At 43.2% G+C, this 57,671-nt stretch carries 52 protein-coding genes (2 of these 52 only partly in view); 20 read left to right on the top strand and 32 right to left on the bottom strand.

Annotated elements, in window-relative coordinates; all coding sequences use genetic code 11:
* The 3 genes in view from argB to argC are tightly spaced (at most 13 nt apart) and all read right to left on the bottom strand, a layout consistent with a single transcriptional unit that may run on beyond the window.
* Positions 1-601 carry the 5' portion of an acetylglutamate kinase gene (gene argB / locus B5X77_RS11175; protein WP_079508074.1) on the bottom strand. The gene continues 173 nt to the left of window position 1, outside the view, so the window shows 601 of its 774 coding nt (coding positions 1-601); its start codon is at positions 599-601; its stop codon lies off the left edge, out of view.
* A gap of 13 nt (positions 602-614) precedes the next feature.
* Positions 615-1,850, bottom strand: a complete 1,236-nt coding sequence (gene argJ, locus B5X77_RS11170) for a bifunctional ornithine acetyltransferase/N-acetylglutamate synthase (RefSeq protein WP_079508073.1) — start codon at positions 1,848-1,850, stop codon at positions 615-617.
* 11 nt (positions 1,851-1,861) lie between these two features.
* Entirely contained in the window at positions 1,862-2,896 is a 1,035-nt protein-coding gene (gene argC / locus B5X77_RS11165) for an N-acetyl-gamma-glutamyl-phosphate reductase (protein WP_079508072.1), read from the bottom strand.
* Between the two features lie 222 nt (positions 2,897-3,118).
* Here argC and B5X77_RS11160 point away from each other — a divergent pair, with 222 nt between their 5' ends.
* Positions 3,119-3,811, top strand: coding sequence for a Crp/Fnr family transcriptional regulator (locus B5X77_RS11160; protein WP_079508071.1), 693 nt, complete (start codon positions 3,119-3,121; stop codon positions 3,809-3,811).
* 33 nt (positions 3,812-3,844) lie between these two features.
* On the opposite strand, the gene B5X77_RS11155 is transcribed toward B5X77_RS11160, so the two are convergent.
* The 4 genes from B5X77_RS11155 to B5X77_RS11140 all read right to left on the bottom strand — a co-directional run bounded on the left by B5X77_RS11155 (position 3,845) and on the right by B5X77_RS11140 (position 7,234).
* Entirely contained in the window at positions 3,845-4,561 is a 717-nt protein-coding gene (locus B5X77_RS11155) for a YwiC-like family protein (protein ID WP_079508070.1), read from the bottom strand.
* A gap of 320 nt (positions 4,562-4,881) precedes the next feature.
* Complete coding sequence (locus B5X77_RS11150) at positions 4,882-5,310, bottom strand: respiratory nitrate reductase subunit gamma (protein ID WP_079508069.1); 429 nt, start codon at positions 5,308-5,310, stop codon at positions 4,882-4,884.
* A gap of 146 nt (positions 5,311-5,456) precedes the next feature.
* Positions 5,457-5,981: a molybdopterin-guanine dinucleotide biosynthesis protein B gene (gene mobB, locus B5X77_RS11145; protein WP_257391790.1), complete on the bottom strand. Its 525-nt coding sequence runs from the start codon at positions 5,979-5,981 to the stop codon at positions 5,457-5,459.
* Positions 5,969-7,234, bottom strand: coding sequence for a molybdopterin molybdotransferase MoeA (locus B5X77_RS11140; RefSeq protein WP_079508068.1), 1,266 nt, complete (start codon positions 7,232-7,234; stop codon positions 5,969-5,971). Before B5X77_RS11140 ends, mobB begins: the two co-directional genes overlap by 13 nt.
* A 366-nt stretch (positions 7,235-7,600) precedes the next feature.
* Here B5X77_RS11140 and ric point away from each other — a divergent pair, with 366 nt between their 5' ends.
* The gene (gene ric, locus B5X77_RS11135; protein ID WP_079508067.1) at positions 7,601-8,299 is read left to right on the top strand and encodes an iron-sulfur cluster repair di-iron protein; all 699 of its coding nucleotides are present in this window, start codon (positions 7,601-7,603) and stop codon (positions 8,297-8,299) included.
* 68 nt (positions 8,300-8,367) lie between these two features.
* Here ric and cls read toward each other — a convergent pair whose 3' ends face one another.
* The 3 genes from cls to B5X77_RS11120 all read right to left on the bottom strand — a co-directional run bounded on the left by cls (position 8,368) and on the right by B5X77_RS11120 (position 13,009).
* Positions 8,368-9,879: a cardiolipin synthase gene (gene cls, locus B5X77_RS11130; RefSeq protein WP_079508066.1), complete on the bottom strand. Its 1,512-nt coding sequence runs from the start codon at positions 9,877-9,879 to the stop codon at positions 8,368-8,370.
* A gap of 370 nt (positions 9,880-10,249) precedes the next feature.
* Positions 10,250-11,266 carry a GTP 3',8-cyclase MoaA gene (moaA, locus tag B5X77_RS11125; RefSeq protein WP_079508065.1) on the bottom strand — a complete coding sequence of 339 codons (1,017 nt, stop codon included), beginning with the start codon at positions 11,264-11,266 and terminating at the stop codon, positions 10,250-10,252.
* A gap of 243 nt (positions 11,267-11,509) precedes the next feature.
* Positions 11,510-13,009, bottom strand: coding sequence for a nitrate/nitrite transporter (locus tag B5X77_RS11120; RefSeq protein ID WP_079508064.1), 1,500 nt, complete (start codon positions 13,007-13,009; stop codon positions 11,510-11,512).
* Positions 13,010-13,337: 328 nt separating this feature from the next.
* Here B5X77_RS11120 and B5X77_RS11115 point away from each other — a divergent pair, with 328 nt between their 5' ends.
* Positions 13,338-14,036, top strand: coding sequence for a Crp/Fnr family transcriptional regulator (locus B5X77_RS11115; protein WP_079508063.1), 699 nt, complete (start codon positions 13,338-13,340; stop codon positions 14,034-14,036).
* Positions 14,037-14,171: 135 nt separating this feature from the next.
* Here the strand turns inward: B5X77_RS11115 and B5X77_RS11110 are convergent, their stop codons facing one another.
* From B5X77_RS11110 to B5X77_RS11100, 3 genes are all read right to left on the bottom strand, one after another.
* On the bottom strand, positions 14,172-15,296 hold the full coding sequence (locus B5X77_RS11110; protein WP_079508062.1) for a TIGR04053 family radical SAM/SPASM domain-containing protein: 1,125 nt from the start codon (positions 15,294-15,296) through the stop codon (positions 14,172-14,174).
* A gap of 182 nt (positions 15,297-15,478) precedes the next feature.
* Complete coding sequence (locus B5X77_RS11105; protein WP_079508061.1) at positions 15,479-15,790, bottom strand: metal-sulfur cluster assembly factor; 312 nt, start codon at positions 15,788-15,790, stop codon at positions 15,479-15,481.
* A 77-nt stretch (positions 15,791-15,867) separates the two neighbouring features.
* Positions 15,868-16,635 carry a prolyl oligopeptidase family serine peptidase gene (locus B5X77_RS11100; protein ID WP_079508060.1) on the bottom strand — a complete coding sequence of 256 codons (768 nt, stop codon included), beginning with the start codon at positions 16,633-16,635 and terminating at the stop codon, positions 15,868-15,870.
* A 209-nt stretch (positions 16,636-16,844) separates the two neighbouring features.
* On the opposite strand from B5X77_RS11100, the gene B5X77_RS11095 reads away from it, so the two are divergent.
* From B5X77_RS11095 to B5X77_RS11090, 3 genes are all read left to right on the top strand, one after another.
* A complete protein-coding gene (locus B5X77_RS11095) occupies positions 16,845-17,663 on the top strand; it encodes a Cof-type HAD-IIB family hydrolase (RefSeq protein ID WP_079508059.1) in 819 nt (272 codons plus the stop codon).
* A gap of 1,570 nt (positions 17,664-19,233) precedes the next feature.
* Positions 19,234-19,386 (top strand): hypothetical protein, encoded by a 153-nt coding sequence (locus B5X77_RS23290; RefSeq protein WP_176167301.1) that lies wholly within the window; start codon positions 19,234-19,236, stop codon positions 19,384-19,386.
* The gene (locus B5X77_RS11090) at positions 19,387-19,578 is read left to right on the top strand and encodes a DUF3813 domain-containing protein (RefSeq protein WP_079508058.1); all 192 of its coding nucleotides are present in this window, start codon (positions 19,387-19,389) and stop codon (positions 19,576-19,578) included. It begins immediately after the preceding gene.
* 41 nt (positions 19,579-19,619) lie between these two features.
* Here B5X77_RS11090 and B5X77_RS11085 read toward each other — a convergent pair whose 3' ends face one another.
* Complete coding sequence (locus B5X77_RS11085; protein ID WP_079508057.1) at positions 19,620-20,408, bottom strand: BsuPI-related putative proteinase inhibitor; 789 nt, start codon at positions 20,406-20,408, stop codon at positions 19,620-19,622.
* A gap of 22 nt (positions 20,409-20,430) precedes the next feature.
* Positions 20,431-21,273: a YitT family protein gene (locus B5X77_RS11080; protein WP_079508056.1), complete on the bottom strand. Its 843-nt coding sequence runs from the start codon at positions 21,271-21,273 to the stop codon at positions 20,431-20,433.
* Between the two features lie 129 nt (positions 21,274-21,402).
* Here B5X77_RS11080 and B5X77_RS11075 point away from each other — a divergent pair, with 129 nt between their 5' ends.
* Both B5X77_RS11075 and B5X77_RS11070 read left to right on the top strand, forming a co-directional pair.
* Positions 21,403-22,263, top strand: a complete 861-nt coding sequence (locus tag B5X77_RS11075; protein WP_079508055.1) for a DegV family protein — start codon at positions 21,403-21,405, stop codon at positions 22,261-22,263.
* 63 nt (positions 22,264-22,326) lie between these two features.
* A complete protein-coding gene (locus B5X77_RS11070; RefSeq protein ID WP_079508054.1) occupies positions 22,327-22,458 on the top strand; it encodes a DUF3941 domain-containing protein in 132 nt (43 codons plus the stop codon).
* Between the two features lie 24 nt (positions 22,459-22,482).
* Here the strand turns inward: B5X77_RS11070 and B5X77_RS11065 are convergent, their stop codons facing one another.
* Positions 22,483-23,346, bottom strand: coding sequence for a CvfB family protein (locus tag B5X77_RS11065; protein ID WP_079510200.1), 864 nt, complete (start codon positions 23,344-23,346; stop codon positions 22,483-22,485).
* A 325-nt stretch (positions 23,347-23,671) separates the two neighbouring features.
* Here B5X77_RS11065 and B5X77_RS11060 point away from each other — a divergent pair, with 325 nt between their 5' ends.
* The 3 genes from B5X77_RS11060 (at position 23,672) to B5X77_RS11050 (ending at position 27,576) form a co-directional block, all read left to right on the top strand.
* Positions 23,672-24,163 carry a YajQ family cyclic di-GMP-binding protein gene (locus B5X77_RS11060; protein WP_079508053.1) on the top strand — a complete coding sequence of 164 codons (492 nt, stop codon included), beginning with the start codon at positions 23,672-23,674 and terminating at the stop codon, positions 24,161-24,163.
* Positions 24,164-24,450: 287 nt separating this feature from the next.
* A complete protein-coding gene (locus B5X77_RS11055; RefSeq protein ID WP_079508052.1) occupies positions 24,451-26,103 on the top strand; it encodes a CoA-disulfide reductase in 1,653 nt (550 codons plus the stop codon).
* 606 nt (positions 26,104-26,709) lie between these two features.
* The gene (locus tag B5X77_RS11050) at positions 26,710-27,576 is read left to right on the top strand and encodes an SDR family oxidoreductase (RefSeq protein ID WP_079508051.1); all 867 of its coding nucleotides are present in this window, start codon (positions 26,710-26,712) and stop codon (positions 27,574-27,576) included.
* Between the two features lie 50 nt (positions 27,577-27,626).
* Here B5X77_RS11050 and B5X77_RS11045 read toward each other — a convergent pair whose 3' ends face one another.
* The 5 genes from B5X77_RS11045 to B5X77_RS11025 form a co-directional block, all read right to left on the bottom strand.
* Positions 27,627-28,670, bottom strand: coding sequence for a LacI family DNA-binding transcriptional regulator (locus B5X77_RS11045; protein ID WP_079508050.1), 1,044 nt, complete (start codon positions 28,668-28,670; stop codon positions 27,627-27,629).
* Positions 28,671-28,792: 122 nt separating this feature from the next.
* Complete coding sequence (locus B5X77_RS11040) at positions 28,793-30,328, bottom strand: alpha-amylase family glycosyl hydrolase (RefSeq protein WP_079508049.1); 1,536 nt, start codon at positions 30,326-30,328, stop codon at positions 28,793-28,795.
* A gap of 71 nt (positions 30,329-30,399) precedes the next feature.
* Positions 30,400-31,242, bottom strand: coding sequence for a sugar ABC transporter permease (locus B5X77_RS11035; protein ID WP_079508048.1), 843 nt, complete (start codon positions 31,240-31,242; stop codon positions 30,400-30,402).
* A gap of 1 nt (position 31,243) precedes the next feature.
* A complete protein-coding gene (locus B5X77_RS11030; protein WP_079508047.1) occupies positions 31,244-32,527 on the bottom strand; it encodes a carbohydrate ABC transporter permease in 1,284 nt (427 codons plus the stop codon).
* 434 nt (positions 32,528-32,961) lie between these two features.
* Positions 32,962-34,239, bottom strand: coding sequence for a sugar ABC transporter substrate-binding protein (locus B5X77_RS11025; protein ID WP_079508046.1), 1,278 nt, complete (start codon positions 34,237-34,239; stop codon positions 32,962-32,964).
* Positions 34,240-34,525: 286 nt separating this feature from the next.
* On the opposite strand from B5X77_RS11025, the gene B5X77_RS11020 reads away from it, so the two are divergent.
* Both B5X77_RS11020 and B5X77_RS11015 read left to right on the top strand, forming a co-directional pair.
* Positions 34,526-36,286 (top strand): alpha-glycosidase, encoded by a 1,761-nt coding sequence (locus B5X77_RS11020; protein ID WP_079508045.1) that lies wholly within the window; start codon positions 34,526-34,528, stop codon positions 36,284-36,286.
* 293 nt (positions 36,287-36,579) lie between these two features.
* On the top strand, positions 36,580-37,923 hold the full coding sequence (locus B5X77_RS11015) for an MATE family efflux transporter (RefSeq protein ID WP_079508044.1): 1,344 nt from the start codon (positions 36,580-36,582) through the stop codon (positions 37,921-37,923).
* Positions 37,924-38,194: 271 nt separating this feature from the next.
* Here B5X77_RS11015 and asnB read toward each other — a convergent pair whose 3' ends face one another.
* Complete coding sequence (gene asnB, locus B5X77_RS11010; RefSeq protein ID WP_079508042.1) at positions 38,195-40,042, bottom strand: asparagine synthase (glutamine-hydrolyzing); 1,848 nt, start codon at positions 40,040-40,042, stop codon at positions 38,195-38,197.
* Between the two features lie 193 nt (positions 40,043-40,235).
* On the opposite strand from asnB, the gene B5X77_RS11005 reads away from it, so the two are divergent.
* Positions 40,236-40,796 (top strand): DUF2777 domain-containing protein, encoded by a 561-nt coding sequence (locus tag B5X77_RS11005; RefSeq protein ID WP_079508040.1) that lies wholly within the window; start codon positions 40,236-40,238, stop codon positions 40,794-40,796.
* Positions 40,797-40,836: 40 nt separating this feature from the next.
* Here B5X77_RS11005 and B5X77_RS11000 read toward each other — a convergent pair whose 3' ends face one another.
* The 7 genes from B5X77_RS11000 to B5X77_RS10970 form a co-directional block, all read right to left on the bottom strand.
* Positions 40,837-42,870 (bottom strand): putative bifunctional diguanylate cyclase/phosphodiesterase, encoded by a 2,034-nt coding sequence (locus B5X77_RS11000; protein WP_079508038.1) that lies wholly within the window; start codon positions 42,868-42,870, stop codon positions 40,837-40,839.
* 131 nt (positions 42,871-43,001) lie between these two features.
* Positions 43,002-43,355, bottom strand: coding sequence for a YisL family protein (locus tag B5X77_RS10995; RefSeq protein ID WP_079508036.1), 354 nt, complete (start codon positions 43,353-43,355; stop codon positions 43,002-43,004).
* 126 nt (positions 43,356-43,481) lie between these two features.
* The gene (locus B5X77_RS10990) at positions 43,482-46,049 is read right to left on the bottom strand and encodes a YhgE/Pip family protein (protein ID WP_079508034.1); all 2,568 of its coding nucleotides are present in this window, start codon (positions 46,047-46,049) and stop codon (positions 43,482-43,484) included.
* A 198-nt stretch (positions 46,050-46,247) separates the two neighbouring features.
* Positions 46,248-47,156 (bottom strand): fumarylacetoacetate hydrolase family protein, encoded by a 909-nt coding sequence (locus tag B5X77_RS10985; protein WP_079508032.1) that lies wholly within the window; start codon positions 47,154-47,156, stop codon positions 46,248-46,250.
* 1 nt (position 47,157) lies between these two features.
* Positions 47,158-47,682: a DNA topology modulation protein gene (locus B5X77_RS10980; RefSeq protein ID WP_079508030.1), complete on the bottom strand. Its 525-nt coding sequence runs from the start codon at positions 47,680-47,682 to the stop codon at positions 47,158-47,160.
* Entirely contained in the window at positions 47,682-48,863 is a 1,182-nt protein-coding gene (locus tag B5X77_RS10975; RefSeq protein ID WP_079508028.1) for a DUF418 domain-containing protein, read from the bottom strand. The genes B5X77_RS10980 and B5X77_RS10975 overlap by 1 nt, the downstream gene beginning before the upstream one ends.
* Positions 48,864-49,051: 188 nt before the next feature.
* Positions 49,052-50,644 carry a long-chain-fatty-acid--CoA ligase gene (locus B5X77_RS10970; RefSeq protein ID WP_079508026.1) on the bottom strand — a complete coding sequence of 531 codons (1,593 nt, stop codon included), beginning with the start codon at positions 50,642-50,644 and terminating at the stop codon, positions 49,052-49,054.
* A gap of 203 nt (positions 50,645-50,847) precedes the next feature.
* Here B5X77_RS10970 and B5X77_RS10965 point away from each other — a divergent pair, with 203 nt between their 5' ends.
* The 6 genes from B5X77_RS10965 (at position 50,848) to B5X77_RS10940 (ending at position 52,905) form a co-directional block, all read left to right on the top strand.
* Entirely contained in the window at positions 50,848-51,069 is a 222-nt protein-coding gene (locus B5X77_RS10965) for a spore germination protein (protein WP_079508024.1), read from the top strand.
* 14 nt (positions 51,070-51,083) lie between these two features.
* On the top strand, positions 51,084-51,341 hold the full coding sequence (locus B5X77_RS10960; protein WP_079508022.1) for a spore germination protein GerPB: 258 nt from the start codon (positions 51,084-51,086) through the stop codon (positions 51,339-51,341).
* A gap of 34 nt (positions 51,342-51,375) precedes the next feature.
* Positions 51,376-51,990 carry a spore germination protein GerPC gene (gene gerPC, locus B5X77_RS10955; protein WP_257391789.1) on the top strand — a complete coding sequence of 205 codons (615 nt, stop codon included), beginning with the start codon at positions 51,376-51,378 and terminating at the stop codon, positions 51,988-51,990.
* Complete coding sequence (locus tag B5X77_RS10950; protein WP_079510198.1) at positions 51,990-52,175, top strand: spore gernimation protein GerPD; 186 nt, start codon at positions 51,990-51,992, stop codon at positions 52,173-52,175. The genes gerPC and B5X77_RS10950 overlap by 1 nt, the downstream gene beginning before the upstream one ends.
* Positions 52,172-52,549: a spore germination protein GerPE gene (locus B5X77_RS10945; RefSeq protein WP_306807349.1), complete on the top strand. Its 378-nt coding sequence runs from the start codon at positions 52,172-52,174 to the stop codon at positions 52,547-52,549. Before B5X77_RS10950 ends, B5X77_RS10945 begins: the two co-directional genes overlap by 4 nt.
* A 137-nt stretch (positions 52,550-52,686) precedes the next feature.
* Positions 52,687-52,905, top strand: a complete 219-nt coding sequence (locus tag B5X77_RS10940; protein ID WP_023615349.1) for a spore germination protein — start codon at positions 52,687-52,689, stop codon at positions 52,903-52,905.
* Here B5X77_RS10940 and B5X77_RS10935 read toward each other — a convergent pair.
* From B5X77_RS10935 to addB, 3 genes are all read right to left on the bottom strand, one after another.
* Positions 52,902-53,210, bottom strand: coding sequence for an HNH endonuclease (locus B5X77_RS10935; protein ID WP_139378344.1), 309 nt, complete (start codon positions 53,208-53,210; stop codon positions 52,902-52,904). The genes B5X77_RS10940 and B5X77_RS10935 overlap by 4 nt on opposite strands.
* A 156-nt stretch (positions 53,211-53,366) precedes the next feature.
* The gene (gene addA / locus B5X77_RS10930; protein ID WP_079510196.1) at positions 53,367-57,149 is read right to left on the bottom strand and encodes a helicase-exonuclease AddAB subunit AddA; all 3,783 of its coding nucleotides are present in this window, start codon (positions 57,147-57,149) and stop codon (positions 53,367-53,369) included.
* A gap of 1 nt (position 57,150) precedes the next feature.
* On the bottom strand, positions 57,151-57,671 hold the 3' end of the coding sequence (gene addB / locus B5X77_RS10925) for a helicase-exonuclease AddAB subunit AddB (protein ID WP_079508018.1). Its footprint extends 3,055 nt past the window's final position; only the last 521 of its 3,576 coding nucleotides appear in the window; its start codon lies beyond the right edge, outside the window; it ends in the stop codon at positions 57,151-57,153.

Genomic DNA, 57,671 nt, shown 5'->3' with positions numbered 1-57,671 from the left:
AACCTTTTATTTGACGTTCGTTAACTTCGCTGATGAGCTCCCCGTTGACCAGGATACCATCAACATTGGTCACAAAAGCGCAACGCTCTGCTTTCAAAGCTTTTGCGACAGATGCAGCGGCATAATCACCATTGATATTCAGCTTGCAGCCATCCTCAGCAATCCCGATTGGAGTAATGACAGGAATATATCCATTCTGTACCGCCATCATGATCAGGTCGGTATTGACTGTGTTTATTGTCCCTACATAACCCAGCCCTTGTTTATCGATATAGTCAGCCTGCAGGCATGAACCGTCACTTCCATTAATGCCAAGCACCTTTAGTCCCTGCTTTATGAACATGCTGCACAGCTGCCTGTTCGTTTGCCCTGAAAGGACCAATTCAACAATCCCCATTGTTTTTTCACATGTCACCCTAAGTCCATCCTTAAAGTCCGCAGCAATATTATATAAATCCAGCATCGAATTAATTGCTGGCCCGCCGCCATGGACAATGACCGGAAAATAACCGTCCTTCATAATTTCTTTAAGACTTTCAAAAAAACTGTCATTAAGCTCCTCCATCACACTTCCGCCGCATTTAATGACTACAGTTTCCAAAGAATCCGCCCCTTTATGTCCGATAGCTTGCGTTAATTTTCACATAATCATAGGAAAGGTCACAGCCCCAGGCCATTCCTCTTCCCTCACCGAGATGAAGATCAACAAAAATATCTACCTTGTCATTCTGCAGGTACTCTCTGGCTATTTCTTCATCGAAAGCAATAGGAGTACTTTCTTTCAGCATGATGATTTCTCCCAGCGAAATGTCGACCGTTTCTGAATTTACCGTCGCCTGGCTCTGGCCAATGGCCCCAATAATCCTTCCCCAGTTGGCGTCCGCACCATATACAGCGGTCTTCACTAAATTTGAGCCCGCAATCTGCTTGCCAATCATCCGAGCCTCTTCATCAGATATTGCACCCGATACAGATATCTCAATCAGTTTGGTTGCACCTTCTCCATCCCTTGCAATTTGCTTCGCAAGGCTGGCACAACTTTCTTTTAACAAGCCGATAAAAACCGGCCAGTCTGGATGCTCAGGGTTCAATGGATGATTCCCGGCAGCGCCATTTGCCATTACCAGTACCATATCGTTTGTCGAGGTATCACCATCGACAGTTATCTGGTTGAAAGTTGTGTTCGTTACTTCTCTGAGCGCAAAAGTCAGATCGGCACTTGATATATTTGCATCAGTTGTTAAAAAACCAAGCATTGTAGCCATATTCGGATGGATCATCCCTGAACCTTTTGCTGCTCCTCCTATTGAGACTGTCATACCATCAATTTCAGCAGAATAACAAGAGTGTTTCATTACAAGGTCGGTTGTCAGGATTGCAGTCTGAAAGTCGTTTGCATCTTTGGCAGCATCCCCGACAGCCAGCTTTGCGATACCCGCCTCAATTTTATCCATTTGCAAATATTCGCCAATGACTCCTGTGGAAGCTACAGCAACTTGGTGTTCAGCAATACCTAATTTCGCTGCTGTCAGCTCTCGCATCTTCAAAGCATCCTTGTAGCCCTGCTCGCCTGTGCAGGCATTCGCACAGGCACTGTTTACAACAACTGCCTGTAAAATTCCTTCCTGGGCTATGCTCTCCTGTGTAACAACCAGTGGAGCAGCCTGGAAATGGCTTGTCGTATACACAGCAGCGCAGCTTGCAGGTGTATCGCTTACAATCAGTCCTAAATCAAGCTTGTTATAGCGTAAGCCGGCATGAATTCCGCCACATTTGAATCCCTTTGGAGTCAAAATTCCCCCGTCCGCAATTGCTCTGATCACTTTTTCGTCAGTAAAAGCCTGGTACATATAATCCTCCTTTATGGATACAGGGGCATCATTTCGAGTCCCGCTGTTTCCTCCATTCCAAACATGATATTTGCGTTCTGGACCGCCTGCCCTGCAGCGCCTTTCATTAAATTATCGATGACTGAAACAATGGTGAGCCTTCCAGTCCTGCTGTCGGCATGCAAGCCGATATCACAATAATTCGATCCTTTAACCTCTTTAATCGCCGGGAAAATCCCCTGCTTCCTGACCCGAACAAAAGGATGCTGCTGATAGGTCTCCTCATACAAATCCAGTAATCTCGAAGTATTCCAATCTTCTTTTAAATTCACATACATGGTAGTCATGATTCCTCTCGTAACCGGAATCAAGTGGGTGCTGAAGGTTACCGTCACCCCTTCACCATTCCAAAGGCTTAACTGTTGTTCGATCTCAGGGATATGCTGATGTTCGTTGACTTTATAAATTTTGAAATTTTCGTTTAACTCTGCGTACAAAGTTCCTATTGAAGGTGATCTTCCTGCCCCGGATACACCAGATTTTGCATCGATAATTATGCTTTTCGGGTCAATCACTTTTTCCGTTAAGACTGGTGCCAGGCCTAGTAGCGCAGATGTCGGATAGCAGCCGGGATTGGCAAGAAGGGTTCCATTGGAAATCTTCCCCCTGTTCCATTCGCTAAGACCATAAACTGCTTCATTTAAGATCCTGTCTGCAACTGGTTCATGTTTATACCAGTTTCTATAAGCCTTTGAATCTTTTAATCTCAGGTCTCCGGATAGGTCGACCACTTTGATGTTTTTGTCAATGAAAGCTGACACAAGGTCTCCAGATACTCTCGAGGGGGTAGCCAGGAAGACAATATCCGCTTCCGCACTGATTTTATCAGGATCTATCTTGGTAAGTACTTTGTCAAAAATGCCAGTCAAATGTGGATACTCTGCAGATACGGGCTTTTCATCACGAGTGGTATGGACAGAGTGTATGGTGAAAAATGGATGATTGTTAAGAATACGGATCAGTTCCCCGCCTCCATACCCTGTTGTGCCAATGATCGCTGCCTTCACTTTCTTCCTCCTTTCGAAATGCATAAATAAACATTTATGTTTATAAATATTAATAAATTTCTTTTTATTATAAAAACTAAATCATCAAAAGGCAACTAATTTATTAACAATATGTGAACTTTTCACAATTACGTTGCCGATTTTGTATGCTTTACAATATAATTATATTAATTATCAGATACGGACGGGTGTATAAATCCCCATAAATAAGGTGGTATTCAGATGTTGACAGCAGCAACCTTGTCACCGAATATGAATAAGCTGTTTGAAAAAGTCCATAGAATCAAGAATATTGATAAAGGCAGCTTCCTCTTTGAAGAAGGGAATCATGCAAATGAGCTATACATTATTCAAAGCGGAAAATTCCAAATCAGTAAAATAGTACCGGACGGCCGTGAATTAACTATCAGAATGTGTTCTGCTGGTGAATTGATTGGAGAACTGGCATTGTTCAGTCCAGCCTCCCAGCATATACTGACCGCCAGATCTTCAGAAAGCGGAAGTGTTGCGGTCATTCAGAAGGATAGGTTAGAGGCAGAAATTGCCAAGGATAGCGGATTGGCGCTTGAACTGGTTAAGTGGCTTTCCCTGCAGCACCGTAAGTCGCAAACAAGAATCAGGGATCTTGTCCTGCACGGAAAGAAAGGTGCACTATACTCTACCCTTATTCGAATGGTGAACAGCTACGGAGTAAAAACAGAAGATGGGCTGAAAATAGATGTACCTCTGACTAACCAGGAACTCGCAAACTTCTGTGGTACATCCCGTGAGGTCGTAAACCGGTTATTGAGCGAGCTAAGGAAGAAAAAGATTATCTCCATCGATAAAGGTTTTATCACTGTACACGCCCTCCATCGCCTGAAAAGGGAAATTGACTGTGAAAATTGTCCAGTTGAAATCTGCAATATCGAATAAATAAGCCGCCAAAAGATTGGCGGCTCTACTTTTTTATAGGATTACAAACAGCATAATGACGAAAAACAGGACTGCGTTCAAGATTTCATATATTCCCACCTGCATGACCGTGAGCGGCTTGCCGTAAAATAGGATTGCTCTGAGCAAGCTAGGCACAGCAGCAATAGCGACGATTGCTTCTCCGGCTGCCAGCCACAATACGGGGACCACAAAATGATAGGTCCAAGAAATCAATTTGAATTGATTGTTCTTTTTTTCACGGATCATCGTTTTTACATAGAATGTACTGCCGACGAAAAATAGAATCGTTGAGCCAAAAACCAGAATGGCATGCTGATTGATTTCCGCCCCGGGCAAATAACTGCTTGCCAGGCCAGCAATTGAAAAAACTATGATGGCACTTAGATCATTCATCAGTGCCCTGTCTTTATTTCTTGCTGAAAAAAAGGCATTGATGATAAAAAATGGAACCATCGCAAATCCAAAGAACACAATGGATGGTGTCGTGAATAGCGGAATCATCAAAAACGCTAAAGCTGGCAAAATGTATATAAGGGCCCATTTGCGGTAAAACGGGATTTTCTTTTTCTTGAATATTAAGAGGAGCGGATATGTTCCTAAATATAATAATAGCCATCCAATAAAGAACGGGATATGCTGCCAGACGATTCCACTTGCTGCTGCTCCAAGCCAGAAAGGGATGATCAGCATCGCCCAGGCTCCATGCTGTTTTGGCAAAAATAAATTCATTAATGAACACTCCCTTTTGTTTCCTATCTTTACTATAAAGCAGCAGGGAGATTGTATAAGTGAAACACATCACATTTTGTCGGCATTGCTTTCAAATGACACCGAACTGTCAAAAAACCGGCCATAAGAAAAGCGTAAATCCTTATGTCAGAGCTGCTCAAAGCTGACACTTATCACAATAAGATACTTTTCACAAGCACACTCAGGGATAAAAATGGCCATGCGCGAATATCTAGAGGTGCAATACCTTCCCCCTCAACAAAAATAAACTGCACCCCACTGGTTAATTGTTGCCAACCAATGATGTGCAGTCTATCAGCTTATCCTCTTTTTTCAACATGTATTTTCAGATAGATTTTTTTCAAATAATGATGGGGCTTCATTAAATAATAAATTTCCTTTGTGAATGCCAGACTCAGCAGGAATAAGAACACAACGATAAAATGAACCGTTGAGAGAACAGAAATATCCAGAATCAAGCTCATGTCTGGCTGAAGCTGAACCAGACTAATGAGCCACCTTAACAACAAGACTGGTTCGTCAGCCAAGCTGCTTGACGTTACGATGGCGATTCCAGTTGCAGTACTCGCAGCCATTAATATTTTTACCATTACTATCAGCAGCCTTCCTGCTTCCGTTCTTGCCCCCTCATCACTAGACGCATCATATTGCCAGACAATGCCCATTCCTACTATTGCTACTACTGTATATGGATATACAATCCATAAAAACATGTGCAGCATTTCCATTGCTCTCACCTCACAAAAAATCCACAAACATGAACTCCATTAACATTCTAACCGGCTAAGTGTGAAGTGACAGTGACAAAAGTCGCCCCTTTGACAAAATCATGAACTTTTAAACAATAAAACAGGTGGAAAGAGGGACTTTCCACCTAAACTTGACTGAGGACATATTCAAGAGTCCAATTCACTCCCTTGTCTTCCTCCATATGAAAATTCGGTAACGGACAATCTTTTAACTGAGCAGCCAGCTTCTGGTCTCGATAAAAGATTGCCTGGATATTCGAAAGACGGTCCAGTAATTCTAAATCTGCTTCATCTCTAAGAATAACAGCTTTAGGATAAGGCTCAGTTTTGTAACCTTCTATCAAAATTACATCAGGCTTAAAACAGGTTAAAACCTCTATCTCCTCAGCCAGGGACCATTGTCCTTTCTCAGCTTGAAGAACCATCCTGCCTCCGCCTTCCACAAGGGAGACAGCCGCGCCTGCGTGCACATGCCGGCCAGAATCCTTTGTCTCCACTATATCCGGCTTGCCTCCGTGTCCATGGTGTTTAACCGTTGCAACCCTCAGGCCAGCCTGAGCAAGTTGCTGAATCAACCTAAGGCTAAGTGTCGTCTTCCCGCTGTTCTGGTATCCTGCCAATTGGAACAGTACGGGTTTTACCAAGGCCATTCACTGCCAACATGGTCCTCAAGCATGAGAACTTCTACCTCAGTACCTTCTTCAAAGCCTCTTGTTCCTCCCGGGAGGATCATGAGTGAGTTTGCGCCGGCAAGGCTCATAATGATATTGGATTTATCAAGACCGCTCGGGGTTACCACCAGCTTCCCATTTTGGACTGAAAGCGCACTTCTTACAAATCTTGTGAAAGGATTCGCTTTAGGGAAGTTGGCGTCAAGCACTGCCTTTTCCTTTCTTAGATGAGGCTTCCCGGTAAACAGCATGGTCCTGATAATCGGCCTGGCGAATAATTCAAATCCTACGTAACAGGCAGAAGGGTTACCAGATAGGCCAAAGAGCAATTTGCCATCAAGCTGGGCAACCGTCGTTACGCTTCCTGGCCTCATTGCCACCTTATTGAACAAAACTTCCGCTCCGAGCTTTGCGTAAATTTCCGGAAGATAATCATAATCTCCCACTGACACTCCCCCGGTTGTAATGAATAAATCCACTTCTTCGATAGCTTTGCTGACTGCGTCAAAGCATGTATCAAAGTCATCTGGAAGCTGGCCAAAGTATCTTACTTCTGCTCCTGCACGCAGAATTTGAGCAGAGATCATATAGGAATTACTGTTGCGGATTTTTCCAGGTTCGAGCGGTTCATCAACATCAAGCAGCTCTGTTCCAGTGGCATAGAGCCCGATCACTGGTTTCTTAGCAACAGGCACCTGGGCATACCCAAAAGTCGCAAGCATTGCCTGGATACCAGGATTGATAAATGTGCCTTTTTTGACGAGCACTTCCCCTTCCTTCGCATCCTCCCCGCGATAAGAAATATTGTCACCTTTATTATGCTTGCGTTTCGTTTCCATGTATTTTTTACCGTCACGCTCATTTTCTTTTACCAATTCAAGCATGACAACAGCATCAGCCCCAACAGGCATTTGCGCGCCTGTCATGATCCTGACAGCCTGGAAAGGTCCAAGTTCTTTATCTGTAAGCATACCTGCCCCGATATGGTCCACCACTTCAAATTCCACAGAATGGTCTTGTGATGCTTCCGCTGAATCGACCGATCGGATTGCATACCCATCATATGGCGCCCTGTCAAAATGCGGGACATCACTGGTTGCTTTCAGGTCTTCTGAAAGATAGCGGCCATAGCTTTCATTGATTGATACGTATTCAATGGCGCCCTTCTTTTTATGCTCCATAACCCTTTTAACGGCCTCTCCTATAGGAATGGGATTCCTTCTCTCTAACATATTATCAGCTCCTATTGCAGGCTTATCTAATGATCATCTTTTACATTATAAGAGTAATGTAAAAATGAAAACATAACAAACCTCACAGTATTCTATCAAAAATATTTTCTTAAAATATGTAGAATTTTTGTGAAGTGTGATACACATCACCAAGTAGTAACAACATTTCCTTTATGCTGAGAATGTAAACCGTATATAAGCTGTCTTGCGTAAGTTTGTTGCTTTTCATTCTGCCCTTCCAACATGATTCTACAGATTACGGGCTTATACAAGAAAACTGCTCACTGGAATACGACCATTTTTCGGGAAAAGCTGCAACGTTTACGGAAAAAGCCATATTAACTCATTTTATTGGAGGTTTTTTACATGCAAATGCCTTTTAATCAAAATTCACTAGTCAAAGATATTGTCAATATATTCCCTCAATCCAGCGATTTATTTAAGAAAAACAGACTCGATTTTTGCTGTGGCGGGAATCGTCCGCTTTCAGATGCTGCGATAGAACAGAACCTAGATGTTCCTGCGCTGATGAATGAATTGGAGGAGCTGTACAAGAAGCACAATGGCAAGGCCGAAAACATGGAGGTTTGGACCGAGAGTGATTCTGAAGAATTGATCGAGCACATCAAAAATAAATACCACCGTGAACTGGAAGAAGAATTAAAGATGCTTAGCCCCTATGTAACCAAAGTTGCAAAAGTCCATGGTGATCGCCACGAAGAATTGTTAGAAGTGTATGAACTTTTCTACGAATTAAAGAAGGAGCTTTTGGAACATACGGCCAAAGAAGAAGCTGCCGTATTCCCGCTTCTTCTCCAGCTGGAAGCAGAAGAGGATGAAAAACGAGCTGAAATGGTTGCCGAAATTAAGGCGCTTGAAAAAGAACATGACCATGCAGGCTCTATTCTTAAACAATTGCGGGAAATTACAGGCGGCTTCAATCCGCCAATCGATGCTTGCGGAACTTACCGGTTAGTCTATAAACGACTTGAAGCCCTGGAATCACACACATTCATGCATGTACATCTTGAAAATAATATTCTATTCCCTAGATATATTGCATAGTAAGGAACTTCATGAATTATTATGTAAAAAATGACCCCATCCTTCATGATGGGGTCATTTTTGCTGAATCACAATGCACCTGAAAACAGACGAGCAAAGGATTCTTTCGTTCTTTCCCAGAGCCCGCGCTTATGATATTGGACCGCTCTGATTTTCTCAGAATCATTGAGATCATCCTCATAATGCGCAACAAGATCCCTGATCGAGCTTGTTCCAAACAGGAAGACATTCACCTCAAAATTCAGATGGAAACTCCTCATATCCATATTGGCCGTTCCAATAGACGCGATATTCCCATCCACAATGATAACCTTCTGGTGCAAGAACCCCTTTTTATAAGAGTATATTTCAGCCCCATTCCGCAGCAGCTCTGAAAAGTAAGAGCGGCTGGCGTACTGTGTAAGGAAACTATCATTGATTTCCGGCACCAGGATCCTCACCTCAATCCCCTTGGCGGCAGCTACACGCAATGCAGTCCGGATTGCTTCATCTGGAACGAAATAAGGAGTAGCAATCCAGATCGACTTTGTTGCACAGGACATCATGGTGTAGTAAAAATCGCTCATGATACCTTGCTGTGTATCCGGGCCGCTTGGCACCACCTGGATAGCACCATCCAGTTCGTCGTTAGTATGCGGTTTTTTCTGGGCCACATGGTTGTCAAGGACCTTTTCCCCACTGACATATTCCCAATCAAGCAGGAAGACATTGTGAAGAGTGTAAACAGCCTCTCCTGTCAGCATCAGATGGGTATCACGCCAAAACCCTATTTTTTCATCTTGACCCAGATATTCCACCCCAACATTCAATCCACCAACAAACCCAATTTCCCCATCAATGATCACTATTTTCCTGTGGTTCCGAAAATTGAATTTTTGATTGAAGAATCCATACTTAAGGGGAGAGAACGGGGAGGCTTTAATGCCTGCATCCTGCATATCCTTAAGGTCTTTTGCACCCATCTTCATGCTTCCGGCAGCATCGAACATAAATAAAACCTCGACACCCTGCTCTGCTTTTTCGATCAAGATATCGATAATTTCCCGTCCAAGACGATCAGATCTGAAAATATAGTATTCCATATGGATGAATTTTTGCGCTTCCCGTAACTTCTCTTTTATCTTGGAAAATGTCTCTTCTCCATTTTTCAGTATTTTTGCCCGTGAAGCGGTTGTAATCGGAGTCAATGTGGCATTCTTTGCATATTTGGCAAAGCATAGCTGGTTTTCTATCAAAAAAGAAAGATCCCTCGACTCTTCCTTCCTCATCAGCCTTTCCCATTGATCACGATCCCGGGTACGCTTGCTTTTATACAAATACCCTTTTAAGTACAGCTGCCCGGAAAATAAGTAGAAAAAATACCCTGCAACAGGAAATAACAGCATCACATACATCCACATCAGTGTGTGCTGCGGCGAACGGTTCTCGAGCATCAAAGAATAGATGCTGATAAACAAAATCAACGCATAAATCACTATCGCCCCAATTTTTATCAATTGGCCGTAAGCTGTAAAAAAAACAATGTACATACACGCCATTAAAATAAATACAAATAAGAATTCGATTCCTCTTTTTAACATTCAGGTATTCTCCAACAAAGTTTATCGTAGTTTCATTTATATACCCATACTCTCTAACATTGGAAACATAGTATGCCCAAAATACAAATCATTGTTTTATTTTGGAGGGATATTTGTTAGTCAGCAGAATTAACCTGGCGGTGGTTGAATGGTTGAGAGATTAGTTCATTTTATCGGCCAAATTCTGAAACTTATCGGCCGCAATTCAGGATTTATCGACCACTTTTGCGAATATATATCGGCCAGATTTGTGAATATATCAGCCACTTGTTCACTTATATCGCCCACCTGTAAAAAACTGTTGCAGTTTTATGTGTTGGCGGTATCAGTGAGTGGTCCGCTTGAAAAAAAAAGACCCCCGAAGGAGTCTTTAACCGCCAATATAGGACATTTCGATTTTCTTTCTATTCGCCACTGTTTCCGCTGTCCGTTCATCTGAATACCGGTCCGTTCTATGGTTCCATATATCCGTAATGCGATTGCGCAGCTCATCGTCTGTAGCACCGGCACGCATGAAATCGCGGATATCATGGCCATTTCCGTTGAATAAGCAGGTGAAAACCTGTCCATTTGCCGATAAACGTGACCTTGTGCAGCTGGAGCAAAAGGACTCTGATACGGATGAAATGAAGCCGACATTGATATCCGTATCCTTGTAACGGTATTTTTTTGCGACTTCTCCAAAATAATCAGGATCCACTGCTTCCAGTTCATATTGTTGACTAATCATTTCATGGATTTGCTTCTTCGTTATGACATCATCCATTTTCCAGCCATTCGTGCTTCCTACATCCATGTATTCAATATAACGAAGCTCGAGTCCTTCCTTCTTGCAAAATTCTGCCATCGGAAGGATTTCAGAATCATTCAGGCCTTTTTTGACGACCATGTTGATTTTAACGCCCAAACCGGCCTTTTTTGCCGCCTCGATTCCCTTGAGTACTGGTCCTACCCCTACATTCCGTCCATTGATTTCGCCGAACAGTTCGTCCTTTAAACTATCCAGACTGATATTGACACGCTTCAAGCCAGCTGAATACAACTCTTCTGCATGTTTAGGAAGCATGACACCATTTGTAGTCAGGGCTATGTCCTGAAGTCCTTCAATCTGGTTCAGCTTTTTGACAAGAATCGGCAAATCCTTCCGCATTAATGGTTCGCCGCCTGTAAGCCTGATTTTTTCCACACCAAGTTCTATGAACATTTTTGCCACTCTTTCAATTTCTTCATATGACAGCAGTTCACTCTTTGGCAAAAACGCGAAGTCAGGTCCAAAAATTTCAGCAGGCATACAATACTGACAGCGGAAATTACATCGATCTATAACAGAAATACGCAGGTCGCGCAGCGGTCTATTTAATTGGTCTTTAATTATGCTTTTTACCATATGTGTCAACTCCAATTAAAGAAGTTATGATTATTGACATTGTAACAAATACAAACATTGTTAACTGTTAATATTCTCACAGTAACATCAATAGTCCTCTTTTAAAATAGTAGATTTTACCCTTACACCTATATTACAACATAAATACTGCCAGGATAGTGTTTTTATTAAGAATTGTCACTATGTTGTCATATTATCTAAAAAAGAAGGCTGCATCAAGGATTTGATGCAGCCTTCTCCAATTTATTGTTTTCTTTTGGGGATTTCACTGAACATGCCGACAAAGTGTTTGATTTCACCAGCTTCATTTTTGACAGGACTGATTGTCAGCCACTCAGGGTAAACGGTGCCATTCTTCTTTTTATTCCAGATTTCCCCCTGCCAGGAGCCCTTCTCTTCTATTGATTTCCACATCTCCTCGTAAAAAGCTTCACCATGCTTTCCTGATCGCAGGATTCTTGGATTTTCTCCAATGATTTCTTCTGCTTTGTAACCTGTTACGGTCGTAAACGCCGGATTAACTTTTTCAATCGTGCCTTTTATATCTGTAATCATGATTCCCTCAGCTGTATGGTCAATAATATTTTTGGCAAGGTTCAATTTATCCTGATAGTACATCCAGATAACGATGATCAAGCTTGCCAGCGCTACCTGTGAAAGTGCCATGAAGCCTATAGCATAATGCCCTGTGAGGTTGAACAGGAATGCGAGCATGAGCGGCGGGAAGAATCCTCCCAAACCTCCCATTGCTGAAACAATACCATTTACGATCCCTACTTGTTTGGAAAAATAAAGCGGGACAAGTTTAAAAATTGTTCCGTTGCCGATTCCTGCACTGATTGCTACCACAAGACATCCAATTGTATAAAGAGTCAGGGAAGGCGTGAAGGAAAGCAATATCCCTGAGATGGTCATGCCGGCAAATACGACTATCAAAATTACAAACGAATTGAATTTATCACCTAGCCATCCGCCAATAGGCCTAAAGAATGTCGCGAGAGCAATGAATCCAGCTGTCCGGAAACCTGCATCCACTTTTTCCAGCCCAAAGTGTGATACAAGGAAGTTCGGAAGGTAGATCGTGAAGGCAACAAATGACCCAAAGGTTAAGAAGTAGAATAAGCACAATGCCCAGAGCTTCTCGTTCTTGTATACACTTTTAATTTGTTCCGCCAAAGGTGTGACAACTTTTGGTTCATTTTTATCTCCCAGGCAAAAGTTCAGCACTGCAAATGCAATCATAAGAATCATGTAAAGCCTTACTGTCGGCTGCCAGCCAATTCCCGCCGCAATGACTGGTGCTGAAAAGGTGGTGACCGCGGTTCCAAGGTTGCCCACCCCATAAATTCCGTTGATAAAGCCATGGCGTTCTTTTGGATAGTACTTTGGCAGCGAGGTTACACCTACAGAGAATATGGCACCGCCTATTCCAACCAGCAAGCCGCCTAACAGCAGGTCAATAAAGGAATCTGCCAGACTGATAAAATATACCGGAAACAGGAGGAAGGCAAAGCTGACAAAAAACAGTTTTCGTGCTCCATACTTGTTTGTCCAGTAGCCAATTGGGATTCTCAGCACTGAACCCAGAATAACAGGGAGTGCTGCAACAACGGCAACCTCATTAGCAGACAACTGAATATCTTCTTTTATATATGGCATCAATGATGATAGTATGACCCAAACCATAAACCCAGCAACTAGGCTGAGCGTTTGAAGCGGCAGCTGATGTCTTTGTGTTCGCATGATTTTTCTCCCTTCTTGTTTACTTCGAGGAAAGTTCCATTGCCTTAAATAGTAGAAAAATTGCAAAATTTCCGCTGTGCAAAACTTCACTCCTGCTCCTTTGTTCAATAAACTGTCACAGATGTCTTTAAACATCAGAAACAACTGCCTTTTTTATCGATATAATATACATAGATCGATTTTGTTTCTAAAATGTGAACAAATCAAACCTAGATTGTGACGAGATTTTGACAATTCCATATACCTCATTTAGTTAACACTATGCAGGTGTTATTATTGGGTCAACAAATAAGAGATACGGGAAAAAAATCTAAAAAGGGTGATGACCATGCCAAATACAACTAAAGTGACTCATTCAATTGAAATCAAAGAATTACTCCAGTTTGCTGACCGCACATTCAAGGTTGAAAAGGGAACCTATTTATTCCAGGAAGGTATGGAGGCGGAGGAGCTTTATTTAATTCTTGGCGGTAAGGTCCAGATCAGCAAGGTCACCCAGGACGGCCGTGAGCTTGCCTTAAGGATTTGCGGGGAGAATGACCTTTGCGGGGAATTGACCCTTTTTACAGATGCACCAAAATATTTGTTAAGCGCATTGATCCTTGAAGATGCAAAAATCGCGGCGATCCGAAAAGACGTAATCGAGAAAGAAATTTTCCATAATCCATCTCTTGCATTTGAATTCATGAAATGGATGAGCGACCACTTCCGCAAAACACAGACAAAATTCCGTGATTTAGTACTCAATGGGAAAAAGGGCGCTTTATTCTCCACTTTAATCAGGATGACTAATAGCTATGGTATCCATAAAGATACAGGCATTCTAATAGACCTGCCTTTAACAAATCAGGAGCTGGCCAATTTTTGCGGCACATCACGTGAAAGCACCAACCGGATTCTGAATGAACTGAAGCGGGAAGGAATCATCTCCATCAAAAAGGGGAAAATCCTTGTCCATGATGTGGATTACCTTCGCCAGGAAATCGGCTGTGAAAATTGCCCGGCAATCTTCTGTTCAATCGACTAATAAAAAAAACGAGTGGAGCTCTAATCGATTCCACTCGTTTTTTTATGAAGTTCCATCCGGTTTGGCAAGAACTGCTTTTTTGGCTTTCCTGCTATTTTTTCGCTAATCTGGCTTTCCGGCCTTTTTTCCGCTATTTCAGCTTTCTTGCTTTTGTTTTCTCAGTGCTTTCGGAATATATACGCAGAACGGTTCACTCTCCAGGTAATCCCCTGTCATGGCATATGCCCTTGAACGAGACCCGCCGCATACATGCCTGAACTCACAAACCCCGCATTTACCTTTGAATTCATCTGGATTCCTCAATGACTTGAACACAGGTGATTCCCTATATATATCAGCAAGCGGCTGTTCGCGTACATTCCCCGCTTTAACGGGCAGCAAGCCGCTCGGATAGACGTCCCCTATGTGTGAAATGAATACAAAGCCATTGCCATCATTGACACCTTTTGGCGCCCGGCCAAGACCATCAATGGACCCTGTCAATCCTTCCTTTGTCAGGGCAGTCAAGTAATCGATTTCTTCAGTATGATTTTTGGCCTCCCGCATCTTTTGCTGGATGACCACCCGTCGATAGTGCTGAGCCGCAGTTGTTTTAATATCGAATTTCACCCGTTTACTGAGATCATAAAGCCACTGGAACACTTTTTCATGCTCAACAGGAGAAATCATGTCCTTTTCCTGGCCACGACCTGTCGGGACAAGGAAGAAAACACTCCATAGGACACAATCTAAGTCCTCTACCATCTTTGCCATCTCATCTAAATATTCAATATTATAACGGGAAATTACAGTATTGATCTGAATCGGAATTTCCAGTTCATGCAAGTATTTGATTCTTTCCATTGTTAAATCAAAGGAGCCAGCTGTTCCCCTGAAGTGGTCGTGGACTTCTGCGGTTGGGCCGTCGATGCTGAAAGCCCAGCGTGAAAGCCCGACTGTTTTCGCTTTTTCAATGGCTTCTTTCGTTACATTAGGAGTCGCGCTTGGTGTCATTGATACGCGGACGCCCTTTTTCACCGCGTACTCAGCAATCCCGAATACGTCCTCCCTCATCAATGGGTCGCCGCCTGTAAAAACTAGCATTGGATTATTCATTTCGTATATTTGATCAATAAGCGCCTTCCCTTCTTCGAAAGACAGTTCACGAGGATCTCTTCTATATTGTGCCTCCGCACGACAGTGCAGGCATTTCAATTGGCAGGCTCTCGTAAGTTCCCAGATCACAATGAATGGGTCTTTATTAAAATCTCTATCAAACATGAGTGGCGCCTCCTTAAATACTTCTCTATACAAGAAGTATATAAGTGTTACCAACATGTTTAAGTGAACTAACTCACATAAGCGGGTAAGATTTGCCCTATTTGTTTGACAATTTTGTGACCTCTGACCGGGATAAAGCATAAAAAAAAACAGCAGGAAGGCTCCTGCTGTTTCTGTCCCACTTAATCCCTGACACCCAGGGCTATTTTAGCGTAACGGGACATCATGTCTTTTGACCATGGCGGATTAAAGACAATGTTTACTTCAGTATCTTTAACCTCAGGAAGATCGGCAAGTGCCAATTTAACCTGCTCAACGATCGTGCCGGCAAGAGGGCAGCCCATTGAAGTCAGGGTCATGGTTACAGTGGCTAGCCCTTCTTCATTTAAATCCACATCATATACAAGCCCTAAATTAACGATATCAACGCCAAGTTCAGGGTCAACGACCATCTCAAGCGCACCCATAATGCTCTCTTTTAATTCTTCATCCATCGGTGAACACTCCTTTTTTATAGCTGTACCTATTTCTATCATAACAATGATTCATTCGCATTTAAAGCGGTAAGGCGTTAGATATGTTTTGCAAACCATTCTGCTGAAGCCATTACACCTGCGTTTGACACATTGTGTCCAGCATGCTCATCGGTAATGAATTCAAACATTCCATCTGTTCCCTCATAGTTTTTCCGGTTTTGCTCATAAAAATGATAAGCGGCTTCATATGGTACAACAGGGTCCAATCTTCCGTGCCAGAATAACAGCGGCCGTTTATCCAGCTTTTCAGGCTGTTGGCTGAGGTCATATTGCTTTAGTTGATTCAGCAAACTCGAAACCTCTTCTTTAGATAAGTTGATTTTTATATTTCTTTTTTCAATTTCATTCAGCTGCCATAGAGCAAACTGTTCAAAAGAAGGATTACCCATCAGACTGACGCCCGCCTTGATCCAGTCATATTTTGCCATGGCTCCTAGCGTAGTAATGCCGCCCATCGATGTTCCGGCAACACCTATCCTGGTGGGATCAACAAGTCCTTCCTCAACCAGCTCATCCTTGATCAAAACAAGCTCTTCGATCGAGTTCATAACAATTTCCCAAAAGCGGAAGCTCAGTTCTTTTTCTGAAAACCCCTCACCGCGGCTCCCATGATATTTTGCCTCGGGCAGGATGACTCTGAAACCTTTTTCAGCATATAGATAGGCGTAATGCATGTTTCGTTCTTTAGTGCTAGTAAAGCCATGCAAAAAAACAATCAGCGGCATTCTATCTGAAAATTGATTTTGTTTTACGATATGGAGAACGGGAATATCTTGAATGTGTTTCTTTTCGACTAAAATCACTGTTAAACCTCCAATTGAGCGGACCGACATTAAATTTACCGGACTTTTAAGTATGTGATATGATTTTTTTACAATTTAACTGTAAAATGGTTACCATAGTGGTAAGAAGGACTATTAACCCTTATTCAATATATGTATTGTAGAACTCTTGTAAAAAAAGAGCCAATCATATGCATGATTTTAAAAATTAGAGATAAGAAGGAGCATTTATGACTGAGAAACATTTAATCGCTTTAGACTTAGACGGTACATTACTAACAGATGATAAAAAAATATCCGACAGGAACAAACAAGTCATTAAAAAAGCCCGTGAAGAAGGGCATGTGGTGATGATCGCTACGGGGCGACCATTCCGTTCCAGTGAGATGTATTACCATGAGCTTCAGCTTGATACACCGATTGTTAATTTTAATGGAGCATTTATGCACCATCCGCTGGATAACAACTGGGGAGTACACCACTCTCCTCTATCAATCGATGTTGCCAAGGATATCGTTGAGGCGCTCGATGATTTTAAATTTTACAATATCATTGCCGAAGTGATCGATGATGTGTACGTCCACTACCATGATGAAAAATTAATGGACATTTTCAATATGGGGAATCCAAATATCACGACAGGTGATTTGAGAAGGTATTTAAAGGCATCCCCAACAAGTATGCTCATCCATTCAGACGAGGAGCATGTACGAAAAATCCGCGCTCACCTATCAGAGGTCCATGCAGAAGTAATCGACCACAGAAGTTGGGCAGCACCGTTCCACGTCGTTGAAATCGTCAAAAATGGCCTGAATAAAGCTGTAGGGTTAAAGAAAGCCTCGGATTATTTCCAGATTCCAGCTGAGCGAATCATTGCATTCGGCGATGAAGATAATGATTTAGAAATGCTTGAATATGCAGGCCGGGGAATTGCAATGGGAAATGCAGTTGCCGATGTAAAAAATATCGCGAACGACATGACACTGACAAATGAAGAAGACGGAATTGGTGTGTATTTGAACGATCTGCTGAATTTGAAGGCACTATAATAATGTGAAACAAAACGCCCGGAGAAGATTTCTATCGGGCATTTTTGCTTTTATGACTGGCCTGTTTGTCCTATAGAATGGAGTTATCGGACATTCTTGCTTTACAACCTGTTCCGTTTGTCCGATAGGCTGTCTCTATCGGACATTCTTGCTTTCCTTCCTGGTCCGTTTGGCCGATAGGAAGGCTCTATCGGACACTTTGCTTATACCTCCTGGTTCCGTTTGTCCGATAGGAAGGCTGTATCGGACACTTTGCTTATACCTCCTGGTTCCGTTTGTCCGATAGGAAGGCTCTATCGGACACTTTGCTTATACCTCCTGGTTCTGTTTGTCCGTTAGGCTGGCTCTATCGGACATTCTTGCTTTCCTTCCTGGTCCGTTTGGCCGATAGGAAGGCTCTATCGGACACTTTGCTTATACCTCCTGGCTCCGTTTGTCCGATAGACTGGCTCTATCGGACATTTTTGCTTTACAACCTGTTCCGTTTGTCCGATAGGCTGGCTCTATCGGACATTCTTGCTTTCCTTCCTGGTCCGTTTGGCCGATAGGAAGGCTTTATCGGACACTTTGCTTATACCTCCTGGTTCCGTTTGGCCGTTAGGAAGGCTCTATCGGACACTTTGCTTATACCTCCTGGCTCCGTTTGGCCGATAGACTGGCTCTATCGGACATTCTTGCTTTACAACCTGGTCCGCTCGTCCGATAGACTGGCTCTATCGGACATTCTTGCTTTCCTTCCTGGTCCGTTTGTCCGATAGGAAGGCTTTATCGGACACTTTGCTTATACCTCCTGGTTCCGTTTGGCCGTTAGGAAGGCTCTATCGGACACTTTGCTTATACCTCCTGGCTCCGTTTGGCCGTTAGGCTGGCTCTATCGGACATTCTTGCTTTCCTTCCTGGTCCGTTTGTCCGATAGGAAGGCTCTATCGGACACTTTGCTTATACCTCCTGGCTCCGTTTGGCCGATAGACTGGCTCTATCGGACATTCTTGCTTTCCTTCCTGGTCCGTTTGTCCGATAGGAAGGCTCTATCGGACACTTTGCTTATACCTCCTGGTTCCGTTTGTCCGATAGGCTGGCTCTATCGGACATTCTTGCTTTACAACCTGGTCCGCTCGTCCGATAGACTGGCTCTATCGGACATTCTTGCTTTCCTTCCTGGTCCGTTTGTCCGATAGGAAGGCTTTATCGGACACTTTGCTTATACCTCCTGGTTCCGTTTGTCCGATAGGCTGGCTCTATCGGACATTCTTGCTTTCCTTCCTGGTCCGTTTGGCCGATAGGAATGCTCTAACGGACACTTTTGCCTTTCTTTCCTGCTCTGTTTGGCCGATATAAAGCCTCTATTGGACTATTTTTGCCCTGCCGCCTGTTCAGTTTGGCCGATAGAATGCCGCTATCGGATACTTGGCTTTCCCTCCTGATTTCGGTTGGCTGCTAAAAAATTGTCTGAACCTGCCAAAATCGAACGTTCCCTGAAGCGATTGTTTTTCCAGCAAAAGTGCATACTATGTTTGAAGCAGCGTGATTGTCTGTTTCAAAATTCGCTCGTAGATGGAGGGGTACAACGATGGGTAAAAGTAATAAATCCAAGCGTTTTGTACAGCAAGGGGTAGATACTGTCTCCAAGCATGATCAAAGAATCCCTTACCACACCACGTATGCCGAAGCTGAAGCTCAAAAGATGGCGAATGTCAGAGAGTCCTCTTTAGGAGGAGTCTAAATGGGAAACAGGCTTTTTCAAGAAGCAAGGAAGGCTGTTCAATTAGCCAAGACTGCGGAGCCGGCTGAACAATCTGCAGCCATCAGCACAGCGAAAAATGCTCTTTCTTCCGCTTATGCCAATACAACGATGGCGGAAAAAGAGCAGCTTAGGTCATTTCAGGACGAGCTGAATTCAATTGAAAACAAGTAACAGGCAAAGCTGGCGGGAATCCCGCCAGCTTTTGCTTTTACCTATTTACTATTGTTGAATTTTTCTAGCAAAACTGGATAGGTGTGAATGATTTCCCCTTCTTTGCTGCGTTCGTAAAGATTAAGGATCAGAGATCCGTTTTGCGGAAGCTTGCTTTCAGGGATAGTGATGTCAATCGACAACGAGTGCCAGTCCGGATATTTTGACTCCTGGGTCACTTCTGTTTCCGCAATCAGCTGGTTATGTCCATCCTCAACTGAATAAAAGAACCTGCCCTGGATTGGCCTGGCTTCTCCCAGGACTTTATACGAACCCATGGTGCCCTTTGAATGAACGCCTTTAAAAACTGGATTTTCACCTGGAACATACATTTTCTTCTCATCAGTCAGCTGCTTTTTGTCCATTACAGGTTTTTCGCCTATACTAGTGGCCTTTAATTGAGCAGTGACTGTGTATTCGCCTTCTTTTACTCTGGTGCCCGCATTTTTATAATCCCAGTTTTCTCGCCATTTCTTCGTCTCTTGCGGTTTCAAAGTCAATTTTTCAAACGCCTGTAAAAAGGCCTTGTCCTCTGAGTATTGATAGACCTTCTTACCTTTATCATCCATAACTATGATTTCATACTTCTGAGAGGTGGGGAATTCAAATGTCAAATTTGCATCACCATGATTCTGGAGGGTTAATTCAAACTCAACATGTTCGGGACCGGCTATTGGGTCGATGTAAAAACTGAAGCCTGGGTTTACCGTTGTCTGCTTTTCCTCCCCTATTGCCAATGCCGGTGCAACCGCCATCAACACCAAAATGATCAATAAGCTGATTCTCCTCATTCACAAACCCCCGTTTCTAATTTTATTCCCGCCTGAAAAAACCAAAGATCCCGGCTGTCTCTACAATATTGGTGAACGCCTGAGGATCGACTTCCTTGATGATATGTTCAAGATCGTACATTTCATACCTGGTGATGACAATAATCAACATCTCCTTTTCTTCCCCGGAGAAAGCCCCTTTTGCAGGAAGCAATGTAATGCCGCGGACTAGCTTGTCATGGATGGCTTTCTTTAATTCATCCGATTTCTTGGTGACAATCATTGCCGTTAATTTTTCGTGACGAGTATGGATCGCATCGATCACGCGAGTGGAAACATACAGTGCCACAAGAGTATAAAGTGCATTTTCCCAGCCAAAAATGTAACCTGCTGTCATTATAATGATGCCATTTAAGGCAAAGAAATATGTACCAACCGGGCGATCATTCATGCGGGAAAGAATCATTGCTATGATATCCATGCCACCTGTCGACGCCCCCCATTTCAATGTCAGCCCAACCCCCAGTGCCCCGATGACGCCGCCAAAAACAGCATTCAGCAGGATATCACCGGATACTTCCTTCACAGGCAGGATTTCAAGAAAGAATGATGAAAGTAATACAGATATAAAGCTATAGAGGGTAAATGATTTCCCTACTTTCATCCAGCCGAGGATTGTCACAGGAATATTCAATAGCAAAAGAAGAATACCTGTCGAAATGTTAAATGGAGCAAATTCACCCAATATGCTCGAAACTAGCTGGGCTATTCCGGTGAAACCGCTGGCATAGACATTTGCCGGGATTAAAAAGAAATTCAGCGACATCGCATTTAAAAATGCGCCGATCACTACGATGATGATTTTTTTTGTTTCCAACCAGACCATGTGAATCCCCCTTATATTTTTCTATTCTTCCTCTACCCCTATTTTGCCGAAAATCACTATATTTAATTGTCTTTTTGAGATATTCCCGATAAACTATTATCATATAAAGGTTGAAAGCAGGTGTAAGTGATGTCAGTAAAAATCATGGCTGACAGTGCATGTGATTTGCCATTGGATTTTTATGAAGAAAATGGCGCAATTTTATTTCCATTAAAAGTTCAAATTGATGGAACCGAGTATGAAGATCTCAGAACAATCCAGCCTAAAGAAGTATATGATGCAATACGCGCTGGCAACCTTCCAAAAACCTCACAGGCGTCTCCTGCTGGTTTTAAAGAAGTTTTTACAGAATTAGCCGAGAATAACCAGGATGGAATTTACATAGCTTTCTCTTCTGAACTGTCAGGAACCTACCAGACCGCTGTCATGATTGCCCAGCAGGTCAAAGAGGAATATCCCGATTTCAACTTGTCCGTGATTGATACAAAATGCGCTTCTCTTGGACAGGGGCTTGTAGTCATGGAGGCTGTCCGCATGGCTGAGGCGAATCGTCCAAAGGAAGAAATCGTGCAGGCTGTCCAATTCCTCAGCCAGCATATGGAACATCTTTTTTCCGTGGATGACCTTGACCATCTCGCAAAAGGCGGACGTGTATCAAAAGCGTCAGCATTCGTTGGCGGGCTTCTCAATATAAAGCCGCTCCTGAATGTTGAGGATGGCAAACTGGTCCCTATTGAAAAAATCCGCGGTAAGAAGAAACTCCTCCGCAGGATAATCGAAGTGATGAGGGAACGCGGCGATGGAATCGAGGACCAGATCGTCGGCATCAGCCATGCTGACGACCTCGAAACAGCTTCAGAGATGAAGGACATGGTTATAAGTGAACTTCATGCCAAAGATGTCTATATCACTTCGATTGGGGCAGCTGTTGGTTCCCATACCGGACCAGGCACAATTGCAATTTTCTTTTTAAATAAACAGCCCTCTTAAATTACATACTCCTTTGAGGTTATGGAAAAATAAAATGTACCTAACCTGAAAGGAGTTTTTCTTATGCCGCATACATCCGATAACGATAAAAAGGCAAAGGACAACAATGCCCTTCGCCATGAAAAAAATATGATGCGTGAAAAGAACAGGAAGGCTGGAAAGAACGCCTATTCTAAAAAAACTGACCATTTATAAAAAGAAAAATAGAGCCAACTGGCTCTATTTTTCTTTTTTATATGTCCAATTATCTTCCTGATAAATTTTGTCTTCCTTCATAAGCCTGCCCAATGCGCGTTTAAAGGAGCCTTTGCTCATCCCGAAGCGTTCCTGGATATCTTCGGCCATGCTCTTGTCATGGTAAGGCATTGCTCCATTCCTCAGGTCGAGATAAGCCATGATCTTCTCAGCGTCCTCATCCAGTGCCTCTTGCTTGCGCGGGAGCAGCGAGATATTAACGGAGCCGTCTGGTTTCACATCAATAATTCGGCCTTCGACTTTCTCGCCAATGCGCGGCTCGGTACGGCGTTGTGATTCATGGATAAAACCTTTGTATCCTTCTGCGGTAATCATCCAGCTGCCAACCCTTGCCGTACGGTAAATATAACCGTGGACATTCTTATTGAAAGCACTTCTGTCCGCTGGAACCGAAATTTCCTGGATGACAGGGTCAGTCGCCATTCGAGCATAAATCATATTATTACGATTCACCCTGAGCGTAATATAAAGCAGGTCCCCTTTTTCAGGCCAGACCGACCTTACAACTGGCAGGTCTTCCTCACCTAGCAGGACATCCTTGCTGATTCCGATATCAAGGAAAACCCCAATACCCTCCTTTACGTCAACAACTGATACCCATTCATATTCACCCACTTGTACCTTTGGAATCTTTGTAGTTGCAGCAAGCCTGCCCCTTGATTCCACAAATAGGAATACCTCAACCTTCTCTCCCTCTTCAAAGGTCCGGTCAGTATCATTCGAATGGAGCAGGACATCCTCTTCTCCATCTGTTAAAAAATAGCCGAAATCAACGATTCTTGCTACGGTCAATTCCAGAGTCTGACCGGTATATTCATTCAAGGACATAAAAATCCCTCCTGCCTTGTTTTTAGTGCCTTTTTTCGAATTAATTATTGCTATACGGACCAAAACTAAAATCCGCATTCTTAAATGGGCGGGCTTTGAAAATTCCCCAATTGGATATGCGAAAATATTCGTAAAAACCCCAAAGCTGATTTTTACTTTGGCTGTGAGCACAACATGTTTCCGAAATGAGCCTTATTAAACAAATTTGCTGCATAACGCAAAGTTGTTTGAACTGCTATATTTTACTATAATGTAAGCAAAAGCGAAAGCGTCTGGACAGTTCCTTGTTCATGCGCTGCATAAAATAGATTACCCGGAGGTAGCCATGTCTAAAGAGAGCTCATTTGATATTGTATCCAAAGTTGAAATGTCAGAAGTAACGAATGCAATCAGTATTGCCATGAAGGAAATCCAGAACCGTTACGATTTTAAAGGAAGCAAAAGTGACATTTCCCTAGATAAGGAAGAACTCGTCCTAATTTCTGATGATGAATTTAAGCTTGACCAGTTGAAGGACGTTCTATTCAGCAAAATGATCAAACGCGGAATTCCAATAAAAAATTTGGACTACGGGAAGGTGGAACGTGCATCTGGCGGGACTGTGCGCCAAAGAGCCAAGCTGGTGCAGGGAATTGATAAGGAGAATGCAAAAAAAATCAACACAGTCATCAAAAACAGCGGCCTGAAGGTAAAGAGCCAGGTTCAGGACGACCAGGTGCGCGTGACTGGAAAGAATCGTGATGATCTCCAAAAAATTATTGCAGCTGTTAAAGAAGCGGACCTTAGCGTTGATGTTCAATTCGTGAATTATCGTTAAAACCCACGCAATACTAAATATTGTATAGAAGCGGACATTGTGATGCATTGTCCGTTTTTGTTTTATTAATTTTAAAAAAAGAAATGCCCCTAAACAACCTTCTATGTGTCTAAACCTTCTCTCCATATTAAAAGTCAAGTGTGATATTTATCTATTTGCAACAGAAAATTCGAGATAACTTTCACAAATCCTTCACAAAGTACTATTGGATTCCCCCTATTTTCACGTTAATATACCAGTAGGGGTATAAAACAAAATAAACTTTTAACCGAAAGGATGACAATACAATGGGTAAAAAAATCGTAATAGTAGGCGGTGTTGCAGGAGGCGCAACTACTGCAACCAAACTAAGGAGACTCGATGAAAAAGCTGAAATCGTACTTTTTGAAAGAGGGGAATTCATTTCATTCGCAAACTGTGGATTGCCATACCATATTAGTGGAGTGATTGAAGATCGTAAAAAACTTCTTCTTCAAACTGTTGAGGGGATGAATGCCCGCTATAACCTAGATATTCGCAATTTCTCAGAAGTGACATCAATCAACCGTGAAGAGAAAACAGTTTCGGTGAAACACGTCCAAACTGGTAAGGAGTATACAGAAAGCTATGATGTACTTGTTCTATCACCAGGGGCAAAACCAATCATTCCTCCAATCGAGGGTTTGAAGAGCGCCAATGTATTCACACTTAGAAACATTCCTGACATGGATAAAATTAAAGCTTACCTTGAAGACAACTCACCAAAGAATGCAGTTGTGATCGGCGGAGGCTTCATCGGTCTTGAGATGGCGGAAAACCTTGTCCATGCTGGAATTAATGTTACTCTTGTAGAGAAATTACCTCAGGTTATGGGTCCGGTTGATCCTGAAATGGCAGCAATCGTTGAAGATGAATTAAGAAAGAATGGCGTTGAGCTAATCCTTGGCGATGGAATCACTGATGTACAGGAAAATGGCACAAAGGTTGTCCTTGAGAGCGGAAAGACCCTTGATGCAGAATTGATTATCCTGTCAATCGGCGTGCGTCCAGAAAATCAGCTCGCAGCAGAATCGGGCCTAGACCTTGGCGAACGCGGCGGTATCAAAGTCAATGAATATCTGCAGACTTCCGATCAGTCCATCTATGCAATGGGTGACGCCATCGAAGTCACTGACTACATCAATGGCCAGCCAACTATGATTCCGCTGGCATGGCCTGCGAACCGCCAGGCACATATTGTCGGACACCATATCAATGGCAGAAATATTGCATACCCTGGAACTCTCGGAACTTCCATCGTAAAAGTATTCGAATTGACAGCTGCTACAACTGGCAACAGCGAAAAACTTTTGCGCAGACTGGGTATTCCATATGAAGTTGTTCATATTCACCCACTGTCACATGCTGGCTATTATCCTGGCGCAGAGCAAATCTCTCTTAAGGTCATCTTTGATAGAGAAAGCGGCAAGATCCTCGGTGCTCAGGCAGTAGGTAAAGATGGTGTCGACAAGCGTATTGATGTCATTGCCACGGCAATTAAAGGCGGCCTGAGTGTCTATGACCTTCAGGAGCTTGAGCTTGCTTACGCACCACCATTCTCTTCTGCTAAGGACCCAGTAAACATGGCTGGATATGTAGCCTCCAATATTGTTGACGGAACAATTGAAACAGTACAACATTATGAAGTGGACGATCTAATCGAAAAAGGTGCATTCATGATTGACGTCCGTACAGAAAAAGAACACGCAGAAGGCAAAATTGAGGGTTCAAAGAACATCCCTCTTGACGACCTGCGCAACCGTCTTGACGAGCTGCCTAAAGATGATACCATCCTGATCACTTGCCAGGTTGGCCTAAGAGGATACCTTGCTTCACGGATCCTTCAGCAAAATGGATTCAAAGTAAAGAACCTCACTGGCGGGTACAAGACTTACTCTATCTTTAAAAATAAAATTCAGTAATGAATATAGCGGCTCCCTTTGAGGATGCCGCTTATTTTGTTTTTTGCTAAATGCAGAGCTTCTGCTTTTACCGTTTTTGCACTCCTTTTCACTTTTTGGGACAATGCAGAGCTTCTGCTTTTACCGTTTTACATTTCCTTTCACTTTTCGGGCAATGCAGAGCTTCTGCTTTTACCGTTTTGTACTCCCTTTCCCTTTTTCGGGCAAAGAAGAGCTTCTGCTTTTACCGTTTTGCACTCCCTTTCACTTTTTTGGGGAATGCAGAGACTCTGTCTTTACCGTTTTGCACTCCCTTTTACTTTTTCGGCAATACAGAGCTTCTGCTTTTACCGTTTTGCACTCCCTTTCCCTTTTTCGGGCAATGGAGAGCTTCTGCTTTTACCGTTTTGCACTCCCTTTCACTTTTTTGGGGAATGCAGAGCTTCTGTCTTTACCGTTTTGCACTCTACCTTTTCGGCTCCTCTGTCATAAACCAAGAGAAATCGATTACAAGCTGGGCCGTTCTTATTTACCCTCGATAACAAAAAGAAGGAATTTCCATGTTTTCACTCTGGGTTTTAAAGGAATCTAATAAATGGGATATAAATAGAAGGAGTGATATGTTCTATGGCTAACGAGAAAAATAAACAAGGTTTTCCGCCACAGCATCAGGATCATCAGCCTGGTACTGAGCCGGAAATGAATCCCGAACCAAAATCAGTCGATGAAAATTATAAAGGGTCTGGAAAACTGTCTGGCAAGGTTGCTTTGATTACTGGAGGAGATAGTGGAATTGGCAAATCTGTTGCCATCTACTATGCAAAAGAAGGTGCGGATGTAGCGATTGTCTACCTTGAGGAAAATAACGATGCCCAAACGACGAAGGAGCTAATTGAGGCTGAAGGCCGTAAATGCCTGCTGCTAGCCGGTGATGTTGGCAGCGAGCAGTTTTGTAAGGATGCTGTAAAGCAAACAATAGAACAGTTTGGTAAAATTGACATCCTTGTCAATAACGCTGCAGAGCAGCATCCGCAAAAGAGCCTGCTGGATATTTCTGCTGAACAGTTGGAGAAGACGTTCCGCACGAATATATTCTCAATCTTCCACCTGACTAAAGCAGTCCTGCCTCACCTTCAAAAAGGAAGCACGATCATTAATACTTCCTCCATAACCGCATATAAAGGCCACGAGACGCTGATTGACTACTCGTCAACAAAAGGTGCTATTGTTACTTTTACGCGTTCCCTTGCCATGTCCCTCACGTCACAGGGAATACGGGTTAACAGCGTAGCTCCAGGTCCAATCTGGACTCCTTTGATTCCATCAACTTTCTCAGCTGAGGAAGTCGCTAAATTTGGTACAAATGCTCCAATGGGACGAGCTGGCCAGCCGTATGAACTTGCACCGGCATATGTCTATCTTGCAAGCGATGATTCCACATATGTCAGCGGACAGACAATCCATGTAAACGGCGGAACTATAGTTAATGGATAGCACAAACACAAAAAAAGCAAAGCGTACAACAACGCTTTGCTTTCGCTTTTTTATACCAGTGATTCCTTAGAGTTCTTGGGTTGATCACAGGAAAATCTCGTCACAATCTTGAACGGCACAATAATCCGTTTGATTGGTTCATCAGGATTCTCAATTCTTTGGATGAGGCTCTTGGCTGCCTGGTATCCGAGGTCAAAAATGTTGATATCCACAGATGTGAGAGGCGGTCTGGCCATCTCGGCTATCAATACATTATTAAAACTTACAATGGAAATATCCTTTGGTACAACGATTCCCATCTCATCAAGTTTATTCAAAACACCTAATGCCATCAGGTCATCCGCTACGACCATTGCTGTAGGTGGATGTTCCAATGAGAGCAGCACTTCAACTGCATCCTGACCGCTCTCCCGGAGGAATTCGTCATTGATGATATAATCATCGACCAGCTTGATCTCTGAGTTCCTCAAAGCCTTTTCATAGCCTAGCAGGCGCTCTACCGTAACCACTAGATCGAGATTGCCTCCGATGAAACCAATTCGGTCATGACCGAGCTGGATTAAGTATTCGGTGACTTCTTTTCCAGCTTTAAAGTTATCATTATCAACATAGCTCGTATTTTCGTCATCTTTAAACGGCTTGCCGATCACGACAAATGGAAAATCTCTTTCCTTAAGATAAGAGATAACTTTATCTTCAACTTTTGAATATAAAAGAACCACACCATCTACCCTGCCGCCCTGGACCATTGCAACGACACCATCGAAAATTTCATTATCTGTTTTCCCGGTAGTCATATGAAGTGCGTATTGTTTCGCATGTGCCCCTTCACTCAATCCGGTCAAGACAGTTGGAAAGAACGGGTTCTGAAATACAACATCTGTCGAGCTTGGCATAACAAGCCCGATTGCCCTTGTAGACTGACTCGCAAGGCTTCTGGCGATAAAGTTTGGGTGATACCCAAGCTGGTCCATAACCTCCCTGACTCTTTCCTTTGTTTTTTCGCTGATCCTAGGACTATTGGCGATAACACGAGAGACAGTTGAAGGTGCGACATTTGCGACCTTCGCAACGTCTTTTATTGTAACAGCCATTAAGTTCCCCTCCCTTTTGCCAGAAAAAATCCCTATCTTTATTATAAATGAATTGTCCAGCTTTTTACCTTATTTTTTTAAAGAGCTGCTGTTAACAATAGTGGTAAGTATTGGAGCAAAACTTATTCTTTGTTTCTTTTCCTGGCTCTTCTGACAAGGAGGAAAATGAAGCCAAAGAATGCAGCATACACCGCCCCCATTGTAGTTAAATAAGGGATATTCAAACCTGTTTTTTCTGCCAGTACATAGATTTCGGCTTCCTCTCGTTCTAGCGCCAGGTTATATTCCCCGTTTTTGCTCTTTACAAGGTCATCCGCCAGCAGGCCACGCAATTCCTGGTCATCCTTTAACTGATCGGCGGTCAGGGTGACATTCTGGGTGTTGGACGTATTATTAATTGCTATGACTGCTGTTTCATCCTGATAAGTACGTTTGAAAACAGCCATTCCTTTTTTTTCATAGAGAACTTCAAGATCCCCTCTGGTAAGTGAAGGAAGGTCATTCCGGAGCTCGCCGATTTTGGTGATATAGTCAATTAATTCTTTATCAGCCCTGAAGCTCATTTGCCTGCGGTTATCCGGATCTTCTCCGCCATCAAGCGCTATTTCGCTTCCATAATAAACAATCGGAATTCCAGGAGCCGTATACATATAAGTCAGCGCCATCTTCCATCTCGTTCCCGGGTGCTGCCTGTTCTGGACCGCTTTCCTTGTGAATCTGACCATATCATGGTTATCAATGAAGTTTCCCATCAGTTCGGGATTTTCATATATCGACTTATTTCTTTTCGCTGTCGTCAATAGCCAGTCCAATGTCTGATCTGGCTTTTCGAAAGCCGTGCGCAACTGTTCGTTCAAAGGAAAATCAACAAAGCCATCGATCCCTGCTTTATCGTATTTGGCAATGTAATTCGGATCCTCCGACCAAACCTCGCCGATCAGGTAAAAATCATCTTTGACACTCTTCACTTCTTTTGAAAAATCTTCCCAGAAATCAACTGGTACGTGGCGGACAGTATCAAGCCTGTAGCCGTCGATATCCGTTTCTTCAATCCACCATTTAGCCGCATCCAATAAATATTTCCTTGTTTCCGGATTTTCCTGTGCTAAATCAGGCAGCCCGTAAAGCCAGTTATTCTCCAGCTCATCCTGGTTGTTCCAGTCAATGATATCCTGCTTTTCATGGAACCAATCCTTCTTTGCTGGATCGTTCACCCATTCCTGGTCCGGAGCAACATGGTTTACGACAAAATCAAGGATGATTTTGATATCCCGTTTGTGTGCTTCTTTAACAAGTTCTTTAAATTTGTCAACGCTTCCAAAGTGCTCTTCGGTATTATAAAAATCTTTAATCCAGTACCCATGGTAGCCTTTATCGGCGTTGTCAAAAACTGGTGTCAGCCAGATCGCGGTAAAACCCATGTCCTTTATATAATCCAGCTCGTCAATGACTCCCTGGAAGTCTCCGCCATGATAAGCTTTGGGATCATTTGCATCCACCTTGAAATCATTGCTATTGTCACCGTTGTTGAAACGGTCCACCATAAGAAAGTAAATAGTTTCATCCTGCCATTTGCGTCCTTCTTTTTCAGCCGCACCTGCTGGGAGGGCGTAAAAAAGAAGAAACGGAATCAAGATGAAGATGAACTTTTTTTTCATCTCCGCTCCTCCTCATAATTTAAGCAAAGGCCAATTATGGCCTTTGCTTAAAATTTGTCTGCCCTAATAGATTATCCTTTTGTTCCGCCAGCCGTCAATCCTGATACGAAGTATTTCTGGAATGACAGGAACAGGATTGCGATTGGAACTGCAATGAGAACAGCACCCGCTGCGAAGGTAGTGAATTCAGCACCAAACTGTTTTGCTACCATGTCATAAAGGCCAACAGCAAGTGTGTATTTTTCTTCTGTTCTTAAAAGAATTCTGGCAAGGATGAAATCACCGAATGGAGCGATAAATGCGAACAATGCTACAACCGCTATGATTGGTGTCGCAAGCGGCATGACGATTTGGAAGAAAATCCTCAAATGGCCTGCACCGTCCATTTTAGCTGATTCATCAAGCTCTTTCGGAATTGTATCAAGATATCCTTTCATTAACCATGTATTCATCGGGATTGCGCCCCCGACATATACAAGGATCAAGCCTAAATGAGTATCAAGTAAGCCAGTTAGTAAAGCAAGGATGAAAATAGCGATCAATGCTGCAAAGTTTGGAATCATCTGCAGAATCAGGAATGTCATCAAGCTGTTTTTACGTCCGATAAAACGGTAGCGTGAGAATGAATAGGCTGTCAAGCTAACAAGGATGACAGTGAACAGCATTGTCAGAACACTGACTTTCAATGAATTCCAGTACCAGTATAAGTACGCGCTCTTGCTGGTATCAAAAAGTTCCTTATAGTGTGCGAGCGTCGCATTTTTTGGGATGATGTTTGAACCAGACAAACTCTGCCCTGGGTTGAAGGAAGATCCGACAATCCAAAGGAGCGGATAAATAATAATAGCGAACATGACCAAAATCACAAGATACGTTAATGTCAATCTGATATATTTCTGTCGTTTGATACTCATATTACATCATATCCTCTTCTTGGAATGATTTCGTTCTCTTGAACTGCCACAGAGCTACACCAATAACAATCAGTGATAGCAGCATGGTGATGGCAGCGGCTTTGGAATATTGTGCAGAAGTCATGGTCAGGCTGTAAATCCACGAAATCAGGATGTCTGTTCCGCCGGCATTTGCGCCTGAAACTGCAGGTCCTCCGCCGTTGAAGAGATAAATGATATTAAAGTTATTGAAGTTGAATGTGTATTGCGTAATTAGGATTGGCGCTGTAGCAAATAGCACGAGCGGCAAAGTGATATTCTTGAATTTCTGGAAGTTTGTTGCGCCGTCCACTGTGGCAGCTTCATACAATTCTTCCGGAATGGATTGAAGGACTCCTGTCGTCATTGCAAAAATAAACGGAAATCCAAGCCATGTCTGAATCAGTATCAAGGCTATTTTCGTGTACATCGCTTCGGTCATCCATGGAATTGGATCGATTCCAAACATACCAAGGATGTCGCGGTTGATGGCACCGAATGATTCATTGAACATACCAGCAAATACAAGGATTGAAACGAATGCCGGAACTGCCCAAGGAAGGATGAAAACTGTACGGATAATTGCCCTTCCTTTTACATCCTTCTGATTCACCAGGATCGCCAGGAACATACCTAAAGCTACCTGCAAAGTAGTTGCGACAAATGTCCAGATGATCGTCCAGGAAAGAACCGAGAAGAATGTCTCACGCCATGACTGCAGCTGGAACAGGTCAAAGAAGTTTTTAAGCCCGACCCAGTCAACAAGTTTTGCAGGCGGTGAATGATATAGATCGTAGTTAGTGAAAGCGAGCAGCACTACGAAAATAATTGGGAAAACTACAACAAAAATGAGAAGCAGGAATCCAGGTGACATGATTAAGTAAGGGAAACCATTGTCAATCAGGTTATTGTATTGTTCCTTTACTGTGCTCAGGCGTTCACCTGCGTCCCTTTTCAATCCGACCTTATAAGCGTCGTTTAGGTTGAATAGATAGAAACCGATTCCAAAAAGCAGGACAATGAGGGCCAGGATCCCCTCAACCATCAAGAAGATGGAATGGTCACGCGGTGTTTGCTCCCCAAGAGTAAACAATCCCCATAATCCCATGTTCAGCAGGTCTGAGAACACTCCGAAGAATGCACCAGTCAAGATCAGGAAAGCAGTTCCTTTTAAGTATTGCTTGTTGTATAGCTGTCCTAGCCCAGGAATAATCGAAAGGGCTGTTGCTATTCTGCGGTGGTTGGTTTGATAGGACTTCTCTTTCATCCTATATTCCCCTTTCTCTTTCTATGATTGATAAGGCTATTTTCGTAAACGTTGCTGCTCCCATCGGTAAGTTAATGAGGATCTTTTGATTCTCGCAACCATAACATTTGATGAACAACATTCAATCCGATAATCCGCCTTGGTAAAAGCATCAGATGCTTTATGAGAACGAATACATTATCATCCATACAGAATGAGTTCCTAACTCTCTGTATTATTCCGAAATCTCTTGTTTTCACTCTCATGAAGCATCTGATTGACTTATCTCTATTCTAGCGCAACCGTTTGCTCAATGAAAGACTTTTTTACTGCAGAATTCGTAAACTTTGTGACTTTCAATTTCCGCTTACGAAAAAAACAGATTCTGGAATTTTCTACTGTAAAATACAACAGTACCCCCACAATGGGAGGTACTGCTATATCATTTGATGCTATTATTTTGAGTGGTTTTGCTTGATGTTTTGTTCGATTTGCTTTACAGCAGAATCTAGAGCAGCTTTTGGCTCAGCTTTGCCTGTTACAACAGTTTGCAATGCACTTGCCATTGGTGCCCAAACTTCACCCATTTCAGGGATGTTTGGCATTGGAACTGCGTCTTGGGTTTGAAGTGCAACAGCTTTAGCACCTTCATTTTCAGCAAGAGCTGGATCGTCAACTAATGCTACGTTTGTTGGTACTTCTGAAGTTTGCTCGAAACGGTATTTCGCATTTTCGTCGTTTGTGATGTACTCAAGGAACTTAGTAGCCCAGTCAATGTTCTTTGAGTAAGAAGATACGTGCCAGCCTTTAACACCCATGAAAGTCTTCATTGGAGTGCCATCAGCAAATTTAGGGAATGGAGCAACACCGAAATCGATGCCAGCATCTTTCATGCCGCCGAATGCCCATGGTCCGTTCATAACAGAAGCAACATTACCTTCGTTGAATAGTCCGTCCATAGCAGATCCGCCGTTTTCGCCGATGATTCCGTTAGGGAATAGCTTTTCAGCGTACCACTTCTGGATGTACTCAGTACCTTTTACAGCACCTTCATTGTTCAAGCCAAGATCTTGAGGGTTAAGAGCACCGTCTTTTTCCCCGAAAACATATCCGCCGTTGCCAGCGATTGGAGCGTGTGCAAAGTAGAAGTTATCCCAAAGTGCAAGGAAACCGTATTTGCCATCTTTAGTGTTAGCTTTTGCGAACTCATATAGATCTTCCATTGTAGCAGGAACTTCTTTCATAAGAGCCTTGTTGTAGATGAAAACTGGAGTTTCAGCAGACTTTGGAAGTCCGAATAATTTACCATCGAAAGTTTGTGCAGAGATAGAAGACTCAGAGAAAGTTTTCTTTACGTCGTCGCTTACCTTAAGTTCAGCGATATGTCCCTGAACTGCAAGCTCACCGATTTGGTCATGTGGAAGAGTGATGATGTCCGGGCCAGTTCCAGCAGGACCGTCTAGACGTAATTGCTCTTTCATTTTTGTAGCCATTTCAACTTCTTTGAACTCGATTTTGATACCGTGTTCTTTTTCAAAGTCAGCAGCGACCTTTTCAAGCCAGCCGGACTTATCTTTGTCTTCCCAAACTACCAGCTTCTCTGGTTTAGAAGCATCTTCTGTTTTCTTGCCGTTGTCTTTTGAACCTGTGTTTTCTTCTTCTTTAGGTCCACAAGCAGCAAGAGCGCCAACCATTAAGATCAGCATCATGAAAATTGACAATGCTTTTTTCATGTGTATACCCCTCCTAAAAATGTGTAATTACTTTTCATTGTGCAGAAAGTCTTCCAATCTGTGCAAACGTTTGTAATCCTGTCTGCAATTCTATGAAAACGATTGCACAACCTACTTATTATTATAAAGACTAAAATCTTTTTGACAACTAATTTTTTTATTTTTTTTAACAGAGTCGAGAAATAATTAATTTTTTGTGAATCGGCTTTTTATAATTGACATTTCAAAATAGGTGGTCTACCCTTGTTTTAATCTATGATTTGATAATGAAAGGAATGGTCTCTCCTTGCTAAAAGAAGCGATTTACCACCGCCCCAAAGATAATTATGCATACGCTTGCACTGATGAAGAGCTACATATCCGTATTCGCACAAAAAAGGATGATATAAAGGAAGTTTCCCTTTTGAACGGAGATCCTTATGACTGGCAGGATGGAAAATGGATGACGAATACCGTTCCAATGAATAAAAGCGGTTCCGACCAGTTATTCGATTATTGGTTCGTCTCTATTAAACCGCCTTATAAAAGGATGCGCTACGGATTCATACTGACTGATGGAATCGAAACAGCCTGTCTGACTGAAAAAGGTTTTTACGACCAACCTCCTTTAGACGATACAGGATACTATTTTGCAATCCCCTACATTAATAATATTGATGTCTTTCGTGCTCCTGGCTGGGTGAAGGATACAGTCTGGTATCAAATCTTCCCTGAGCGCTTCGGGAATGGCGATCCTTCTAATGATCCTGAAGGTGCTTTGCCATGGGGAAGCGCACCGCCCGAAAGGGATAACTTTTTTGGCGGAGACCTCGAAGGTGTAATTCAGAATATCGATTACCTAGCCAAACTAGGGATTACCGGGATTTATTTTACGCCGATTTTCAAGGCTTATTCCAACCATAAATACGATACAATCGATTATATGGAAATCGACCCGCAATTCGGTGACAAAGAAACGCTTAAAAGGTTGATCCAGGTTTGCCATGAGCATGGAATCAAAGTCATGCTAGATGCTGTGTTCAACCATAGCGGCTTTTATTTCCCTCAGTTCCAGGATGTCCTGGAAAAAGGTGCAGAGTCGCCTTATAAAGATTGGTTCCACACGAATGAATTTCCGCTTGTAATGGAGCCAAGGCCTAACTATGATACATTTGCCTTTGAAAAATCAATGCCAAAGCTGAACACAGAAAATCCGGAGGTGATTGAATATCTCCTGGAAGTTGGACGCTATTGGGTGCGTGAATTCGATATTGATGGCTGGAGACTTGATGTAGCGAATGAAGTCGACCACTCATTCTGGAGGAAATTCCGTACCGAAGTGAAAGCAATCAAGCCTGAGCTCTACATTCTTGGAGAGATCTGGCACGACTCTATGCCATGGCTTCGAGGTGACCAGTTCGACGCTGTCATGAACTATCCGTTCACAACCAATATCCTGAACCTGTTCGCGCGAGGATCCATTACTGCAAACGAATTTATTGAAAACATGACAACTGTCAACCATATGTATCCAAAAAACGTCAATGAAGTCGCCTTCAACCTGATTGGAAGCCATGATACACCAAGAATCCTGACTGAATGCGGCGGTGACGAAGATAAGGTAAAACAGATTTTCACCATACTCCTTTCTTACATTGGTACACCTTGCATCTATTATGGCGATGAAATTGGGATGAGCGGCCCTCAGGATCCAGGCTGCCGGGAATGCATGAAGTGGAATGAAGAAGACCAGAACAAGGATATGTTTGAACACGTCCAGAAGATGATCAGTCTCCGTAAGGAATATCCTCTTCTGGCGAACGATGGGGAACTTCATTTCATTCCATCGGATTACCATGAAAGCTGCTTCGCTTATTCGAAATCCAACGGCGAAACAACCATTTTGGTCGTCGTGAATATGAGCAATGAAGAAGCAAATTATCACCTGCCATTTGATTTAAAAGGCAAAAAAATCACAAACATATACACTGGCGAAGAATATGCTGCTGATAGCAATGAATTGACTGCAAAGATTGCCGCAAATGGATTTGCATTGTTCCAGTTTTAAATTCAAGTGCCCCTTTTCCTGTTGGGAAAGGGGTTTGCTTGTTTGAATGGTGAGAATAAATACACTTTCCATGTAGGAGAACACAATTCGCGGAATTAATGGTGTTTTCCGCGGAAATAAATCTCTTTTTCGCGGAATAAATATAGTTTTCACGGAATTACAATTGGGTTTCGAGGAATTTTTTTTGTAAATATAATCCTCATTTTATTTTTTTCTGAAAACGATTGTTTTTCACTCGATATCCCTCCTATTGTCTGTATAATAAAAGGATTACAACATGGAGATATAAAAACATGAAGAAAAAAACTGCAAAACTATCGTTATTTGCCATTACCTGGCCTCTTTTTATTGAAATTATGCTTTATATGCTGATGGGGAATGCGGATACGCTGATGCTGTCCCAGTATTCAGATAATTCCGTGGCAGCTGTTGGGGTATCCAATCAAATTCTCTCTATGGTCATCGTCATGTTCGGATTCGTTGCGACAGGCACTGCGATCCTTGTGGCACAGAATCTGGGTGCAGAACGGGATCAGGAGGCGCGTGAGGTTTCCTCAGTCTCAATCGGAGCTAACCTTATTTTTGGTTTAATCCTGAGTGCCGGTGTGTTCATTTTTAGCGAACAATTGCTAAAGATGATGGACCTGCCCCCTGAATTGTTTGATGAAGCAAATTCCTATTTGCTGATTGTGGGTGGATTTTCATTCATCCAGTCGCTGATCATGACAGTCAGCAGCATTATCCGGAGCTATGGATTTACGCGTGACATCATGTACGTTACGATTGGCATGAACATCCTGAATGTTATCGGAAACTATTTATTCATCTTCGGTCCCTTCGGTTTTCCTATTCTTGGAGTTGAAGGTGTGGCAATTTCAACTACTGTCAGCCGGATCATCGGATTGCTGGCAGCTATTTATGTGATGACTAAACGTATACCTGGCTCATTGCCAGTCTCAATGCTGTTCAGTTTTCCTAAAAGGCATTTGAAAAACCTGCTTAATATCGGAATTCCTTCTGCCGGGGAGCACTTGAGCTACAACGGATCACAGATGGTGATCACCTATTTTATCGCCACTCTTGGAACCCAGGCGTTGACGGCAAAGGTGTATACACAAAATGTCATGATGTTCATTTTCCTTTTCAGTATCGCAATCAGTCAAGGTACACAGATATTGATTGGCCATATGGTTGGAGCAAAGGAAATTGATAATGCGTATAAGCGTGCCTTAAAAAGCTTAAAACTGGCAATATTGATTTCCATTGGCGCAGCGTTGATCGTCTCTTTCTTTTCGAAAAACCTGCTGGGCATCTTCACAGATAATCCCAGTATCATAGAACTTGGCACCACTTTGATTCTGCTTACCATCATTCTTGAACCTGGCAGATCCTTTAATCTTGTCCTAATCAGCTCTCTAAGGGCTGCTGGGGATGTGAAGTTTCCTGTCTATATGGGAATTCTGTCAATGTGGGGAGTCAGCGTAACACTGTCCTATTTCCTCGGAATCTATCTTGAGATGGGGCTGGTCGGCATCTGGATCGCCTTCATTGCAGACGAGTGGCTGCGCGGGTTGCTTATGCTTTGGCGCTGGAGATCTAGAGTTTGGGTGAAAAAGTCTTTTGTTCCTGCAGATTAAGGAAAAAAACAAACTGTGACGTGACAGCCAGTTTCACTGTTATATGGAGAAATCGATGATTTTATAGCGACATTATTGTTTTTATAGCGAGTTTTTTAGTTTTATAGCGGAAATTTCTTTTTTATAGCGATTTTTTCATTATTATAGCGAAAATCTAATTTTAATAGCGAATTGGAAATTAGCGAAGACTTTTTCCAATTCAATAGAAAACTGCAGGCAAAGTAAATTTGCCTGCAGTTTTGATGCAAGCCCAGTGATTGGGCTTGCTTTTTTAGTCTGCTATATTGATATTATAATCCCGGAACCAGATATGGATTTGGGCTAGTTGTGCCAGCAGCTGAGGACCAGTCATCAACTGGCCGAACCATGGTACTTTGAAGGATGCGCCTTCGGTTTCAATCATTTTCTGCAGCGTCGTCCTATCAAAGAATTCATGCAGAGCGCTGTTCGAATCAGCCATGAAGTCCGACAGCATTCCTTGTACTGCCTGAGTATAACCTGGATGGTGAGTTTTTGGATAAGGGCTCTTCTTCCGGTATAATACTTCATCAGGCAGGATTCCTTCTAATGCTTTGCGCAGGATTCCTTTCTCCCTGTTTCCGTGCATCTTCATTTCCCAGGGGATGTTCCAGACATATTCAACAAGGCGATGGTCGGCAAACGGTACCCTTACCTCAAGGCTGGCGCCCATGCTCATCCGGTCCTTTCTGTCCAGGAGGGTTGTCATGAACCAGATGATATTTAAATAGAATAATTGTCTCCGCCTGGCATCACTGATATTTTCCCTATCAAGCACTGGAACCTCTGCAATTGTTTCGTTGAATTTTGACATCATATAATCTTCAAGACACAACTTTTTCCGCCAGTGGTCGCTCAGCATATTTTGCCGTTCATTGATTGACCGCATCCACGGGAAGCCTTGCCGTTTCAAGTCATCCTCCCTGTGAAACCATGGATAGCCGCCAAAGATTTCATCCGCACATTCACCTGAGAGTCCAACTGTAAAATCCTGTTTGATTTCACGGCAGAACCAGAGCAGCGATGAATCGATGTCTGCCATCCCCGGCAGATCCCTGACATGCACAGCTTCAGTGAGGTAATCTGCCAGATCGTGCTGTGAAATGATCCGGTTATGATGAACAGTCCCGAATGTTTCCGTCATTTTATTGATCCAGAAGGCATCAGCGTTAGGCTGAAATTCATTTTCCTTAAAAAACTTGTCATTCCCCTCATAATCAATCGAGTAAGTATGCAGGCTGCCCTTGCCCTCCGCCTTATAATGATTAGCGGCAATCGCTGTGATCGCACTTGAATCCAATCCGCCTGAGAGGAATGTGCACAGGGGCACATCTGATACGAGCTGCCTGGTGACTGCATCGGTGAACAGCTCACGGACCTTCTCGGCTGTCTCCTCAAGGCTATCCTTGTGTTCTTCACTTTTTACGTTCCAGTATCTCCACACCTTCAACCCATCTTTTGAAAAAGTGAGTCCGTGTGCCGGACGCAGTTCTTTCATACTTTTAAAAATGCCTGAGCCAGGAGAACGGGATGGCCCAAGCCCAAATACTTCGCAAAGTCCTTCCCTGTCTACCTCCGGCTTTACATCTGGATGTGCAAGCAAAGCCTTTTGTTCAGAAGCGAACATAAGACCCGACGCTGTCTCGAGAAAAAAGAGCGGCTTTACGCCAAGCCGGTCGCGGCCGATGAACAGCTTTTCTTCGTCGTGATCCCAAACAGCAAAGGCAAATATCCCATTCAAATGCTCAAGGCAATTTTCCTTCCATTCCATGAAAGAAGTAAGCAAAACCTCTGTATCAGAATGGCCGTTAAAAGAATATCCTTTTAATAGCAGTGCTTTTCTGAGGTCTTCAGTATTATAAAGTTCACCGTTATAGCAAATGGTATAACGGCTGTCTCCCTGTGCCCTGGTCATTGGCTGCTTGCCTCCCTCAGGGTCAACAACTACAAGCCTCTTATGCCCCAGTGCAGCATGTTTTAAGGTCCATACATTGGTATCATCGGGACCTCTTTTACTTAATGTTTCCGCCATTTTTGCAATGGTCTTCTGTTCAATATCCATATTTTTTCGAAAATCTATCCAGCCCGTTATTCCACACATATAAGATCATCCCTTCTTAGCGGAACTTTTTGCCATTCGAGGAAATACGTTCTCAATCTCGATAATTCCTTAAGCATTACTCATCTTATGCAGCAGAATCCAAACTGGTTAATTGCCTAATTTTTAATCATGTTATAATTTCGCTAAAATCTGTCTACAAAGAAGGTGAGCGATAATTCTACGGAGGATCCAAATGAATCGACAACAACGAAGCAATCTAATTGAATTCCAGCCACGGTCTTTCAATGCCGGGACAGTAGAATATATTAATTCACAATGGGTTTTCTTTGACGAAGAAACGGATGAAGCCGCACTTGTTGATGAATTTATCCACCAGGAGGTTGAAGTACAGAGGAACAACAAATGGTGCAAGGGATTTTTACTGGATAACGGCAATATCCAAACAGGAAATGAAAAAATCTCCCTGATTGACCAGGAAATAATCCGGATCAGGAAGCAGCTGATCTATTCATTCGAGCGTCTGCTGGATGATTTGAATGACGAAGCTTTTGTCCAATTCCTCAATACCTTGAATTCGTTAAATTTCTCCATCTTTGATTGTATATATTGTTATAACCATCTCACATTCCTCGATCATGAATCAGGAAGGTCCGGAGTGAATTTTTTAATTTTCGATAACGAAGAATACATCTGCAGTGTCCAGCATCACTTTGACTATTTTGACATTCAGAATGACCGGTTTGAACTGACCCTCAACAACGGGAAACGAACTGTGATCGAGAGAATTTCCTGACTGCAAAAAAGCCTGCATCACGAAATGCAGGCTTTCCTATTTATTTTAGGGTATAGGCTATATTTTCTGCTGTCCTAAATCCCTTTTCAAAAGAATCTGTATCAAGAGGCTTCTGGATATAGTATCCTTGGGCATAATGACAATCCAGGTCCCTCAATATACTCATCTGTTCTGACGTTTCTACTCCCTCAGCCACAATCTTGACTGATAGCCCCTGGCCCATGGTGATGATCGCCTTGACGATGGCAATATCAGAAGGATTGTCACGCAGATTATTGATGAATGACTGATCTATTTTAAGTGTATCAATGGGCAAATTGCGTAGATAGCTTAATGACGAATAGCCTGTCCCAAAATCATCGATTGAAACCTTCACCCCTAGTTCCTGGAGCGATTTCATGACCGAAATACTGTAGACTATATCCTTTAACATCGCGCTTTCAGTCAGTTCAAGGGATAGGTATTCCGGATCCAGCTGTGAAACCTTCAGAGCTTTAATCACCTGGCCGATAAACGCATGCTGCTGAAATTGATAGGCAGAGACATTAACAGATATCCCGAGATGCGGGAATCCTTTTTGCTGCCAGGCTTTTGTCTGGATACAGGCTGTTGTCAGCACCCATGCGCCAATCTCCTCAATCAACCCGGTTTCCTCCGCAAGCGGAATGAATTGTGCCGGGGAGACCAGTCCAAGATGCGGATGCCGCCAGCGGATGAGGGCTTCTGTACAGGTAATCTCTCCTGATTTCAAATCCATCAGCGGCTGGTAACAGAGATAGAACTCGTTTTTTTGCAGGGCCTTTCTTAAATAGCTTTCCAGCTCAAGACGAACCATTGCCTGGTCATTCATTCCTGTAGAAAAATAAGTAATTTTATTCCCACCCTGTTTTTTTGATCGGTTCATGGCAATATCAGCATTTTTCAGCAGAGTATGCTCATCAAGCCCATCCCCCGGGAAGGAGCTGATGCCAATGCTTGCAGTGACGATAAACTCCTGATTCTGATAGTTCAAAGGCCTGGAAACAAGCTTTTGCAATTCTCTGGCTATCCTTGTTGTCTGATCAATGCTGACATCTTCTGTCAGGAGCATCGTGAATTTATCGCCGCTGAATCTTCCTATATATGCACCTTCCGGCATGTTGTCCTGAATTCTCTCAGCCAGCTCTTTTAAAACAATATCTCCTGCATAATGGCCAAGACTATCATTGATGATCTTGAAGCGGTCTATGTCAATGACAAGGACGGCGAGCAGTTCTTTTTTGTGCTTTGCACGATGAATCATTTCCTCTAGCTGTTCCGTGAATCTCATTCTGTTTGGCAATCCCGTATCCTGGTCATAGTAGGCCAGCTGGATGATTCTTTCCTCTGTTTTTTTCTGGATGGTAATATTGCGGCCGATCCCATATGTTCCCACACAGGCTCCATTGATTGTGATCGGTATATTCTTGATCTGGAAAATCTGTGACTCACCGCTTTTGATTTGGATTTCAATTGTATAGGTTTGATCTTTCCCTCTAAGGGCCTGTATGAAATGCATTTTCGCGCGTGGTATATCATCTGGATTGATAAAATCAAGTACAGACCTGCCAATAAGTTCATTTTCCATATACCCGAATGTTTTCATGAACGCTTGGTTGACACTTGTGAAATTCCCTGCCAGATCTGTTGAATAAACAAAATCGCCGTTATTGTCAAATAGCGAACGATAATACTGCTCAGATACCTCGAGGCTCTCATTAAGATGAAGGATGTCCTGTTGCGTAGTTGCCAGCAGATTAGTTAATGTGCTGATTGTGTACTGGTCGTGGATGGTTGGGTTGAGCTCTTGTTTATTGAAAGCAGTAAACGAGATAATATACTGTTTTTCACCATTCAAACTGCCCTCAGCTTCACAGCTCAACACCGCCGACACGGGAAGCTGCATCTTCAGCAATCGTTGAAGGTGCTTAAGCTTCCGTGATTCTTTATAAAAAATCTGGACCAGCAGATAGGCTTGTTCTTTGAATGAATTGCTCTCTATAAAGCTAATAAGTTGTCTGTCATTTTCGTAAACGCAGCTTTTTGTCGTAGCCATTGCATTCTCCAATTATTTATATTTCTCCAATATCCCTTCCATCTTAAATTATCATATTTTACCGGGTTAAGATATGACAAAAAAAAGAAAAAGCTGCCTATTAAGACAGCTTTCTTTCGACAATTACAATATTAGAACAAATAAGTACCAAGTGGCAGTGAGAAACCTAAATACAGTACAAGAAGGACTGCGACAATAAATTGGATCCACAAGACGGACGCTTTTTCATTCTTTCTTGTACGGATTAAAATCATTTCAAGCATTGCGATGACCCACAGGCCAACAGCTGCTTTCAGCACATACATGATGTTGATATTGATGCTGAAAAGAAGCCCGAAACCAGTCAATAGAATCAGTACGTAAAACAATCTAAGAACCATCTGGACAATTTTAGCGCCCTTTTCCTTACCGCTTTTATGTAGTCCCAGTGCTACGAAGAATAAAACAAGAGCCAAAAACCAGGCTGTCATATGGGCATGTATCATGTACCCGTCCTCCTAATAGTAAATTCTAAGATATCATACCATATTCAAAAGGAATTTCATAAGTATAAGGTAGTTTTGAGCTCTTTGAAAAAAAAGAGACACCCTGTTAAGGATGTCCCCCAGCCATTACATGGCCAAATCTGTTTGTTGCGGTTCTTCCTTTGTCTTCAATATAAAGACTGTTACGGTCATCAAAGCAAATAGTCCCAGAAAAACAAGTAATACAGCCAGGTTAGTCAAAGCGATTGTAAAATCATTTAATGAAATTAATGCCTTGAATCCTGCGATTGAATAGGTAAATGGCAGGTATACACTTAAGCTTCGAAGGTTTTCAGGCAGCATATCAATTGGAAGATTAGCTCCAGTTGTCGAAAGCTGCATGACCACTAATGCTAAAAGTATAAAACGGCCAATATTTCCAAACGACGCAAAGAACATAACAATGGCCGTAAATACAATACTTACCATTACGGCGAATAAAATGAAACCTGTTGGGTTTGCAACCTTCAAGCTCAGGAATACTAGAACAACAATGGAGAGAAGAATTGCCTGAATAACAGCAAGGGACGCGAGATTTAAAAATTTCACAGCGAACCAGCTCATCTTAGATACATTTAATTCCTGAGGCTTGTTGAAATTGATGAACAATGACATTATTAAAATCCCTGCGAATAACGCAATTGTCATCACATATGGCGCAGTAGAATCTCTGTAAAGAGAATACTCGTGAACCTTATTGCTAATCAGTTCAACTGGTGAGGAAAACATGCCAATATTTTTTTCATCAGCTTTGATTTTCCCGGTTTCCTCAGCGCCATCCTTTAATCCGGCTGCCAATTGACCACTTCCATCATTAAGCTTTCCTGCTCCTTCATTCAGTTTTGTGACTCCGTCAGTCAGATCTCCCCAGCCTTTTTCAACGCTGATATTTCCGTCGCTGACTTGGACCGCTCCTGAATGAATCTTGGAAGCACCTGCTGTAAGCTCACGCCATCCATTATCTACGGTAGCATTTCCATTGCTCACCTGAGCTGCTCCTGAATGGATTTTAGTTGCACCTGCAGCGAGCTCCTTCCAGCCCTTATCTACCGTTTGATTCCCTGCTGATATTAAAGCTGCACCGCCATCAAGTTCTTTGACTCCTGCAGTAATCGTTCCCCATCCTGCATTGACTGACTTATTTCCTGCAGCTATTTGAGTTGTTCCATCATGAAGCAAGCTGACTTTAGAGATCATTTCATCCCAGCTTGCAGCAACACTTGCTGTTCCGGCAGCCAGGGCTGGGGCTTTTGCTGCTAGATCAGCTACTCCATTGGTAATATTTGTCTGCCCTACTATCGCCTGATTAATTCCATCCGCAAGTGAGCCTTCAGGATTATTTTCTTTTAATGCGCCAGCCACTGCCTTAGCAGGTTCATTTACTTGGGTTAAGGTAGTATTAATTTCTTGGATTTTTAGTCTTATATCATTAATTTTAGGATCACCTTCTAAATCTGAATGATTCTGGATTAATTGATCTAAAAGATCTTTAAGCTCGTTAGTCTTAAGAGTAGCTAGGGTTACTCCATTAACCACACCTTGAGCACCTGCTTCAACCCTCTTAACACCCTGTTGTACCCCTTGCATTCCTAATAAGACATTTGAAGTACCAGCCTTAAGTACTGGCATTTTTTCTTCTAACTGCTTACCTCCTGCAGCCAACTGAGTAATACCCGGCTGTCCATCTTTAAGCTTTTGCAATAGCAATCCAGTCCCTGAATTTACCTCTGCTGATCCGTCCGCCAGCTTGGTAATGTCTGCGGACTTTTCATTAAGAGAGTTTAAGAGCAACCCTGTTCCATCTTTCAAATCTTTTGATCCGGCTGCAAGTTTAGTAATATCGCTTTGTTTTGATTTTAAGCTTCCTGCTAATTGAGCGGTCCCTGCTGCCAGTTCCCTAGAACCATTTGCCAGCCTGGTTATATCTCCTTGTTTTCCGGCTAGAGAACCAGCCAATTGATCAGTACCGCTTTTCAGTTCCAGCGTTCCAGCCGCAAGCTTGGAAATATCCGCCGATTTCTCATTTAGAGAAGTCAATAGAAGCCTGGTTCCATCCTGAAGTTCTGCTGTTCCATCATGCAGTTGCGCAGAACCATCAGCAGCTGTCTTAAATCCATCTGATACTTCACCAAGACTCGCGAAGATATTATTCGCATACTTTTCGGTTATCTTGTTCGCCAGCTTTTCCCTTAACTTCTCAGTTGCACTTCTTGTCACCTGTGCTGCCATAAAATTCAGGCCCTCATTCTGGATATAATTAAGTTCCAATTTTTTCGGGTCAGGTTCCAAAACCGTTGTCACTCTCTCAGAGAAATCCTCTGGTATTTCAATGACCATGTAATACTTAAAGTTTTGCAATCCTTTTTCTGCTTCCTCTGAATCTACAAACTTCCAGCCTAAGTCATTGCTTTTCTTCAAGTCTGCCACAAGGTCTTCGCCAACATTAAGAGGTTCATCACCGGACATGGCACCCTTGTCATTATTGACAACCGCAACTGGCAGATTGGAGAGATTATCATACGGTCCCCAATCTGGAGACAGCAGGATTCCACCATAGACGATTGGCACTAACAAGGCTGCTAGAACAGAATAGAGTACCCCTTTGCTCGATGCCAGCTGGGACATTTGGGCCAAAAATAAGCTAAACCAATTCATTCGTACTCCCCCATGAGATTTTATATATATATGTCAAAGCGACTGAATGAGTATTCAATCACTGCCACAAATATATTCTCATGTGTAGGTAAAAACTCCTGCATAAAATACTGAAAATAAAAAATATTTTTAATATTTTAATAAGATAACAAAAAAATTCTCCCTATCACTTATAAGGAGAATCATTACTTTTCTCTATTATTTCGTCACTTGATTCCTTAACGTCCCAATTCCTTCAACAGTAATTTCAATTGTATCCCCGGCCTTGAGGAACCTTGGAGGCTTAAAGCCCTTACCCACTCCTGCTGGCGTCCCGGTAGCAATGATATCCCCCGGTTCGAGTGTCATTCCCTGTGAAAGTACCGCAATAACCTCCTCGACCGGGAAAATGAAGTTTTCCGTATTTGAATCCTGCCTTACTTCCCCGTTGACTGATGTCATGATGTTCAATTTGTTCGGATTCTCTATTGCTGATTTATGGACAATCCATGGTCCCATCGGGCAAGTTGTATCAAGACTCTTACCGATGAAAAACTGCTTATGCCTTGCCTGGAGGTCGCGGGCAGTGACATCATTTACGATTGTATAGCCAAAAACGTAATCAAGTGCCTCTTCCTGTTTGATTGCTTTTCCTTTCTTGCCAATGACTACTGCAAGCTCGCCTTCATAATCCAATTGCTCTGTCAGCTCGCTGTGGGAGAGAACTTTCTGACCATGTCCTGTGACCGACGTAGGTGACTTGGTGAACACCATTACATGCTCGGGAATATCATCCTTGCTGCCCATCTCGATTGCATGCTCTGCATAATTTTTTCCTACACAAAAAATATTTTTGGCCGGACGTGGAATCGGAGCGAGTAACTCGGCTGAATCGATCGGGATATTTAGTTTTTTTTCTAGGGCGTTTTCTCTGACCCATTTCACTGTCTTTTCGGCTTCTTGATAAAACTTGTCACCAAGCGAAATGGCTTCAAGCATATCTGATGGAATGAATTTCTCTCCACTCATTTGTTCATGAGCCTCTAACAGAGGTAAAACATGACTGCCCTCAGCATTAACGATTCCAATCCAACGGTCTGTTCCATTTTTAAAAGTAGCGAATCTCATATTAATGTCCTCCTTTAACCAATTGCTCGGCTATGAATTTATCTGCATCACGCGGATGTGTAAAATGGTGAGTTTCCTTCCCAGTAAATTTGAACTTTTCAAGGAGGTCGATGATTACAGGGGCTTTTTTACGCCTATATTCTGACACCCATTTCAGGAATTCCCAATCAAGCTTCTCCTGACATCCTTCATTCATATCAGGTCTGGACTTCCCATGATACATAATCCGCCTTTTGACTATGCCAAAAAGGCATCTTGCAGTGGAATAATCCAGAAAGATTATCGTGTCCGCTGCCTCCGCTCTCATTTCGATTGTGCTCCCATAGTTTCCATCCATGATCCATGAATCTTCTGACATGATCTCTGTTAAAACTGCCTTCCACTCATCTTTCGCTGTCATTTCCCACCCTGGCTTCCAATACAATGCATCAAGATGGTATACCTTTTTATTGATTGCTTTTCCAAGCTTTCGGGCGAGTGTTGACTTTCCAGCGCCGCCGTTGCCAATGATTATTACCTTCTCCATCAGGCTCCACCTTTTTTAAAACGCTGCTTCCTTAAATACGTACCACTGCGCCACAGCCATTCAACCGGGCCATAATAAAATCTTTTAACCCACCAGCTGCTAACAGCTAATTGAAACACATAGATTCCGAGCGCAAGCATTGTTCCTGCAAAAATAGACACACTGCCATAGTATCCTAGTCCGTAACTGTAAAAAATCATCGTTGATAGGACAGACTGGAATAAATAATTGCTGATCGACAGCCTGCCGGCAGCTTCCAGCGGATAGAGGATGCGATCGAACTTCCTGTGCTCGGAAAGAAGGGCAATGATCAATGCGTAAGCCATTGCGACCATTGCACCGCCAAAAACATCCTGGGCATAATCAGTCATCAGCGTTTTTTCATAAAAATAGGGAACTGTTTTAATCACGAGACCGAGGGTGGCAAGTCCAACTGCAGCAGCCGCAATTTTATTCTTATTCTTTTGCACTTGTTCAAACAGCCCCATCTTTGCCGCTCCGGCCCCAATCATGAATAAAGGCAGGATTGTGATCAAATAAAAGAAGAAGCCCATCAGGTCATTATTTTTATACCACTCTGCCATCCTGTGCTCTGCCACTTCACCAAAGCTGCCAGTCTGGTAAACAGAAATTGCCTGTTCGGCAGCTTGCCTATCATACATCGAAAACTCTGCGCCTCCATCAACAGCCGATGCTGCACCTAGCATCAGCAGAAGAAGCACGTTTGGGACAATATAAATTGCCAGTCCTGCAATGATGAATCTTTTGGCGCTCCATCCGATGAACAGAAGAAAGACAAACCCACATACAGCATAGGTAATGAGAATATCCCCTTCCCAGATTAGGAAAGCATGGATGAACCCAATCAGCAGCAGCAGCGAGAGTCTCCTTAGGGCAAGTGGTTTGAATTTCAGTCCTTTGTCGAGTATGCGTTCTCTTAGGATCACCAGCCCATAGCCGAATAACATTGCAAACAACGGGTAGAAACTGGCCTGGATAAATATATCGATGAATCTATATGTAAATAAGTTGGTGTCTCCATTCCACCATGATTCGGGGTCGATATGGAAATATGGTGAATGGAACGAAATCATATTCACTAGAAAAATCCCCAATAAGGAAAAGCCCCGCATCCGGTCAATTGAAACAATTCTGCCTGATGTCTGTCCGTTGTATTGCATTTTCCACCTCATTCCATCCAATAGTTAACATATAATCTATGTATATCACACAATCAGAAAACATGCCAAAAGGAAGTGGGAGCCCTGGAACCGCCGAAAAGCAGGAGGATTACGAATGTCTAGAGGGACTGGCTCTTCACCTCTGTTAGAAAAGGGAGACACCCAAAAACGGCATCCCCCTCAATCTATTAGTTTACAAATCTTCCTGACTTGCCATTCGTTTCCCAGTATTCATTCCTCAGGTGTACTTTCTGGATTTTACCTGAAGCAGTTTTTGGAAGCTCTGTTACAAAGGTAACACCAGTGATTGCTTTAAAGTGGGCCAGCTTCTCCCTTGAAAATGAGATGAGATCTTTTTCCGAAACCTGCTCATTTTCACGTAAAACGACATAGGCGTGGGGAGTTTCTCCCCATTTCTCATGCGGGACGGCAATAACTGCTGCTTCAAGTACAGCAGGATGATCGTACAATGCTCCCTCCACCTCAATGGATGAAATATTCTCCCCGCCGCTAATGATGACATCTTTTTTGCGATCGACAATGTCGATATTCCCGTATTCGTCTACTGTCGCCATGTCGCCAGTGTGCAGCCAGCCATTCCTGACCGTCTCCATTGTCGCCTCTTCATTTTTCCAGTAGCCTTTCATCACTCCATTGCTTCGCGTAGTGACTTCACCGATTTCCTTGCCATTATGGGCAACCTCTTCGCCAAAATCGTTGACAACCTTTACCTGGCAGCCGATCATCGAGATTCCTGCCTTCGCTTTCATCCGGTACTGTTCATTCAACGGCAGCTCCTTCAAGTGCGATCTGATTGTAGAAATCGTACTTAACGGGGAGGATTCTGTCATGCCGTATACCTGGATGAACTCCCAGCCAAGCTCTTTTTCCACCCGTGTAACGAAAGCTGGGGGCGGCGCGGAACCTGCGATTACAACACGGACCTGCTGTTCGATGTCTGGAACATTTTTTTCATAAAACTGGAGCAGCGCATTCAATACCGTCGGTGCCATATGCATCACACTGACTTTATGTTTTTCCAAGGCGCTGAAAATCGCTTCGGGAGTCGTTTTTCGGAAGCATACCTGCGAAGAGCCATTCGCTGTGTAATAAAATGGAGACCCCCAGCCATTCACATGGAACATTGGCAGGACATGCATCAGGACGTCTTCATCGCTGACCCGCAAATGATGCATTGTGCTCAGGGCATGCAGATAATTGTTCCTGTGCGTCAGCATGACACCCTTTGGATTCCCCGTTGTCCCGCTTGTATAAAGAAGACTGCAGACATCATTTTCATCAAGTTCTGCCCGTTTGAAAGGCTCAGGAGATTGCTCCAGAAGCCAAGCATCGTATCCAGTTTCCTCCAGGCTTTCTTCCTTGTAGTGGACGATGACTTTTTCCACAGTTTCCAGCTGGTCCTTAATCGGCTTGATCAGATGATATAAATCCTGGTCGACAAATAACACTCGCGACTCACTGTGATTGAGGATGAACAAATAATCCTCCGGCTTTAGGCGAATATTTAGAGGAACCATCACACCGCCTACCTGGAAAACACCATAGAAACCTTCAAGCATTTCAATCGAGTTTGGAGCAAGGTAGGCAATGCGGTCACCTTTAACAGCTCCAAGCTTCCTCAATCCGTCAGAAAGCCGGTTTACCCTTTCATTAAGTTCAGAATATGTAAGCACCCTGTCTTCGGAAAAAATAGCCTGTTTCTCCCCATAAAGTGAAACCGCGCGATCAAGAAACTGGTTCAACAGCAACGGAACGTTCATAATTTGCCTCCTCATATAATAATTAAAAATTCTAAATATATAAATATATTAACATATTATCCCTCTGTTATATAGCATTCCACCTGTTGTATAACATGATTTTCAAAATTAAAAATGCCTCTTCGAAACATATAGGCATTTTAATCACATTCTGAATTTGGGCACATAGGATAATAAAGAAATTAAAATAAAGGGTGTTGCTCATGCCAGCAATTGTTGGAGTCGCACAGGTCATCTCTCTCGGTAACAGCGCGGTATTCCACATTGGAGATGTTTATAGAATCAGCCCTGTTTCCAATGCAAAAACCTTTTCTGGAGCTGGCTCATTCAATACCGGTGACGGGTTAACTGTTTATAATAATCAAAGTTCCACCAATACCTATGATCAAGACGGAGTTGATCAAGGAAATTATTTAAATGTCTAGATGTGGGTGATTCGATGAATTTCTATATACAACAATCAATCAATATAAATTTATTAAAGGTTGATGGACTCTCAAATTCTTCTGTTCTGCAAATTGGCAGTGCAGGTATGATCAAGCCAGTTTCCCACCTGTATAATACCGGGGGTTTTAAAGCGCCTGCTCCAGAGGCCCTGCATCCCTCACAAATCTATACAGGTACGCTGGGGCCCTACCATACACAAGATATAGAGACGCCTGCAGTCCCCTTAACTTCAGCTGTTTCTAGCAGGTAACATTTAAAAACTGGTTCGAGGCGAGGTGATTCGTTTGAATGCTGAATTTTATGACTATGTAAGGAAGATGCATTTATATGTAGAGCACCAAAGCAAAAAGATAGCCAAATTGGAAAAGGCAGTTCTCGATATGCAGCAGCAAATAGCAGCATTGAAGGAACGGCCTCCTGTCCAAGTTGGAAATATCGAGTACAAATTCGACCAGTTGAAAGTTGAAACCCTGGAAGGGACATTGAATATAGGTCTAAACCCAGCTGATCTGAGTGGAATTGATGATTTTTCCGTCGATCAAAAAGCGGTCAATGTTCCAAACCCTGCAAAAGAGATGTTTAAAAGGACAATTGAAATAGAAACGGCATTGAATCAATTTCTTGAAACTGATCTGGAGAAAATCTATCAGGATGCTAAAGCTAAGCTGGGTATCCACGTCGATGATTCCTATTTCACTTTCATAAAAGAAGATATCAAAAAACAATTGTCTGGCAGAGTCTCGACACATTTAAAGGAGAGTCAATCAAATCAAAATGATCGTGAATTCAGTTCGGAAATAAATGATCAAGTTATTGACCTCCTTAAGCAGGAAATCCAGAATGGAGTATACTTGTTCCTCAAAAACCTGCCAGATAACGTAAAGGAAGGGAACTCATGATGAATTTTCAAGTCTATAACCGGGATATATGTGTAGGAAACATCAGGGTGATCGGCGTTTCAAGCTCCTCGCTACTAATGGTTGGGGATGCTGATACCATTAATCTTGCATCTACATTCGATACTCCAGCTGAGTCACTCATTATCGGGCCTTTTGTACCGCTCGCGCCGGAAGTAAGAACATGATGTTAAAGAGAACCGCAAGTGTTGAACAGATAAAGATTGATTCGGTCATATTTTCTTCGGTGTTCCAGATCGGTGACTCCCAGCAAATTCAGGCATTTTCCAGGGCTTTGGCAGTTCAAAGAGAGGCAGAAATTTTTTATGGTAATGAGGGGAATTTTGCCGCTTTTCCCGTTTTTTTGGAGCCAATCCCATTTCAATCAGATTATGAAAACGTGAATATATTTACGCATAACATCAACCCTGTTTTAAAAGTCGGGAGTATAGATATTCTGGGGGTCTCTTCTTCTTCCATTGTACATCTTGGCAATAGCTGCAATGTTTCAATGGAGGCTAGGGTAAAGCACATCCGGCAGCTCCTGCCGCGCCCCGAATAAAACAGTTGCAATTGCCTTATTTTCCTTAAGGCCGAATGCCCCATCTTATTGTCCATACCTCATTGGCTTTTTCAGCATAAATTGGGCTTCATGACTTCAACTGGTTGTGAATATCACCATAGAAAAGGATGTTTTTAATGCCAGCAATAATAGGTCCTGTTCAAATCTTGAATGTCGGCGGCGGGACAGTCCAGTTTGGCGACACACTGTTCATCTCGCCAAAAAGCAATTCAAAAACAGTCGCTGGACAGGGAGGGTTCAATACTGGTGGTTTCATTGTCACGAATAACGGACTTAGCGCCAGCAATGTTCTTGACGCCAACCTGATCGACCAGCCGACAGTAGGTAATAATTAGCGCTTTTTACGTTTTCGAGCGTTTGATTTTGAAATTCTCGGCAGCCTTGTAGAGGGCTGCTTTTTTATCCATTGCAAAAATTTCTGCAGATCAGGATGGGAACGAAGCAATTCTATACTGTTCAAGCCTGCTGCCAGCTCCTCGTTCGTGAACAGAGCATGTATCTGTTTATGACAGGGAATGCAAAGGTTGGCGGTCGGCATAAGAGTCCCTCCCATTTCCTTAGGTGTCAGATGATGGACCGTTATCTCTACCTCATCCCTGCAGCATAATTCACAACTGCTGATCTGTTTTTTTCTGGCCAATGGAATCCCCCTTTCTGCATGCCCTCTTGGTAATTTCCCCATCCTTGTTTCTGCTAATCAACTTTTAAAATTAGGAATTACCCAAACAGGAAATTAGTGCTGTAAAAAAAGAAACCGGTAAGGATTGCGTGCAAGCAATCCACCGGTTCCTTTAATTTAAAGCTGATTCATTTCAAGAAGATGGCCGCCATCGAAGAAGTATAGGTACTTCTCTTCAACTGGCTTCCTCCAAATTTGTTGTATTGCCCTGGCATAAAGACTTATTTGGATTCGATAACGTTCTTCCAAAATCGGTCTTGCCTGTTCGAAACCGCCTTTGTAGCGGTCATGAATGCCATCTGTCTTGAAATCCAGGAGAACTGTCCCATTTTCATCCTCAAAAATACAGTCGATGACACCCTGGATAAAAATAGGTTCAGTTTCTCCCTGCCAATCGGGATAAACTTCTTTTGACGGCAATGAAAGATAAAATGGCACTTCACGGCTGACCTTCTTTGCCCCTAGAAGCCTCCTGCCAATTTCAGTCTCAAAAAAGGCTAATACCCACTTCTTATCGACTGCCTCTTTCTGTTCCGGATATAAAAGCTCTTTCTCTACCATTTGCTGTAACTGCTGTTCCAGGCTCTCTTCAGTGATGGATCCGGAAAGGTCGATATGCTGCATAACCATATGCATCGCGGTTCCCCGTTCTGCAGGTGTGAGTTTTTTCTCCTGCATGAACCTTGGCCTATTCAGGATCGGCCATGTAAACTGCCGGACGATTTGTGTTCCGCTCTCCTCGTCCCTTGTTTCATGATTGCGCTTCAGTTCGGTTACCGACTGTTTCGAACGGTGGCTGGCAGCATCTTTGAAGTAATAATTCCATGAAAGCTGTTCATTTACTTTATCAGCCAGTTCTGAAACCTGATTTACAGGCTGGCCTGCTGCAACTAGCTCCATGAGACCATCCTGTTCTTCATTTTTTTCTTCTGAATATGAAGCGATTTCTTCTGCACCGATTGTCCCAATTTTCCAGCGGGAAGGATGACAGCTTATATCTTCGCTGAGTAAAGGGTGAAGGCTCGCTTCACTTGCCCTGATTGACTCACAATCTTTATGTCTGATCACCGCCGGTCCAATCCAATCGATATAGCCTGATGCTGATGCCCTTAAGTATTCATCCAGGAGCCATTCCGGGCTGCTTGCCTCATCCTGCCATGTGCTGATCGTTTTGTCTGCATCATTTACCGAACCGATCAGATACAGCTTTTCTTTCGCACGTGTCAAGGCAACATAGAGAACACGCATTTCTTCAGCAAGCATCTCCATTTTATGCTTCCGTTTAAATGCCAGCTGCGGCAGGGAAGGGAACGCAATCCGTTTCTCGGGATTGATATATTTAGCCGCAAATCCAAATTCTTTATCGAGCATGTAGAATTTTTTCAAATCCATTGTATTAAAATTCCGGGCAAGCCCAGCCACGAAGACTACAGGGAATTCCAGACCCTTGCTGCTGTGAATCGTCATGATACGGACAACGTCTTCCTGCTCTCCAAGTGCCCTTGCAGCGCCCAGGTCATCGCCCCGCTCCCTCATCCGTTCAATAAAGCGCAAGAAGCGGAAGAGGCCGCGGAAACTTGTTGCCTCATATTGTCTGGCCCGATCATAAAGCGCCCGCAAATTAGCCTGGCGCTGCTTTCCGCCTGGCATTCCGCCTGCAAAATCAAAGAACCTCGTCTCCCTGTATAGCTGCCAGATCAAATCCGATACGGAACCTTGTCTCGCGGAAGTTCTCCATTTTTTTAAGCCCTCAAAGAAACGGCTGGTCTTTTCATGGAGAGCTTCATTTTCTGGTGTCGGCTTTTGATGACAGAATGCCGTCAATGCCTCATAAAACGTACCTCTTTTCTGGCTGATCCGGATGATAGCCAGTTCTTCTTCATCCAAGCCGACTATTGGAGACCTGAGCACAGCCGCCAAAGGGATGTCCTGATATGGATTATCGATTACTTTTAACAAAGAAAGCATAACAGCAACCTCTGTCGCCTGGAAATATCCGGTTGAAAGATTCGCATAAATCGGGATGCCCTGTTGCTTGAATTCCTCCATGATTTGGGGCGCCCACGTCATTGAACGAAGCAGGATAACGATATCACGATAATTCACAGGCTTGGATGACTTCGTTTTTGGGTTATAGACACCTCTGCGCTCTTCTACCATATCCTTGATATGCTTGGCCATCAGCCTTGCTTCGAGCTGTGACTGTTCAAGGTCTTCAGCATCAAACTCAGTGTCACCCGCCTCACTGTCTTCTGACGAATCAGAATCTGATGAAGCTCCTTCCCCCTTATCAATCAGCAGCAGTTCGACAGGAAAAGAATCATCCTCTGGATATGGGGCTCCCTTTTTCAACTCGGCATTTTCATCATAATGGATTTCGCCGACTTTCACGCCCATGATCTGTTTGAATAAATAATTGGTACCGTCTAACACTTCCCTCCGGCTCCTGAAGTTCTTTGCGAGGTCAATCTTCAAACCAGTCCCTTCGCCATCGGCCGTAAACCGATTGTACTTTCCAAGGAACAGATTTGGCTCAGCAAGACGGAATTTGTAAATGGACTGTTTTACGTCACCTACCATGAACAGGTTGCCGGCTGCTTCTCCTTCAGCTGTCACTAACTGAAGAATCGCTTCCTGTACCATGTTTGTGTCCTGGTATTCGTCCACAAGTACTTCCTTGAACTTATGGCGATAGGCCAGTGCAGCTTCCGAAGGTGTTACAGATAAACCACTTTTTTCTGCTGTTTTGGCTGTCAGAATATCAAGGGTATAATGCTCGAGATCTGAAAAATCAACGAGGCCGCGCTCCTGTTTCACTTCTCCAAACCGGCGGGAAAACTCTTTAACCAGGCCGATCAGCACAGCGATCAACGGTCTCATTTCCTGCATATCCTTCAGGAAGCTCTCTGGCTTTCTGGAAAATAGCTCACTTCTTAAATCCTGGACAATTTTCTTTGCCCGATCACGTAGTCTGGCAGCCTTATCCACCAGGTCCTTGTTAAAGTCATCGCCGCGGCATGTTTTTGCCCTGCCAAAATTGGCAAGCTGAATCGCTTCAAATAAATCAACCCAGGATTGGCTTTTGGCTGACAGGAGTGTGTCGATCACGTGAAGGTCTTCAGTGAAATTCACAGCCCTCGGAGCAGGTCCCCCTGGCATCCTTGCAATGTCCAGCCCTTTTACAAGGAGCTGCTTGGCTCCCTGGAGCTGAAGCTCTATATCCGCAGTGAGCACTTTCATGAATGGCAATTCCTCGATTGCTTTGCTTCCTGCTGCATCATACATCGATACAATCGAATCAAGATACGCATCAGGTGCCGGGTTGGACCTGGCAAAATCAAACAGGTCAACAATAATGTCTTTTAACCCTTCGTCGCTGCGGTCATTCGTAAATGCATCCACCAGGTTGAAAAATGGCTGATTATCCTCTTTACCGTATTCTTCTTCAAACAGATCCTCAATTACTTCGTCCCGCAAAAGCTGGCCTTCAGTTTCATCCGCAATCCTGAATCCCGGGTCTACGTCGATCAGATAATAATATTTCCGGATGACTTCAAGACAGAAGGAATGAAGCGTTAAAATAGAGGCTCGATTAAGCAGGCTCAGCTGCTTTTTCAGATGCGTTGAATCAGGATTGCCGTCGATGGCTTTTTCAAGCGCCTCGCCGATCCTGTGGCGCATTTCTGCAGCGGACGCATTCGTGAACGTTACGACCAGCAGCTCGTCTACGTCAATCGGATTGTTTTCAGAAGTGATTTTCTTGATGATCCGTTCGACTAGCACGGCGGTTTTTCCGGAACCTGCCGCAGCAGCGACAAGGATATCCTGCCCTGTGGCCATGATCGCCTTCCATTGGTCTTCCGTCCAGGTTGCGCCTTCCGGAACTGGCGGTATATTCATTCTAGCCAAGATCCTCTTCCTCCTCTCCGATTGTTGACAGCAGGTCCAGCATCTTGATTTCTTCCAGCCTAGAAGAATCAGGTGTCAAACCATCATTCACTTTTAAGCTTTGATCTTGGCGGAGTGACTCCAGCAAGTCCTCCTTTTTAATGACAGGGAGCTTCCTGAAGTCATTTGCTTCCGTCGCCTGGTCAAATTGGCAGACAGGCTTGAATGAGCAAAATGTGCATGGTGCCCGGTCCTTAAGCTTATATGGAGCAACATCCACGATTCCGCTGACAATTCCGTTGCCGGTCTCCACATACTTATGGCGCACAAATTTCCGCAAAAGGTCGAAATCCTCCCGGCTGGCAACCTTCGAACTCTTCAACAGGCTGCCATCCTTTTTAAAACCTGCGGAAATGATCTGCGAGTTTCCAGTATCGAGACCCTTGTCCATCAGGCGGATGACATTTTCATCGCTGAGAAGCAAGCCGTTCATTTTAAAGCGTTTAAGGATTTCCTCTTCAATCTCATCGAGCG

Origin of the sequence: Mesobacillus jeotgali (genome assembly GCF_900166585.1) — a bacterium.
Taxonomy (GTDB): domain Bacteria; phylum Bacillota; class Bacilli; order Bacillales; family Cytobacillaceae; genus Mesobacillus; species Mesobacillus jeotgali_A.
This window is presented reverse-complemented; position numbering and strand designations above follow the sequence as displayed.

What these genes read in the sequence shown, in the direction of transcription:
- B5X77_RS11015 (WP_079508044.1), top strand. Translation starts at nt 36,580, where the DNA reads ATGAAGAAAAAAACTGCAAAACTATCGTTATTTGCCATTACCTGGCCT.
- B5X77_RS11150 (WP_079508069.1), bottom strand. Translation starts at nt 5,310, where the DNA reads ATGGAAATGCTGCACATGTTTTTATGGATTGTATATCCATATACAGTA.
- B5X77_RS10940 (WP_023615349.1), top strand. Translation starts at nt 52,687, where the DNA reads ATGCCAGCAATAATAGGTCCTGTTCAAATCTTGAATGTCGGCGGCGGG.
- B5X77_RS11070 (WP_079508054.1), top strand. Translation starts at nt 22,327, where the DNA reads ATGCCGCATACATCCGATAACGATAAAAAGGCAAAGGACAACAATGCC.
- B5X77_RS10970 (WP_079508026.1), bottom strand. Translation starts at nt 50,644, where the DNA reads ATGAACGTTCCGTTGCTGTTGAACCAGTTTCTTGATCGCGCGGTTTCA.
- ric (WP_079508067.1), top strand. Translation starts at nt 7,601, where the DNA reads ATGCAAATGCCTTTTAATCAAAATTCACTAGTCAAAGATATTGTCAAT.
- B5X77_RS11030 (WP_079508047.1), bottom strand. Translation starts at nt 32,527, where the DNA reads ATGAAAGAGAAGTCCTATCAAACCAACCACCGCAGAATAGCAACAGCC.
- B5X77_RS11095 (WP_079508059.1), top strand. Translation starts at nt 16,845, where the DNA reads ATGACTGAGAAACATTTAATCGCTTTAGACTTAGACGGTACATTACTA.
- B5X77_RS11050 (WP_079508051.1), top strand. Translation starts at nt 26,710, where the DNA reads ATGGCTAACGAGAAAAATAAACAAGGTTTTCCGCCACAGCATCAGGAT.
- B5X77_RS11110 (WP_079508062.1), bottom strand. Translation starts at nt 15,296, where the DNA reads ATGTTTGATAGAGATTTTAATAAAGACCCATTCATTGTGATCTGGGAA.
- B5X77_RS11120 (WP_079508064.1), bottom strand. Translation starts at nt 13,009, where the DNA reads ATGCGAACACAAAGACATCAGCTGCCGCTTCAAACGCTCAGCCTAGTT.
- B5X77_RS10980 (WP_079508030.1), bottom strand. Translation starts at nt 47,682, where the DNA reads ATGGAGAAGGTAATAATCATTGGCAACGGCGGCGCTGGAAAGTCAACA.
- B5X77_RS11085 (WP_079508057.1), bottom strand. Translation starts at nt 20,408, where the DNA reads ATGAGGAGAATCAGCTTATTGATCATTTTGGTGTTGATGGCGGTTGCA.
- B5X77_RS11005 (WP_079508040.1), top strand. Translation starts at nt 40,236, where the DNA reads ATGAATCGACAACAACGAAGCAATCTAATTGAATTCCAGCCACGGTCT.
- B5X77_RS11140 (WP_079508068.1), bottom strand. Translation starts at nt 7,234, where the DNA reads ATGTTAGAGAGAAGGAATCCCATTCCTATAGGAGAGGCCGTTAAAAGG.
- B5X77_RS10960 (WP_079508022.1), top strand. Translation starts at nt 51,084, where the DNA reads ATGAATTTCTATATACAACAATCAATCAATATAAATTTATTAAAGGTT.
- B5X77_RS10985 (WP_079508032.1), bottom strand. Translation starts at nt 47,156, where the DNA reads ATGAGATTCGCTACTTTTAAAAATGGAACAGACCGTTGGATTGGAATC.
- B5X77_RS11040 (WP_079508049.1), bottom strand. Translation starts at nt 30,328, where the DNA reads ATGAAAAAAAAGTTCATCTTCATCTTGATTCCGTTTCTTCTTTTTTAC.
- B5X77_RS11160 (WP_079508071.1), top strand. Translation starts at nt 3,119, where the DNA reads ATGTTGACAGCAGCAACCTTGTCACCGAATATGAATAAGCTGTTTGAA.
- B5X77_RS11105 (WP_079508061.1), bottom strand. Translation starts at nt 15,790, where the DNA reads ATGGATGAAGAATTAAAAGAGAGCATTATGGGTGCGCTTGAGATGGTC.
- B5X77_RS10950 (WP_079510198.1), top strand. Translation starts at nt 51,990, where the DNA reads ATGAATTTTCAAGTCTATAACCGGGATATATGTGTAGGAAACATCAGG.
- B5X77_RS11090 (WP_079508058.1), top strand. Translation starts at nt 19,387, where the DNA reads ATGGGAAACAGGCTTTTTCAAGAAGCAAGGAAGGCTGTTCAATTAGCC.
- B5X77_RS11025 (WP_079508046.1), bottom strand. Translation starts at nt 34,239, where the DNA reads ATGAAAAAAGCATTGTCAATTTTCATGATGCTGATCTTAATGGTTGGC.
- B5X77_RS10975 (WP_079508028.1), bottom strand. Translation starts at nt 48,863, where the DNA reads ATGCAATACAACGGACAGACATCAGGCAGAATTGTTTCAATTGACCGG.
- B5X77_RS11080 (WP_079508056.1), bottom strand. Translation starts at nt 21,273, where the DNA reads ATGGTCTGGTTGGAAACAAAAAAAATCATCATCGTAGTGATCGGCGCA.
- B5X77_RS11075 (WP_079508055.1), top strand. Translation starts at nt 21,403, where the DNA reads ATGTCAGTAAAAATCATGGCTGACAGTGCATGTGATTTGCCATTGGAT.
- argJ (WP_079508073.1), bottom strand. Translation starts at nt 1,850, where the DNA reads ATGTACCAGGCTTTTACTGACGAAAAAGTGATCAGAGCAATTGCGGAC.
- B5X77_RS10965 (WP_079508024.1), top strand. Translation starts at nt 50,848, where the DNA reads ATGCCAGCAATTGTTGGAGTCGCACAGGTCATCTCTCTCGGTAACAGC.
- moaA (WP_079508065.1), bottom strand. Translation starts at nt 11,266, where the DNA reads ATGGTAAAAAGCATAATTAAAGACCAATTAAATAGACCGCTGCGCGAC.
- B5X77_RS10995 (WP_079508036.1), bottom strand. Translation starts at nt 43,355, where the DNA reads ATGATACATGCCCATATGACAGCCTGGTTTTTGGCTCTTGTTTTATTC.
- asnB (WP_079508042.1), bottom strand. Translation starts at nt 40,042, where the DNA reads ATGTGTGGAATAACGGGCTGGATAGATTTTCGAAAAAATATGGATATT.
- B5X77_RS23290 (WP_176167301.1), top strand. Translation starts at nt 19,234, where the DNA reads ATGGGTAAAAGTAATAAATCCAAGCGTTTTGTACAGCAAGGGGTAGAT.
- B5X77_RS10945 (WP_306807349.1), top strand. Translation starts at nt 52,172, where the DNA reads ATGATGTTAAAGAGAACCGCAAGTGTTGAACAGATAAAGATTGATTCG.
- B5X77_RS11155 (WP_079508070.1), bottom strand. Translation starts at nt 4,561, where the DNA reads ATGAATTTATTTTTGCCAAAACAGCATGGAGCCTGGGCGATGCTGATC.
- mobB (WP_257391790.1), bottom strand. Translation starts at nt 5,981, where the DNA reads ATGGCCTTGGTAAAACCCGTACTGTTCCAATTGGCAGGATACCAGAAC.
- B5X77_RS11045 (WP_079508050.1), bottom strand. Translation starts at nt 28,670, where the DNA reads ATGGCTGTTACAATAAAAGACGTTGCGAAGGTCGCAAATGTCGCACCT.
- addA (WP_079510196.1), bottom strand. Translation starts at nt 57,149, where the DNA reads ATGAATATACCGCCAGTTCCGGAAGGCGCAACCTGGACGGAAGACCAA.
- B5X77_RS11000 (WP_079508038.1), bottom strand. Translation starts at nt 42,870, where the DNA reads ATGGCTACGACAAAAAGCTGCGTTTACGAAAATGACAGACAACTTATT.
- cls (WP_079508066.1), bottom strand. Translation starts at nt 9,879, where the DNA reads ATGTTAAAAAGAGGAATCGAATTCTTATTTGTATTTATTTTAATGGCG.
- B5X77_RS10990 (WP_079508034.1), bottom strand. Translation starts at nt 46,049, where the DNA reads ATGAATTGGTTTAGCTTATTTTTGGCCCAAATGTCCCAGCTGGCATCG.
- B5X77_RS11055 (WP_079508052.1), top strand. Translation starts at nt 24,451, where the DNA reads ATGGGTAAAAAAATCGTAATAGTAGGCGGTGTTGCAGGAGGCGCAACT.
- B5X77_RS11035 (WP_079508048.1), bottom strand. Translation starts at nt 31,242, where the DNA reads ATGAGTATCAAACGACAGAAATATATCAGATTGACATTAACGTATCTT.
- B5X77_RS11115 (WP_079508063.1), top strand. Translation starts at nt 13,338, where the DNA reads ATGCCAAATACAACTAAAGTGACTCATTCAATTGAAATCAAAGAATTA.
- B5X77_RS11060 (WP_079508053.1), top strand. Translation starts at nt 23,672, where the DNA reads ATGTCTAAAGAGAGCTCATTTGATATTGTATCCAAAGTTGAAATGTCA.
- B5X77_RS11065 (WP_079510200.1), bottom strand. Translation starts at nt 23,346, where the DNA reads ATGTCCTTGAATGAATATACCGGTCAGACTCTGGAATTGACCGTAGCA.